37 protein-coding genes, 1 tRNA gene and 1 pseudogene are annotated in these 44982 nt (G+C 45.1%); 16 read left to right on the top strand and 23 right to left on the bottom strand.

Annotation, left to right across the window (positions count from 1 at the left end; genetic code table 11):
- Positions 1 to 288 precede the first annotated feature (288 nt).
- The 6 genes and pseudogenes from B0H50_RS09335 to B0H50_RS09355 all read right to left on the bottom strand — a co-directional run bounded on the left by B0H50_RS09335 (position 289) and on the right by B0H50_RS09355 (position 5134).
- Positions 289 to 1104 (bottom strand): Eco47II family restriction endonuclease, encoded by an 816-nt coding sequence (locus B0H50_RS09335; protein ID WP_106199194.1) that lies wholly within the window; start codon positions 1102 to 1104, stop codon positions 289 to 291.
- Positions 1104 to 2180, bottom strand: coding sequence for a DNA cytosine methyltransferase (locus B0H50_RS09340; protein ID WP_106199278.1), 1077 nt, complete (start codon positions 2178 to 2180; stop codon positions 1104 to 1106). Before B0H50_RS09340 ends, B0H50_RS09335 begins: the two co-directional genes overlap by 1 nt.
- Positions 2181 to 2329: 149 nt before the next feature.
- A pseudogene (locus B0H50_RS09345) lies at positions 2330 to 2962 on the bottom strand (NgoFVII family restriction endonuclease); the annotation flags it as partial.
- Between the two features lie 118 nt (positions 2963 to 3080).
- Positions 3081 to 3257, bottom strand: coding sequence for a hypothetical protein (locus B0H50_RS13350; protein WP_158275900.1), 177 nt, complete (start codon positions 3255 to 3257; stop codon positions 3081 to 3083).
- Positions 3258 to 3442: 185 nt separating this feature from the next.
- On the bottom strand, positions 3443 to 3895 hold the full coding sequence (locus B0H50_RS09350) for an RloB family protein (protein WP_109587612.1): 453 nt from the start codon (positions 3893 to 3895) through the stop codon (positions 3443 to 3445).
- On the bottom strand, positions 3896 to 5134 hold the full coding sequence (locus B0H50_RS09355) for an AAA family ATPase (protein ID WP_106199201.1): 1239 nt from the start codon (positions 5132 to 5134) through the stop codon (positions 3896 to 3898). It lies immediately after the preceding gene.
- A 90-nt stretch (positions 5135 to 5224) separates the two neighbouring features.
- Between B0H50_RS09355 and mutT the strand changes: the two genes are divergently transcribed.
- Positions 5225 to 5611 (top strand): 8-oxo-dGTP diphosphatase MutT, encoded by a 387-nt coding sequence (gene mutT, locus B0H50_RS09360; protein ID WP_106199203.1) that lies wholly within the window; start codon positions 5225 to 5227, stop codon positions 5609 to 5611.
- Between the two features lie 36 nt (positions 5612 to 5647).
- Here the strand turns inward: mutT and B0H50_RS09365 are convergent, their stop codons facing one another.
- From B0H50_RS09365 to B0H50_RS09375, 3 genes are read right to left on the bottom strand one after another with little or no spacing between them, the layout of a single operon-like run.
- Positions 5648 to 7921, bottom strand: coding sequence for an HD family phosphohydrolase (locus tag B0H50_RS09365; RefSeq protein WP_106199205.1), 2274 nt, complete (start codon positions 7919 to 7921; stop codon positions 5648 to 5650).
- The gene (locus B0H50_RS09370; protein ID WP_109587613.1) at positions 7918 to 8880 is read right to left on the bottom strand and encodes a PhoH family protein; all 963 of its coding nucleotides are present in this window, start codon (positions 8878 to 8880) and stop codon (positions 7918 to 7920) included. The genes B0H50_RS09365 and B0H50_RS09370 overlap by 4 nt, the downstream gene beginning before the upstream one ends.
- A gap of 3 nt (positions 8881 to 8883) precedes the next feature.
- Complete coding sequence (locus tag B0H50_RS09375) at positions 8884 to 9192, bottom strand: hypothetical protein (protein ID WP_106199209.1); 309 nt, start codon at positions 9190 to 9192, stop codon at positions 8884 to 8886.
- 89 nt (positions 9193 to 9281) lie between these two features.
- Between B0H50_RS09375 and B0H50_RS09380 the strand changes: the two genes are divergently transcribed.
- The 6 genes from B0H50_RS09380 to putP all read left to right on the top strand — a co-directional run bounded on the left by B0H50_RS09380 (position 9282) and on the right by putP (position 20912).
- Positions 9282 to 10667, top strand: a complete 1386-nt coding sequence (locus tag B0H50_RS09380) for an aminopeptidase P family protein (protein ID WP_106199210.1) — start codon at positions 9282 to 9284, stop codon at positions 10665 to 10667.
- Positions 10668 to 10720: 53 nt separating this feature from the next.
- Positions 10721 to 11548, top strand: a complete 828-nt coding sequence (locus B0H50_RS09385) for a hypothetical protein (RefSeq protein WP_106199212.1) — start codon at positions 10721 to 10723, stop codon at positions 11546 to 11548.
- 21 nt (positions 11549 to 11569) lie between these two features.
- Positions 11570 to 15013: an MFS transporter gene (locus tag B0H50_RS09390; RefSeq protein ID WP_106199214.1), complete on the top strand. Its 3444-nt coding sequence runs from the start codon at positions 11570 to 11572 to the stop codon at positions 15011 to 15013.
- Between the two features lie 59 nt (positions 15014 to 15072).
- Positions 15073 to 18432 (top strand): MFS transporter, encoded by a 3360-nt coding sequence (locus B0H50_RS09395; RefSeq protein ID WP_158275901.1) that lies wholly within the window; start codon positions 15073 to 15075, stop codon positions 18430 to 18432.
- Positions 18433 to 18467: 35 nt separating this feature from the next.
- Positions 18468 to 19247, top strand: coding sequence for a hypothetical protein (locus B0H50_RS09400; protein ID WP_158275902.1), 780 nt, complete (start codon positions 18468 to 18470; stop codon positions 19245 to 19247).
- A 108-nt stretch (positions 19248 to 19355) separates the two neighbouring features.
- Positions 19356 to 20912 (top strand): sodium/proline symporter PutP, encoded by a 1557-nt coding sequence (gene putP / locus B0H50_RS09405; RefSeq protein WP_106199220.1) that lies wholly within the window; start codon positions 19356 to 19358, stop codon positions 20910 to 20912.
- Positions 20913 to 21008: 96 nt separating this feature from the next.
- On the opposite strand, the gene B0H50_RS09410 is transcribed toward putP, so the two are convergent.
- Complete coding sequence (locus B0H50_RS09410) at positions 21009 to 21893, bottom strand: phosphoribosylaminoimidazolesuccinocarboxamide synthase (RefSeq protein WP_106199223.1); 885 nt, start codon at positions 21891 to 21893, stop codon at positions 21009 to 21011.
- A gap of 99 nt (positions 21894 to 21992) precedes the next feature.
- Here B0H50_RS09410 and coaE point away from each other — a divergent pair, with 99 nt between their 5' ends.
- The 5 genes from coaE (at position 21993) to B0H50_RS09435 (ending at position 26944) form a co-directional block, all read left to right on the top strand.
- Positions 21993 to 22577: a dephospho-CoA kinase gene (coaE, locus tag B0H50_RS09415; protein ID WP_106199225.1), complete on the top strand. Its 585-nt coding sequence runs from the start codon at positions 21993 to 21995 to the stop codon at positions 22575 to 22577.
- A 120-nt stretch (positions 22578 to 22697) separates the two neighbouring features.
- On the top strand, positions 22698 to 24377 hold the full coding sequence (locus B0H50_RS09420; RefSeq protein WP_109587615.1) for a Na/Pi cotransporter family protein: 1680 nt from the start codon (positions 22698 to 22700) through the stop codon (positions 24375 to 24377).
- 100 nt (positions 24378 to 24477) lie between these two features.
- On the top strand, positions 24478 to 24861 hold the full coding sequence (locus tag B0H50_RS09425; RefSeq protein WP_109587616.1) for a hypothetical protein: 384 nt from the start codon (positions 24478 to 24480) through the stop codon (positions 24859 to 24861).
- A gap of 188 nt (positions 24862 to 25049) precedes the next feature.
- Positions 25050 to 25673: a fibrobacter succinogenes major paralogous domain-containing protein gene (locus tag B0H50_RS09430; RefSeq protein WP_106199231.1), complete on the top strand. Its 624-nt coding sequence runs from the start codon at positions 25050 to 25052 to the stop codon at positions 25671 to 25673.
- Positions 25674 to 26002: 329 nt separating this feature from the next.
- Positions 26003 to 26944 (top strand): Rpn family recombination-promoting nuclease/putative transposase, encoded by a 942-nt coding sequence (locus B0H50_RS09435; RefSeq protein ID WP_106199233.1) that lies wholly within the window; start codon positions 26003 to 26005, stop codon positions 26942 to 26944.
- Between the two features lie 105 nt (positions 26945 to 27049).
- Here B0H50_RS09435 and B0H50_RS09440 read toward each other — a convergent pair whose 3' ends face one another.
- From B0H50_RS09440 to B0H50_RS09490, 10 genes are all read right to left on the bottom strand, one after another.
- Positions 27050 to 28306, bottom strand: coding sequence for a hypothetical protein (locus B0H50_RS09440; protein ID WP_109587617.1), 1257 nt, complete (start codon positions 28304 to 28306; stop codon positions 27050 to 27052).
- Positions 28303 to 28989, bottom strand: coding sequence for a hypothetical protein (locus B0H50_RS09445; protein WP_109587618.1), 687 nt, complete (start codon positions 28987 to 28989; stop codon positions 28303 to 28305). The genes B0H50_RS09440 and B0H50_RS09445 overlap by 4 nt, the downstream gene beginning before the upstream one ends.
- Positions 28989 to 29657: an orotate phosphoribosyltransferase gene (pyrE, locus tag B0H50_RS09450; protein WP_106199242.1), complete on the bottom strand. Its 669-nt coding sequence runs from the start codon at positions 29655 to 29657 to the stop codon at positions 28989 to 28991. Before pyrE ends, B0H50_RS09445 begins: the two co-directional genes overlap by 1 nt.
- Position 29658: 1 nt before the next feature.
- Positions 29659 to 30156 (bottom strand): MFS transporter, encoded by a 498-nt coding sequence (locus tag B0H50_RS09455; protein ID WP_106199245.1) that lies wholly within the window; start codon positions 30154 to 30156, stop codon positions 29659 to 29661.
- A gap of 8 nt (positions 30157 to 30164) precedes the next feature.
- Positions 30165 to 31010, bottom strand: coding sequence for a formyltetrahydrofolate deformylase (gene purU, locus B0H50_RS09460; protein WP_106199248.1), 846 nt, complete (start codon positions 31008 to 31010; stop codon positions 30165 to 30167).
- Between the two features lie 54 nt (positions 31011 to 31064).
- On the bottom strand, positions 31065 to 31973 hold the full coding sequence (locus tag B0H50_RS09465) for a GGDEF domain-containing protein (protein WP_233244703.1): 909 nt from the start codon (positions 31971 to 31973) through the stop codon (positions 31065 to 31067).
- A 93-nt stretch (positions 31974 to 32066) separates the two neighbouring features.
- Positions 32067 to 32882, bottom strand: coding sequence for a sigma-70 family RNA polymerase sigma factor (locus tag B0H50_RS09470; protein WP_106199283.1), 816 nt, complete (start codon positions 32880 to 32882; stop codon positions 32067 to 32069).
- Between the two features lie 436 nt (positions 32883 to 33318).
- On the bottom strand, positions 33319 to 33738 hold the full coding sequence (locus B0H50_RS09480) for a hypothetical protein (protein WP_109587619.1): 420 nt from the start codon (positions 33736 to 33738) through the stop codon (positions 33319 to 33321).
- A 16-nt stretch (positions 33739 to 33754) separates the two neighbouring features.
- The gene (locus B0H50_RS09485) at positions 33755 to 35077 is read right to left on the bottom strand and encodes a GGDEF domain-containing protein (protein ID WP_106199258.1); all 1323 of its coding nucleotides are present in this window, start codon (positions 35075 to 35077) and stop codon (positions 33755 to 33757) included.
- A gap of 18 nt (positions 35078 to 35095) precedes the next feature.
- The gene (locus B0H50_RS09490; protein ID WP_106199261.1) at positions 35096 to 36079 is read right to left on the bottom strand and encodes a GDSL-type esterase/lipase family protein; all 984 of its coding nucleotides are present in this window, start codon (positions 36077 to 36079) and stop codon (positions 35096 to 35098) included.
- 63 nt (positions 36080 to 36142) lie between these two features.
- On the opposite strand from B0H50_RS09490, the gene B0H50_RS09495 reads away from it, so the two are divergent.
- Positions 36143 to 36697, top strand: a complete 555-nt coding sequence (locus B0H50_RS09495) for a c-type cytochrome (protein WP_106199264.1) — start codon at positions 36143 to 36145, stop codon at positions 36695 to 36697.
- Between the two features lie 45 nt (positions 36698 to 36742).
- Here B0H50_RS09495 and B0H50_RS09500 read toward each other — a convergent pair whose 3' ends face one another.
- Complete coding sequence (locus B0H50_RS09500; RefSeq protein WP_106199267.1) at positions 36743 to 37312, bottom strand: hypothetical protein; 570 nt, start codon at positions 37310 to 37312, stop codon at positions 36743 to 36745.
- 154 nt (positions 37313 to 37466) lie between these two features.
- On the opposite strand from B0H50_RS09500, the gene aroC reads away from it, so the two are divergent.
- Positions 37467 to 38552, top strand: a complete 1086-nt coding sequence (gene aroC / locus B0H50_RS09505) for a chorismate synthase (RefSeq protein ID WP_106199269.1) — start codon at positions 37467 to 37469, stop codon at positions 38550 to 38552.
- A 51-nt stretch (positions 38553 to 38603) separates the two neighbouring features.
- Here aroC and B0H50_RS09510 read toward each other — a convergent pair whose 3' ends face one another.
- Complete coding sequence (locus B0H50_RS09510) at positions 38604 to 40520, bottom strand: DEAD/DEAH box helicase (RefSeq protein ID WP_106199272.1); 1917 nt, start codon at positions 40518 to 40520, stop codon at positions 38604 to 38606.
- Positions 40521 to 40602: 82 nt separating this feature from the next.
- Here B0H50_RS09510 and B0H50_RS09515 point away from each other — a divergent pair.
- Positions 40603 to 40691, top strand: a tRNA-Ser gene (locus B0H50_RS09515).
- A gap of 64 nt (positions 40692 to 40755) precedes the next feature.
- Here the strand turns inward: B0H50_RS09515 and B0H50_RS09520 are convergent.
- Positions 40756 to 41496, bottom strand: coding sequence for a DUF6261 family protein (locus B0H50_RS09520; protein WP_106199275.1), 741 nt, complete (start codon positions 41494 to 41496; stop codon positions 40756 to 40758).
- Positions 41497 to 42144: 648 nt separating this feature from the next.
- Here B0H50_RS09520 and B0H50_RS09530 point away from each other — a divergent pair.
- A complete protein-coding gene (locus tag B0H50_RS09530; RefSeq protein WP_109587621.1) occupies positions 42145 to 44850 on the top strand; it encodes a restriction endonuclease in 2706 nt (901 codons plus the stop codon).
- The last annotated feature ends 132 nt before the right edge of the window (positions 44851 to 44982 follow it).

Raw genomic sequence — 44982 nt, forward strand, 5'->3', positions numbered from 1 at the left:
CTTTGATTTTGCTTTTCGCTTCTTCAATTTTGAAATTTCAAAGCTCTTTTTTTAGCTAACAAAAACTAAATGACACAGTTTATTTGACAGAACCTTCAAGAGGGCCATGAGGCGTTTTTTTGTCCTGTTGGAATGGCTGTACTGTTGCTTCCTTTGCCGGGAAGGGGTGAATAAAAACGGCGAACCTCCTTATCCTGCGCTCGCGAAGTGACTTTTTAAGGGTCAACTAATTAGATGTGATTAAAGATAACGGTAGGGAAGGGAGTAGAATAGCAAAAAGATTAAATGTTATAAATTTTTAAAGCCCTCATAATCACTGAAACCAAGCATATAAATTGCCATTGCAATTGATAAATCTGGGTTACCAAAATTCTTTTTTTCTGATAAAACTCGGAGTTCTTCGATTACAGTGTCGTGTGGTACAAGAGAATTATCGAGCTCTTGAACTGCGGAATTTATAACCGAAGGTAATATCATGCACAATTGATAAAAAGCGTCTTTTTGCCCCGTAATCATAGCATAAAATTGGTCAAGACTTACTCTACGAATGAGCTTGTGTCCAACTTTCTTTTTATCAACAGATGTTTCCCACTTAATATTTTGTGAATGTTGGGCAATCGCTTCAACTAAAAAGCAGGCACAATCGTCATTATCTAAAATTTGAGATTGCATTTTAATAAATGTTTTTCCTGCCGATGCTGAATTCATTGTGTTATGTTTATTTTTCATTTCAACATAAATTGTGTGAACAACGCCAGCATTTGGAATTTCAATTCCATTTGGATTTTCATAAATAACATCCCAGCCGCCTTCTTCACCATTTTGTGGAACTCGGCAATTTTTTATATATTGGAAAATCCTTTGATGGAAATATCCAATATCATTGTTATTTGATTTATCTCGTTGTCTAAAAATTTCATTATTGATAATTTCAGCCCACGACATTTGATAAACTGATTTGTCAAAAATCAATTTGATAGGGTCAACAATATTTTTATTAAATCGCTTTAAATTAAATGATTCAAGTTTCTCACCATATTTTTTTATGGTTTCGACAACATGTTTTTTAAAGTCATTTTCTGAAATAAAATTAAGATTCCACATTATAATTCCTCCAATGTTTCTTTTATTTTTTTGGCGATGTCGTATGCTAAATTTACAGGTACAGCATTCCCAACTTGTTTGTATTGCTGTCCTACGCTTCCACAAAATTTCCAATTATCAGGAAAACTTTGGCATCTTGCATTTTCACGAATAGTAAATGGTCTTGCCTCTAATGGGTGGCAGCGATCTGTTTGCTTTTGACTTGGGGAAGTTAAAACCGTTAAAGAAGGCTCATCAAGGCTCAATCTTCTTAAAATTCCAGTTCTCCCGCCTTCCATATTCCAGCAACTTTTCATATATTCTTTCGCAATATCTTCTGGAATATCACGCCAATAACCACCAGGAGGAACCATTTCAAAAATTTTTTTCTTATAAGCAGAATAAGGTGTTCCTTCACTTTTCGGGCAATCTAAGAGAATATCTCTTAGAACAGGTTTATACTTATGTGGAGTTGGAAATTCAAAATGAGTCTTTTCAATCAAATCATTTCTAATTCCAATTGTAATAAGACGTTCTCTCTTTTGCGCAACACCATAATCCCAAGCATTTAAAACCTGTTTTTGAATTTTATATCCGCAAGTTTCAAAAATTTCTAGAATCGTTTTATACGTGCGCCCTTTATCATGGCTTAATAAGCCTTTTACATTTTCAAATAAAAACATTTTAGGCTGCAACTGTTCCAAAAATTTTGCATAATGATAAAAGAGAGTTCCACGAGCATCTTCTAAGCCTAAACGTTTTCCGGCGTAAGAAAAACTTTGGCAAGGTGCTCCACCGGAAAGTAAATCTAATTCACCTCTTTTTATTCCAAAATATTCCTGTAAATTAAGGCAAGAAATATTTTTTACATCATCATGAATAACTCTCCAATTTGGACGGTTCTTTTTTAGTGTGTCTGATGCATCTTTATCAAACTCAACAAGACCTAATGCATTAAATCCTGCTTTTTCAATTCCTAAAGCTAATCCTCCTGCGCCAGCAAAAAGCTCAATGCAGGAAAATTTTTTTTGCAATTTATGCGTATCTTTCGTAGTTTTAATTAGCGAAAGAGAATTTGCTGATAAATTTTTATTCATGGAACTTATAACAGAAACATTTGCTGTTTCTTGCAACTTTGAAATTTTTGTATGATGAGATGTTACTGTAGTCACATAACCTCCATATATGTATAAAATAGAAAAGTTTAATTCTAGTGTCTAAATAGTATTTTGGCAAAATTTCAAAATATTTTCGCATTCGTCAATGTTTGGAGTTCTTCAATCGCTTTGACATCGGTTGCGCCCATGTACGAAGTTGTGATAATGCGAAGTTCTCCGCCGTGGTCGCAGAATTCTTTGAGTTCATCGATGAAAAGGCGAAGGCCGCTCCATTTGATAAAAGAAACGAGTATGTCAATTTTATCGGCGGAAGCGATTTCTTTTTTTAGTTCGCTGAACATTTGCGGCTCGTGCAGAGCGCCTGTGAAAAGGGAACTTTGCGCGACAGAAGTTTCGGGGCGAATTAAATCTTTCGCTTTTTTCCCGGCGGCAAGTTTCGGGTCGTTTTCTTTTAAAACCGCTAAAAGTTGTTCTGCTTTGGATTCGATTTCAAGGGAACTGGATTTGTCGGCGGAATTTTTGAGTAGCGCAATAATTTGATTCGAAAGCTCGATTTGCGCTTTTAATTTTTCTTCGTCTTTATTCTTTTCGGCGACGACGTTTAACGCTTTTTCTACGGCTTCTGCCAAATATTGCGCCAAAATTTTTGAGGCTTCTGCTTTGTCGATGGGCTTTACGTATTTTCTTGCTTCCGAAATTTTCCCCAATTCTTCGCTCAATTTTTTATTGACGACTTGTTCGTAAAGGCCTGCTTGCAGCATAAAAATTCCTCATCTAAAAACATGATTCAAAAGATATAATAAATTCTTGGCAGAATTTGACAAAAACACTTTTCGCTTCAATTTGAAAATGGATTTCTCGTTTTTCGCTTGGGAAAATTTACTTGTTCCTATTTTCTTCAAGCTGTTCTAAAATTTTATAAACCGCTGACGATGGGTTTGCTCCTTCGGTTAAAATTTTTGCACGAGTTAAGGCTTCAAATTTTTTGTCCCACAAATATTTCTTTTGCGTTTCTGTAAGATTTGGCTTTTTATAATTTTGCCAAACATTTCCCATTTTTGTTAATTCATCGATGCACTTATTTGTCTGAATAAAACGGCTCTGTCAAGTCATTTTATACGGTTCCGTTGTTATAGCAAAAAATGTCGGTTTCGTAAGCCCCTCCGAAGCTGTTTATTCACTACAGAATTGCAGAATTTAGGCTATTTTGGCCATTTTTGGTTTCCGCAGCGTTTCCGTAATCATACAGTTTGGTGTGACAGAGCCGAGGTCAAAACCGCAGCAGAACCGCAGTTTTTCGGAAATAACCACGCAGCTATATAAAAAGGCTTGACAGAGCCAATAAAACTGCTTTGATTTTTACAATGCAGTAAAAACCATAACTCAATACAAGGATTACTACAAAGGAATGTCGCTTTACAATTTTTCAATTTTTGGTTGATTGCAACAACATCTAAATCATACAGCAAAAATGTTTTTACGCAATCTCGGGAGGAAATTTTTAATTCCTTTTTGCGTGAATCAATTAAATGTTGTGAAATGCGAGCGCCTTCTTTTTTGACAATAATTTTAATGGGAGACTTATATTCTCTTCGTAAAAAATCAAGATATTTTTCTTCTGTTTCTCCTTCGCAAAAAACAAGAAACATCGGCTTCATTTTTTTTGCAGGTCTCTCCTCTCTTCTTGTAGTCATTTATTCCCCCAAAAGATTTTTTAATGTTTGAACTGAAGAATCTACATAAGGAACGGCATCAAATCGCCCTTGCAAATATCCTTTTTGCGCATCCATATTTTCTCGAAAATCTTTATAATCATATAAAGAATAAACATCTGTAGCGCCTTCGTTATTTTTATTGACAAAAACAATTTGATCTTTGCGCAGTCGTTTTACATCGATCAAATTTGTATTGTGCGAAGTAAATAAAAATTGAGCTTTTGACGAAGCGTGAATTAAATCAAGAATAAAATCGGCTAAGCGCGTATGCAGGCTTGCATCAAATTCATCGAGCATTAAAGATTTTTGATTTTTTACCACATCGATGAGCCGAATCAATACGGCAAATAATTTTTTTGTTCCGTTCGATTCTTCGGTTTCAATATCAAATGAAATTTTTTCATTAAATTGATGAAATGTTTCAATTTTAATGGAATCGATTTCCGCTTCTTTGAATGCAATTTTCATTTGTTCTTCGATATTTGGGATAGGCATTTTAATTTTCTCATGAGTTAATTTCACATCAGAAATGTCGCTATCGCAAATGGCTAATGCTTTTAAAATAAGTTCTTTATATTTGCTAAATGAATCTTCGACGAGTTTATCGTTTAAAGGAATTAACCCGAGCATCAATGTGTTTAGAAAATAGCGATAAATTTTTTGTGCAAATTCTCTGTTCATGTTATTTGCGCGGCTTAAAAACAGATTGACATTGCTTGTGCTTTCGATAACATCTTTTACCGCAGGAATTGTGACGCTGCCAAAAGAATATTCATTTTTTTCATTTCGCACAAAAATTTTTGCGCGTCGATTATTTGGAAAATAAAACAAGGATTCTGTTAAAATTTGACTGCGATTTAAAGTAAAGGAATATTCGTATTCAATATTTTCACAGACAAAGTCAATGAAAAATGAACTTGGTTTTGAATCAAAATGATCAAATTTAAATGGCATAAAATTGAACATGCCACCTTCATTGTATTGATGAGATTCTAAAATGGTTCTGCAACAAAAATGAATCGCTTTAATAATATTGGATTTTCCCGAAGCATTGGGTCCGAAAAGTCCGATTGTTTTTAGGACTTTTTGATGATTCCATTCGATGACATTATCTTGAAGTTCACGAGATTGTGCAGAATTGATATTTCCTGCTCGAAAGTCTATGCAGATTTTATTTTTGATCGAAAAGAAGTTTTCTAATTCAATTTTTAGAAGCATAAAAGTCTCTTATTTGTAGAATTATTACAAATATACAACTTAAATTGTTGAAATCCAACTTTTGACTCTCATTTTTTTATATTTCCCCCTATGAAAACAATCGAAGTTGTGGCAGGCGTTATTCGTGATGGCGAAAAATTTTTTGCGACTCAGCGCGGTTATGGCGAATTTAAAGATGGCTGGGAATTTCCGGGTGGAAAATTGGAGCCGGGCGAAACGCCAGAAGAAGCTTTAGTGCGTGAATTAAAAGAAGAACTCGCTATCGATATTTTGGTAAAGGATTTTATTTGCACCGTCGAATACGATTATCCGAAATTTCACTTGACGATGCATTGTTTTTATTGCGAAATTCAACGCGGCACGCCGCAATTACTCGAACACGAAAATGCGAAATGGTTAAGTCTTGCCGAACTCAATTCGGTGAATTTTCTCCCGGCAGATGTCGAAGTGGTGAAGAAAATAAAAAGAGAATTTTAGTTTCCTAAAATTCTCTGCGGAAAAATTGGCTTGCGGTTATTTGCGGTAAGCTGCTGCGAATGCTTCTTTCGGATATTTGACGCGCACGTGATAGGTGCCGTCGAGACTTTTCAAAAAGATTTTGGTGAGCTGCGTAACGTCGCGCAAATTGAGACCGCTTTCCGAAAGTTGTCCTTCGTTTAAGCGGGCGGTAATCGTCGTGTTGACGAGTGCGTTGAGCTTTTCACTGTTCGGCTCGGACATGGCGCGGCTCGATGCTTCGATGACATCGGCGAGCATTAAAATCGCCGTTTCTTTGGATTGCGGTTTTGGTCCCGGATAAGTAAAATCTTCTACGCGCGTGGCAGCGTCTTGCTTTAACGCTTCTTGGTAGAAGTATTGAATGATGCTTGTGCCGTGATGTTCCAAAATGCCGTTGATAATCGCAGTCGGAAGTTTGTTTTCTTTCGCGAGTTCTGCACCTTGGGTAACGTGTTTCAAAATAATATCTGCGGATTCGCGCGGCTGAAGATTTTTGTGCGGGTTAATTCCTTGCTTTTGGTTTTCGGTAAAAAATTCGGGGCGCATCGTTTTGCCGATGTCGTGGTAAAGCGCCATCGTGCGAACGAGAAGAGAATTGGCGCCAATTCCGTCGGCGACTTTTTCGGCTAAGTTTGCCACTTGAATCGAATGGTGGAATGTTCCCGGAGCAAGATTGGAAAGTCTCTTGAGAATGGGACGATTAAAGTCCGAAAGTTCCATGAGAGTTAAGTCGGTGGTAATGCCAAAAATGCGTTCGGCAAGGTGAATTAGAAGCACCGAAGAAACCGCGCTCCAAATGACAATGTTGATAACGCCAGCAAGGAAAGTCGGATAAATAATTTCCCAATGGAAACGGTTACGCAAAAGCAGTTGCACCGTAAGCGCAAGCGCAAAGGCGACGATTGCCGCGAGAATGCTCCAAATAAATTGCGAACGATAACGGATGCTGTTTAAATTGTGAATGCCCGCCCAGCTAATTCCAAAAGAAAGAATCGCGGTCGAAAGATCGTAGCCCGAAAGAATGCCGAGGAAAGACGCCGAAAATACGGCGAATAATGTTCCGATTTGGCGGTTGTGCAAAACGGTTGCAATCACCGGCGAAAGGATAAAGGGGAAAAACCAAATCAGGTCAATGTCTTTCGGAAGAGTCGGCGTATTCGCTTGAATGTAAGCGCCGAAGTGATGAATCGCAGCAAATGCACCGAGTTGAAGTGCCGCGAGAGCGGTTATCGACCAAAGCTCTTTGCGGTTGCGGAAATTTTGTGCGTGGAAAAAGTAAAAGTATAAGAAGAATAAAACGACGATAATGGCGATGAAAATAATTTGCCCGTAAACAGCGGTAAAGTGTCTAGAACCTTCTTCTTTTTGCATCGCATTTTGCATCGCTTCCAAACGTTCGAGTACATCTTTGGTAACGATTGCTCCTTGCGAAATCAATTCCATGCCGCGGGGAATCATGCCTTTTGACGAATTGACTTGCTTCTCGGCGAGTTCTTGGCGGTGCTCCGTTTCTTTTTTCAAATAGAAAACATTCGGGAGAGTGAAAACGTAAAGCGCTTCGTAGAAGGCGCTCTGCATCGCTTGACTTTTAAAATATTGCTGCAAGTCGGTGAAGGTTTCATCGATGGCGCGTTCGCGCGGCTGAATGCGGCTAGCGTCAATTTTCTTTTCTTCATTATCGCGGACAAAGGAAACTTCGGATTTGGAATACGGCAAAAAGTTGACGTCTTGAATGTTGTAAGTGTCGCGGAAAAGTTGAACGCTTGTATTGTTCGTCGCGAGTAGCGTATTTGAAACGCCTTGATCTAGCATGCGATTAAAAGCGCTTTCGAGAGAATCGCGGGCGCGTTTGCTCGACGAAAGTTGTTGCACCGCTGTATTGGAAAGTCGATTAGTTAATTTGTGAAAAATCTGAGAAGCTTGCTGCACTTTCAGTTGCGTTGACGAATCATCGGCGGCGGCAGAAATTTCGGATTGCAAAGCTCCGTAACGCGAAAGGCTTGCAAGGTAAGACTTCAAATCATTTTGAATGCGGACAGTTTCGTCGTGATTGAATTCGAAAACCGCATATACTTTGGCAGCGGCACGCGCTTTTTCGCCCGCGATTTCCTGTTCGGATTTCGGCACTTCAAAAGAAATGGGCGCAACGATTGTCCGCGGACTGATTTGACCCAAGTGCGGCACCTCGGACTTTTGGGCGAGGTCTTTATCGGGGAATAAAATAATTCCCAAAGCGATGATGACGAGGCATCCGAAAAGAGTGTGCAACTTGAGAGTTTTATTTTTCATTTTTTGCCTCCGGATTCGTAGGCTTTTACAATTTCACGGACAAGAGGATGACGTAACACATCGGTCGGCGGAAACGAAATATGCGCAATGCCGCGGACTTTTGAAAGTAATCGAATCGCGTGCGCGAGTCCCGAAACTTGCTTTGGTCCGAGATCGATTTGCGAAGAATCGCCGGTGATAATCGCTTTCGAATGTTCCCCTAAACGCGTTAAGAACATTTGCATTTGCGGAATCGTCGTATTCTGCGCTTCGTCCAAAATGATAAAGGCGTGCTTCAAAGTGCGGCCGCGCATATAAGCGAGAGGAGCGACTTCGATTTGTCCTTCTTCTTGATATTTTTTCAGTTTTTCACTTGGAAGAAGTTCCGCTAAACTATCTTGAATCGGGCGCAGATACGGGGCGATTTTTTCTTTCAAATCGCCGGGAAGATACCCGAGGGATTCTCCCGCTTCGACCGCAGGGCGCACAAGACAAATGCGTTCGACTTCGTGATTCTCTAAACTCGCAACCGCAATCGCAACCGCTAAAAATGTTTTTCCTGTTCCCGCAGGACCATCGGCAAAAATAATGTCATTCTTTTCGCACACTTTGACGAGTTCTGCTTGAGAAATGGTTTTAGGAACGACGGGAATTCCGAGTTTATTGCGGAAAATCGGCTCGGCAGGGATAAATGCTTTCGCGGATTTTTTCGTCGGCGATTTTTCTTCGCCGAGAAGACGCGCTAAATATTTTGGGGAAATGAACGTTCCGTTTTTTGCTGCGATTTTTAATTGATCGAGCAATGCGAGTGCACCCGAAATATCGGCAGACTTTCCTTTTGCTTCGATGCGAAGTCCCGAAAGTCTTGCGTGGATGATAACGGAAAAACGGTCTTCCACCATGCGGAAAACCGTTTCATTTTCGCCGGCGATTATGCGTTTAAAATCGTCGGAAAGAGGGTAACGAACTTCTTGAACCATCAATTATTGTGCGCTTTCCGCAGGAGCTTCTTCGGCGGCAGGTTGAGTCGAGATGCCGAGTTTCGTCTTGGCTTCGAAAATCTGACGACGGAGTTCGTGGTTTTCTTCGGTCGCTTTGACTGCGGCTTCTTGAGTTTTCTTCAATTCATCTTCGTCAACTTGCTTTGCCTTTGCAGCAGAGCCGCCTTCGGATTCTTCGGTGTAGCCATCTTCGTTCATTTCATCACCGCCTTGACGCGAGCCTGCGCAAGCTGCCAAAGAAAGGGCACAAAGAGAAGCGAGGGCGAGTTTCCAGAGTTTAGATAAAGACATTGTAAAAGCTCCATGCAAAAAAATGGGTTCAGTTGAAATATATATAGATTTTTTGAACTAAGAATGTTAAAAAATTTAGATTAAAGGCCATGAATCGCTATTCTCAGGTTTTCCTCACGCCGGCAGGGGATGATTCTGCCGCCAAAGTGTATCATTCTCGTCGCCAAAAAATGCTCAAAAAATTGCAGACGGTGGGAATTTTTGCGGGAATGGACCGCAATCCGGGTTCCGAAGAAGTTTTTACAGAAATCGGAAACAAAATGGTGCAAGATCCGGCGATGCTTTTTTTAACGGGATTAAACGAGCCCGGTTGCCGCTTAATTTTGAATCCGTTGGCCGAAAATGCGGCGGAAAGGGAAGTGCTTTTCTTAGAAGAAAAAGATGCCTTTCGCGAATTTTGGACGGGAATTAAAGTCGCTTATTCCGAAGAAGGATTAGACGAAATTAAAAAACTCACGGGATTTAAAACGATTCTTCCGAAACGTAAATTTTGGAATTATTTAAAGAAAATCGTCGAAGAAAAATCCATTTCAAAATTGGAAGCGTTTTATTTAGACTTTTTCTTTAGGAATAAAAAGTTTCAAACGAAAGACGATCACAACTGGAAATTTGCGCAGGAATTGAAGAGAAAATTTAAGGGCAAATGCCAAATTGAAAGTCTTGCGTTCAAGCATTTTATGCTACGTGCTGTGCTCGATCCGATGCGGATTGCGGATTCGCGGCGGGCGCAAGAGTGGACGAAAAATGCGTATGAAGAATTTTTGCGCAATTTTCATTCCTTCAAAACAGAACGCGATGCAGCGCTTTTCTTGAATTATAAAATGCAAGTGCAAAGCGACGGCGATTTAGCATTCCCAACGATTATGGCGTGCGGTGAAAATGCTTGCTGTTTACATTATGTGAAAAACGATGAGCCTTTGCAAGATGGAAAATTGGTGCTCATGGATTTTGGCATCCGCGCGGGGACGCAGCACAGCGATATTTCTCGGACAATTCCTGTCAATGGAAAATTTAACGCACTGCAAAAAATTCTTTATGAAATCGTTCTCGATGCGCAAAAATTTCATCAGCAACAAGTCAAACCGGGCGAGTGTTTGTGTAAATTAGATGCCAATGTTTGGCTTTTTATTTTGAAAGCTTTGCAAGAACGCTTTGTGAGCCTTGGCGGTAAATACAAATTGCTTTACGATAAGCGCCCGCACGGCGTCAGCCATTTAATCGGCGAACAAATTCACGAAGGCGATCCGGTTAGAATTTACCGCTATGAACCATTAGAACCCGGCATGTTAATTTCGAATGAGCCCGGACTTTACGGCTATTTTGAAATCGATTTGAACGGCGTCCATTACGCAGAAAATATCGGCATTCGCATCGAAAATGATTTGCTCATTACCCAAAATGGCTGCGAAGATATTTCGAAAAATTTACCGCGGGAAATCGCTGAAATCGAAGCATTGATGACTCCGAAAAAGTAAACTGACTCGGGATTTAATTATCTTTTGCAGAAATTCCTTTTTGGAGGTAACCGATGAAGAAAATCCTGCTCCTTGCTGTGTTCGCATTGACAACGCTTTCTTTTGCGTGGGAAAACGAATATGGCGTCATCCAGAAAATGTTTCAGGTAGAATTGAATGGAAACATCAATTTCTACAACAGCCAATATTATGATGGCGATAAATCGGATCTTGAAGACGAAGAAACGCAGACGAATGTGATTCCGACGATTCGTGTGCGCCCAGTCCGCGGCATTGAATTCAATTTCACTTATCCGTTCCGCGATGACGGTATGAAAGATGGTACAGGCTTCTGGGGACCGATTGTGGGCTTTAAATATGGCGGACCTTCATCGGCTGGTTTCTTGCAATTCGTTTTCCCGGCGGGTGCCAAAAAGCTTCTCGGAAATAACGGAGGAAATGGTGAAAAGCCTTCGCCCGCACTTATCTTCGGTGGAACGAATTTCTTCGGCAACTGGGAATCTTTCGGAATCCGTTTACATTCTTGGTATTTCATGGATTTCAACGATAATTCTGCGGATGAATTATTCATTCTTCTCCGTCCGGAAATCAATTTTGGGATGATTCGCATCGGCGTCGGTTTCCCGTTCGAATTCCTCTTTGCCAATTCGTCTGTTTGGATTAGCAATACGCCGGGGACGATTCGCGCAGCTGGCCTTAGTCTCGAAGATGATGATTTTGGCTACGTGATGGCTTTCTCCATTCAACCGAAGGTGACAATCAATCTCGGTAAAATCGATTTGGAACCGTTCTTCTCCATTCCGCTTTGGAAGTACACGAATTCTTCGGCGATGATGGCTTACGGCTTTACTCTTGGAATGGATGCCAAGATAAATTTCTGATTTTTTCAAGGATAACGACTCATGTGGAATGTTAAAGGTACGCTTCCCTTGTTCCTTTCCATTTTTGGAACCACCTTCGCGGTGATGGGGCACTTTGTCTTTACGCAAAAAGTTCTTTCAACGCATTACGAGGGCGGAGAGCTTCTCTTTTGGAGCGCTTGGTTTCAAGCATTTTATCTCTTGCCTTTCATCTACATGATCGTTCCGGCGAGTTTCTTCTCGAATCGCTTTCCGAAAAATCGCGTGCTCGCTTGGACGTCGGTCGTCATCACCGCTTCGTTTATTGCAACGGGCATTTTTTACACATTAAAATTTTACAACTTGGCGATTTTCTTTACGCTTTTAACGGCTTCGGCTTTTGCGGTGCATAGTCCTGCGAAATACGGCATTTTGAAAGAAATGTACGGGACAAAGCAGCTCGGCTTTGCAAACGCAGTTTTGCAAATTATTTCGGTGATTGCGCTTGCGCTCGCGGCTCTTCTTGTGCCCGGATTGGATTCGGTGGAGTCGGCTTTTGAAGGTTCGTTAACGGTCAAAGAATTCCTCGGAAAAACGGTTGCGTGGCCGTGGATTTTTATGGGAATTAGCGCACTTTCAACGGTTGCCGCTTTCTTTGTGCCGAGCGTTCGCCGCGGTTATGCGTCGGCAAGACGTTCTTCGGTCTTCCGGAATTTGGCGCATACTTGGAAAATTCCGACCGTCCGCGCTTGTATGGTGGGCATTTCCATTTTCTGGATTGGCGTGCAGATTTTTGTGATGGTTTTCCAGCAGCAAGCGTCGGCGTCAAACGAAACGATTGCGCTTTTTAAGAACGGCATTTTCTTCGCGGTCATCGGACTTCTTTTGGGCTCGTTGATTGTGGCGCGCGCCTCGCGGGAATTTATCGAAACCGGACTTGTGCCGATGGGCGCTCTCGGTTCTTCGATTTGCTTAGTCATCGTGCCGTTCCTTTCTTCGCAGGTGGCGATTGATATTGCATTCTTCCTTGTCGGTACATTCAGCGGAATGTTCCTTGTCACATTAAACGCTCTTTTGCAATTTAATACGGCGCCGACGAATTCGGGGCGCATTCTCGCCGTTTCGAATTTGATTCAGATTGTGCTTCTCGGCGCTTTCCTCGGACTCGAAACTATTGTGCTGCATAATGTGCAGAAATTTTTCCCCGAATATCAAAGTTGGATTTTCCCGGGCTTCTTCATCGCCTTTGCAATTCTTTCGTTTATCGGTTTTGCGTATTCGTTAAAGCATTTGCCGCAGGCGCTTTTGCGTTCACTTCTCCGCACATTCTTTAGTCCGTATAAACTCAAGGTTATGGGCCTGCAGAATATTCCCGACGAAGGGCCGGTGCTTCTTCTCGGCAACCATTTTAGCTTTATTGACTGGGCGGTTCTTCAGATGGCGACGCCGCGTCCGCTGCGCATCGCAAGTAACAAAGACCACTTTGAAAAATGGTATTTGCGCTGCATTTTAAAGCGCATGGGAATTATCCGCATTCACAAGAAAAATACAGCGGAAGCGATGGAAAAAATCCACGAAGCGCTGAAAAATGGGGAAGCGGTCGTGCTCTTCCCCGAAGGTGAAATTGCGAAAACTCCGTTTATCGGACCTTTCCGCGTGGACTATTCTCAAGCGATTCAAGATACGGAAACCGTTATCGTTCCGTTCTACATTCAAGGACTTTGGGGAAGCCGTTACGCTTATTCGAACGATACGCATCTCTTTGGCCCGACTTTAACTCGGATTATTACTGTAGCATTTGGCGAACCGCTTCCGAAAGAAACGGAGCCGAATAAAATCCGCAACATTGTCCGCGAAATTTCAATTGATGCGTGGAGCAATTCGCTGAAATATTATAAGCCGATTGCTTCGTCTTGGCTTTATGCGTGCAAACGCGTTGTGCGTTCGGGACCTTCGATTTACAGTCCCGAAGGTGCGCATTTCTCGGGCTATAAATTGCTTTGTGCCACATTAGCGTTTAGCCGCGTTTTCAAAAAGCGTTTAGCAGGGCAAAAGCATGTGGGGATTATGCTGCCTCCTTCTGCGGGCGGAATCATTGCGAATCTCGCCGGTTGGGTCCGCGGAAAAATCAATGTGAATTTGAATTATACATCGGCGCCGGATATTGTCGAAAAGTGCATTGAACGCGCAGAAATTAAAACGATTATCACGAGTCGCGTTTTCTTGGAACGCTTGAAGCAAAAGGGAACGGATTACTCGGTACTTTCACAAGTGTGCGAACTCATCTACGCCGAAGATGTGCTCAAGAGTATTCCGAAATCTGCGATGATTTTCCACATGTTTATGGGAATTCTTCTCCCGGTAAAACTCATCGAATTTTTCTATTTCAAAAAGGTGAAACTTTCGGATACCGCAGCGATTCTCTTTAGTTCGGGAACCGAAGGCACGCCGAAGGGAGTTGAACTTACCCATTATAATATGGTGGGAAATTGCCAGCAACTTTCTTGCGTTTATAATGCGAACAAATCCGACGTGATGCTCGCAGAACTTCCGCTTTTCCATTCGTTTGGTTTGACGGTGAACGTGTTGCTTTGCCTCTTGGAAGGAATTCCAATCGTCGTCGTCGCGGACCCGACCGATGTGAAAACGATGGCTCGCGTTTGCGCCGAATTCCATGTGACTGCATTTGTGGGAACGCCGACATTCTTGCGCGCCTTTACGGTGAACCGTTGGGTGCATCCGATGTGCTTTAAGTATCTGCGTTTGATTATCGCGGGCGCCGAAAAACTTCGCCCCGAAATTTCTACCGCATTCCGTTTGAAATTCGGCAAGGAAATTTTCGAAGGCTACGGTTGCACTGAAACAGCGCCGGTGGCATCGGTCAATTTGGATAACATTCTTCTCGACGATTATTTAACGATGCAGGTGAACAACAAACCGGGAACGGTGGGAATGCCTCTCTGCGGGACTCTTTATAAAATCGTGGATCCGGATACGAATCAAGAATTGCCCATCGGCGAAGACGGAATGATTCTTATCGGCGGCTGCCAAGTGATGAAGGGTTACCTCAAAGATTCGGAACATACGAAGAATGCGATTATCGAAATGGATGGTAGACGTTGGTACCGTACCGGCGACAAAGGCCATTTAGACGAAGATGGTTTCTTAACAATCGTCGATCGTTACAGCCGATTCGCAAAACTCGGTGGCGAAATGATTTCACTCGGTGCAGTTGAAATCCGCATCAATGAAACAAAAATTTTGGAAGGCTTCGATTATATGGTGACGACAATTCCTGACAGTGCAAAGGGTGAATGCGTCGTGCTCTTGTATTCGGGCGCCGAGATGGAACCTGCCGATGTTTTACGCGCATTGCGTAAGTCGGGAATTCCGCCTCTTATGGTGCCGGGCCTTGCTTTCAAAGTTCCGCAGATTCCCAAACTCGGAACGGGCAAAGCAGACTTCAAGGCTTCGAAGAAGCTCGCGCTTGAATTAGCAAACGCTTAACATTTCTAAGTTCTGGGCAACCAAGGATTTTCATGCAAAAAAAAGGCTTGATCCCGTTTTTGATTACTGTTTTAGCTTCATCTTTTATGCAGATGGGGCTTTTCCTTTTTTTTGAACAACGGCTCAAATATTCGGTAGCAACTCCGGAATCTTTTCCGGTTTACAGCGCTATGTTGCAGGCGATGTTCTACGGACCGTATCTTTTGCTTTTCCCGATTGCGGGCTTTTTAGCGGATCGATTTGGCAAAGGAAAAGTCATCGCTTGGTCGTCTCTCGGTTATGTCGCGGGGGCAATCGTCATCGGTGTTTTGTGGACGGTTGGACTTCCCGATATTGCGATTTGGTTTGTGCTTCTCGTTTCGTCGTCGGTTGCGCTCGGAAGCCCTGCGCGTTACGGCGTCGTCAAAGAAATGTTCGGAACGGAGCATCTTGCGACGGGAATTGCGCACATGTTTACGGTCATGCTCGCGGGCGCTTTAATCGCATCCGTCGGCGTGATAAGCCTTTACAATGAATCGGCAACTCTTCTCGGCGTCGATTATTTGCTTTGGATTTTCGTCGGGGTGGCTGTTCTTTCGGCGGTTTCGGCTTTCTTCATTCCGAAAACAGGACGCGAACGCGAATCGTTACAAATCCGTTCTCCGGGACGCATTTTCCATGCGACGTGGTATATTAGCCTTTCTCGCGTCATCATTATCGGGCTCGCCGTTTTCTGGGGACTCGCCCAAGTATTTGTACTGCTTTCGCAAAGTCTTTCGAGCGAAGGATTCTTGTATGTGGTGCGCAATGGACTTGTCTTCTCCGCCGTGGGAATGATGTTCGGCGGTTATCTTGCCGCACGTTCTTCGCATCAATTTATCGAAGTCGGGCTGATTCCGGTTTCGGTCTTTGGTTGCGGTGTCTGCGCATTCTTCATTCCGATGGTTGAAAATCCGATTCTCATTCGGATGCTTTACGCTTTCCTCGGACTTTTCTTTGGCGCACTCGGAACGGTTTTAAATTCGCTCTTGCTTCAATATTCGCGCCCCGCGTCGACGGGTCGCATAGTCGCCGTATCCAATATGGTGACGATGCTTTTCCTCATTTTCGTCGTTGCATTCGAAGCGGCTCTTCTCGAATTTACGCACATCGACCGCGAAACCTTCCTCTTTGTCTTCTCGCTCTTTTTGCTCGCTGCTTTCGTGTGGGCGTTTATCCGATTCCCGCAATCGCTTTTGCGCACCATGTTCCGCGCTTATTACGTTTTCCGCTACAATTTAAAAGTTATCGGCAACGAAAATATTCCGATCGAAGGCCCCGTTTTGCTTCTCGGCAATCACACGAGTGCTATCGATTGGATTCTTTTGCAAATGGCGAGTCCGCGGCCGTTGCGGATGGCGATGAACGAAGATAAATCCGAACACGGAATTTCTCGTTGGGTGTTAAAACTCCTCGGCGCAATTCGCATTAATCGGCGAAATCCCGAGCCCGCGATGGCAGAAATTCGTAAAGCGCTTTTGCACGGTGAAGCGGTGGTCATTTTCCCCGAAGGCGAACTTGCAAAGTCTTGCAACATCGGGCGTTTTTCCATCGATTATTCTTCGGCGGTGAAAGATACGAGCGCACGCTTAATTCCTTTTTACATTCAAGGAGTTTGGGGCAGCAAGTATAGCTATGCCGATGAAAGCGTGAACTTTGGCGAAAAATTAACGCGCATCGTTTCCATCGCATTTGGCAAAGAATTTCCGCTTGATACCGATCCTGCAAAACTGCGAAATATTTTGCGCGAACTTTCGATGACCGCATGGGCAAAATCCCTTTCGTATTATCCGACCATTGTGCCGTTCTGGTTAAAAGCGATGAAGCATCGGGTGCGTCACCACGTCGCCATTTACAGTCCGCTCGGCAATCATTTGACCGGCTACGGTTTAATGCAGCAAGTGTTAATTTATGCGCACGCTCTCGGCAAAGTCGCGAAAAAAGAAGAACGCGTCGGCTTTATGCTTCCGCCTTCGCCCGAAGGAATTTCGCTTTTGCTCGGCATTTGGACCGCAGGCAAAACGAGTGTCAATTTGAATTATACATCGGGCTTAGATACCATTCTCAAATGCATTGAACGCTCCGAAATTAAAACGGTGTTAACGAGTTGGGAATTCCTCAACAAATTGCAGCGCCGCGGACAAGATTATTTGAAAATCGGAACGGTTTGCAAACTCATTTGCATCGAAGATTTAGAAAAATTAGTCAATCCGATTTATCGGGTTTTTGCGTTCGCTTCGGCGGCTCTTCTCCCCGCGCGGACAATCAATTTCCTCTTTGCAAAATCCGTCAAACCCGACGATACCGCAGTCGTTCTTTTCAGTTCGGGCTCCGAAGGCATGCCGAAAGGTGTCATGCTTTCGCATCGCAATTTAGTTTCGAATACGCAGCAATCCAATTCGATTTTTAACATTCGCCGAAACGATGTAATCCTCGAAGAACTTCCGATTTTCCATTCGTTTGGTTTAACGGTCACGACGTTAATGCCTCTCTTCGAAGGCGTTCCGCTTGTCACTTGTTCGGAACCGACGGATGTGAAAACGATGGCTCGTGTTTGCGCCGAATTCCGCGTCACCATTCTCGTGGGAACGCCGACATTCTTGCGCGCTGTGGGCATTAACCGCTGGGTGCATCCGATGTGCTTCAAGCATTTGCGCCTTGTCCTCTCGGGAGCCGAAAAACTCCGCTCCGAAATTCGCGATTTGTTTGCGCGTAAATTCAAAAAAGAAATTTACGAAGGTTACGGTTGCACCGAAACGGCACCGCTTGCGACTTTCAACACCGAAGACGTTTTGCTCGACGACTTCCTCACCACCGATCCGCGCTTTAATCCGAAATCGGTCGGCATGGCGATTCCAGGAATCGGTGTCAAAATTATCGATCCCGAAACGAACGAAGAATTGCCGCAGGGCGAAGAAGGCATGATTCTCATCGGCGGCTGCCAAGTGATGAAGGGTTACCTCAAAGATCCAGAACGCACGAAGAGTGTCATCCTCGAAATCAATGGACATCGTTGGTATAAAACCGGCGACAAAGGCTACTTGGATAAAGATGGCTTCGTCATCATCGTCGATCGTTACAGCCGATTTGCAAAACTCGGCGGTGAAATGATTTCACTCGGCGCAGTCGAAGCGAAATTGAACGATACCGAACTTCTTTTGGGAATGGATTACGTCATCATCGCAATTCCCGACGAAGTCAAGGGCGAACGCATTGTGCTTTTGTATGCGGGCGATAAAGAAGCGGATGAACTTTTGCGTGAACTGCGCAAATCGGGAATGCCGCAGATGATGATTCCGGGCGCCGCATTTAAACTCGATGCCATTCCGAAACTCGGCTCGGGCAAAGCGGACTTTACGACCGCAAAGAAAATCGCCACAGAACTTTGCGCGAAGGCATAATGAAAATGGATTCCCAAAATGTCGGCTTCTCCAAAATGCGGACCGTCCGTGTTTTTGGAATCGGGCTTGTCTTCTTGGGAATCATTTTTGTTTCCCTCGGATTCGTCCTCAATTACGCAGATGATTTTGCGTCGCAAGTGGTCAATTTGGCGATGGCGCGGTACAGCAATTTTACCGGAAAATTCGCACTCAATAATTTCGCCGAAGATCAGCAGTTGATGAAAATTTTGCTCTCGGTCAAAGATGATTTGTTGCCGTTTATTCAAGGCACAAAACCGTTCGTCTTTTTCGCGGGCATTTTATTTTCGCTCGCGGGCATTTTTGCGCTGATTTTTCCGCAGCCATCTTCGCTTGGACTTTTGAAACTGCGCATTTTGCATTTAGAAAACGAAGACGCAAAACCGTTTCATTTTTCGCGGAAAACGCTCTGCATTCTCGCGGGCATTTTTGCGCTTTTGTTTATCGTCTTTGGCATTGTAAAATGCTCGGATCCGAGCCGCAAAACGCCCGAAAAAATTGCGGAATTAGAGCGCGAAGCGTCGCAGATTGAAAAATTACAGCGGGAATATTTCGGAAGGAAAAAATCTCTCGGCACATGGGAACAAATCGGCTACGCTCCCGCAGAATCCGAATATTTCCTTTTTGAAAAACGCGGCAAATTTGCGTGGCAAGCGCGAAACCGCGAAAAGTGGGAAAGCTGCCCCGATTCGAGCATTTGGAAAGTTTCCTTCGAAATCACGGGCTTCTTTTCTAAAGAACTTAAAGTGTATAAATCTTCGCCGAAAAACTGCGTAAAAATTAGAAATGAGAAATGAGTGCGCACCGCTTCGCGGTGCTTCGCTTTCGACGAGTTAGGAATTAAAGCGGTTAACTAACTCCTAATTTATTTTTATTTTTGTTTCGAATTTTTCTGAGGAAACACCATGACAACTACTATTGTCGTCTTCATTCTTTACCTGCTGATGATGCTTGGCATCGGCTTCTATTTTTCCAAAAAAGCGAATAGCTTGAAAGCTTACTACTTGGGCGATCGCGGCATGAACAAGTGGGTCGTAGCGATGAGTGCGCAGGCTTCGGATATGAGCGGTTGGCTTTTGATGGGGCTTCCGGGAGCCATTTACTTCAGCGGATTTTCCGAAGTGTGGATTGGCGTCGGGCTTGTCATCGGCACTTACGTCAACTGGAAAATCGTCGGGCGCAGACTTCGCAAATACTCGCATTTCTGCGGCGATTCCATTACTCTTCCCGATTTCTTCTCAAATCGTTTCCGCGATAAGCGCGGCATTTTACGCGTGATTTCGGCTGTTTTCATCTTGGCGTTCTTCCTCTTTTACACGACTTCGGGCTTTGTTGCTTGCGCAAAACTCTTTTCAACCGTGTTCGGGATGAGTTATTCTTCTGCGCTGATTTTGGGCGTAGCAGTGGTCGTGAGTTACACATTCCTCGGCGGATTTTTGGCGGTGAGTTGGACGGACTTTGTGCAGGGCATGATGATGCTTATCGCTGTTTGCTTAGTGCCGACGATGATTTTTAGCGAAGGCGGTGGATTTGCGCAAACCATTCAATCGGTGAATTCTCTCAATCCAGCTCTCTTCAATATGTTTACGAATGCGCAGACCGGAAAGGCGGTCACCCTTTTAGCGCTCATTTCTAGTCTCGCTTGGGGACTTGGCTACTTTGGAATGCCACACATTCTCGTGCGCTTTATGTCGATTAAAGATCCCGAAGACATTAAACATTCTCGCCGTATTGCGACGACTTGGGTGATTATTTGCCTTATCGCTGTAGCCTTCATCGGACTTATCGGACGTTATTACACCGATGCGCACGGAATCGTTATCGATGACCCCGAAAAGATTTTCATGGTTTTGGTGCAAAGTCTTTTCCATCCGGTGATTGCTTCGATTTTGATGGCGGCAATTCTCGCAGCGATTATGAGCACCGCGGACTCGCAACTTTTGGTCTCGGCTTCGGCGTTCTCCAATGACCTTTACAAACATCTCTTCCGCAAAAATGCATCGAACAAAGAAATGATGTGGGTGAGCCGCGGCATCGTCGTAGGCATCGCTGTTCTCGCGGGAACTCTCGCTTATCAAGGTCGCCCCGATGCTGCTGTGCAACATGGAAAAAGCTTCCTCGATGTGGTGATGAGCCTCGTGAGCTTTGCGTGGGCGGGATTCGGTTCGACATTTGGACCGTTAATGCTTCTCGCCCTTTTCTGGAAGCGGACGACTTTTGCAGGCGCCATCTCGGGCATGCTCGTGGGCGGAATTACCGCATTCGTTTGGAAATTTTACCTTTCGGGCTTTGCGGATTCCTGCGAAATTTTCGGGCTCTACGAACTCGTGCCCGGATTCTTCCTTTCTCTCGCTACGATTTTTGTCGTAAGCCTTTGCACGAAGAAGCCGTCGCAAGAAATCGTTGACGAATTCGATATGGTTGAAAAGACTCACTTAAATGAAATTGAAGTGAGAAAGTAATGCAGTAAAGTGCGAAAAAAAACGCAGTGAAAGCTGCGTTTTTTTTGTGGAAAGTTTTTGCAAAAAAAATCCTCGCCGGCGGCGAGGATTTTTCGTTTAGAGTTCTGGTTCGTGTCCCGTTAAGCGGACAAAAATTTCGACGTATTTCGCCAAAGTATTTTTGACGACTTCAGGCGGAATTTCTGGACCCGGGTAAGTCTTACCCCAATCCAAAGTTTCGAGCCAATCGCGGACATATTGCTTGTCAAAGCTTTCTTGGTTCTTGCCGACTTGATATTTGTCAGCGGGCCAGTAACGGCTAGAATCCGGAGTGAGAACTTCGTCGATTAAAACGGTCTTGCCGTCGATTTCGCCAAATTCAAACTTCGTATCGGCGAGGATAATGCCTTTTGTTGCCGCATAATCGCGCGCCTTCGTGTAAATATCCAACGAAAGATTGCGCAAATCGGTGGCGACTTTTTCGCCGACAATGTCAAAGGTTTGTTCGAACGAAATGTTTTCGTCGTGGCCGACATCGGGCTTTGTACTCGGCGTGTAAAGCGGCTTTTCAAGTTTTTGGCAGAGCTTCAATCCGTCGGGCAAAACGTGTCCGCAGATTTTACCGGTCTTCTGATAATCCTTCCAGCCCGAGCCCACAATGTAACCGCGGACAATGCATTCCACGCTGTGACGCTTTGCTTTCTTCACAATCATCGAACGACCGCGTAAATAATCCTTGTACTTTTGCAGCACAGCCGGATATTCATCGACGTTCGCCGTGATCAAATGGTTCGGCATTCCGAGATGCTGAAACCAGAAGAGCGAAAGCTGGTTGAGGATTTTTCCTTTGCCTGTAATCGGCGTGGGAAGCACCACGTCAAAAGCAGAAAGGCGGTCGCTAGCGACCATTAAGAAGCTGTCGCCCAAGTCGTACATATCGCGGACTTTTCCTTGGTGGAACAGCGGAACATCGGTAATCGGAGTTTCAAATTTTAAGCTCATAGTGCTCTAAATTTAGTTAAAGGCGCTCGGATTTGGCAATGTTTGAAAAGGCTTAATAATTCGGAATTTTCGAGGAATCAATTTATTTAAATTTTTCCCATGAAAATTATCGGAATTTGCGGAAAAATCGGATCTGGCAAAAGCGCTGCCGGCGTATTTCTCGAAGAATTAGGCGGATTCGTTTTGGATTTAGATGTCGAAATGCACACGCTTTATGCGGAATCGTGCGAATTGCAGCAGAAAATTGCGGAAAATTTCGGCGCGGAATGTGTGAAAAATGGCTTCGTCGATCGCGTGAAACTCGCATCCCGAGTCTTTCAACGCTTAGAAACGCTCCAAAAATTAGAATCCATCGTGTATCCGCTCTTACAAAAAAGCGTGGAGCAAAAATTGGAAGCTGCAAAAAAGGCGGGAAAAGTCAAAATTGCCGCCGTCGAAGGAGCGCTTCTTTTCAAATGGCCAGAATTTTCGCGGAATTTGGACGCAATTTGGGTCGTCGAAGCCACGGATTCTGTCCGCTTAGAAAGATTATTAAAACGCGGTTTGACAAAAGAAGACGCGGAGCGCCGCATACAAATTCAAGCGCAAGATCCGCTCCCGCCGAATGCGAAATACTTTTATTTGGATAATTCAGGGGCAATTTCTGCGTTACAGAAACGCGTCTGCGAACTCGCCGAAATTTAAAATCGCAGAAAATTTCCCGAGCGACCTTGGAGATAAGCGCGGAAATTCTAAATTGTAAAAAGTATGTTAAGAACATGTAAAAACGAAGACATTTGATGTCCTTAGAAGGATGAACTAACCATGTTACTTTCGCAAATCATCCAGTGTATCGTCTTCCTCGTTGGTGGCGCTGGAATTTTTCTACTCGGCTTAAGATTTCTCTCGATGGGTCTGCAAACAATTGCGGGTCCAACACTTCAAAAACTCATCAGTAAGGTCACGAACCACCGCATTCTAGGAGTCCTAGTCGGTATGGGCGTGACCTGTCTCGTTCAATCGAGCGCGGTCACGATGGCGATGGTCATCGGATTTGTGAACGCGGGAATTATGCAGCTTGCGCAAACTCTCGGCGTGATCATGGGCGCAAACATTGGAACAACGATCACCGGCTGGGTTTTGGTTTTGAACGTTGACCAATACGGAATGCCAATCGCAGGCGCTTGCGCTCTCGTCTATTGTTTTGCCAAAAAAGAACGTGTGAAGTATTCGGCCCTCGCCCTCCTCGGCGTGGGTCTTGTTTTTGTAGGCCTCGCCGCGATGAAGGTTTCGCTTGCTCCGGTTTCGAGCAATCAAGACTTTTTAAATGCGCTTGCCGTTTTCAATGCCGAAAGCCTTCCGAGTATTTGCGCGTGCATTTTCGTCGGCTTCTTGATGGCGACGATTATGCAATCGAGTTCTGCGTCTCTCGGTGTGACGATTGTGCTCGCTTCGCAAGGTTTAATCGGATTTAATACGGCGGCAGCTCTCGTCCTCGGACAAAATATCGGCTGCACCATTTCGGCGTTAATGATTGCGGTGAATACTTCGCGGCATGCGCGTCGGGCAGCGTTCTTCCATTTATTCTTCAATATCTTTGGCGCAATTTGGGTAACGATTCTCTTCGATCCGACGATTCATTTTATGCGTTGGTTCTTGGAATCCGCAGTGGGAATTGCAAATCCGGATGATGCGAAAAATGTGACTCTCGCGATTGCTCTCTATCATACGACATTTAATGTGGCAAATACTTTGGTGCTCTTACCGTTTACCGGAAAAATTCCTGCGCTTTTGGATAAGCTCTTCCCGAATAAGGTGCAATCGAAACATGCTGTGGTGACGAAACTCGATCCGGCGTTAATCAAGTCGCCGTTTGCTGCGATTACGCAATCTGCCCGCGAAATGGGAATGATGAATCAAACCGTTTGCAATATGCTCTCGGATTTGCGCAAGGTCATCGACGGCAAAGCGGACAAAGAAGTGGTGGAACGCATTTTTGAAAATGAAGCGAAACTCGATACCGCTCAGACCGAAGTCATTGAATTCTTGACGGGACTTCTTTCGACAAGCGTATCGAAAAGCATCGCAAACGATGCGGAACGTCAGCTTCGGATGAGCGATGACTTGGAAACCGCTTCGGATTATGTAACGCAGGTTTTAAAACTGTGGTTGCGGATGCGCGATCACAATGTCGCCTTTGACAAAGCGCATCAAGATGATATTTTATCTCTCCACGAAGGAGTCGCTAAGTTAGCGGCAGATGTCGCGACCGTTCTCGATAATCAACACAATGTCCGTAAATTGGCAGAAATTCGCCGCGAAGGGCATGTGCTTACAGAACAAGTCCGCGAATGCCGCGCAAAGCATTGGCGTCATGTGGCCGAAACCAACGAAGATCCGCTGCTTACGACAACCTTCACCGATCTCTTGGGCGCTTACCGCAAAATCAAGGAACACTTGGTGACAGCGACACAAGCCCTTTGCGCAGAAATCGTAGAAAACTAAAAAAGGCGCCGAAGGCGCACGAGTTTTAAATCGCGGCGAAGCCGCCTTAACATTTCTCATTTAAAAAGTCTTCCCGCAACGCTGCAAGAACGAATTTGACATGTTAAATGGCTTGTCGCAGCGTTGCATGGACGAATTTGACATGTTAAATGGCTTGTCGCAGCGTTGCATGGACGAATTTGACATGTTAAATGGCTTGCCGCAGCGTTGCATGGACGAATTTGACATGTTAAATGGCTTGCCGCAGCGTTGCATGGACGAATTTGACATGTTAAAAGCCTTGCCGCAGCGTTGCATGGACGAATTTGACATGTTAAATGGCTTGCCGCAGCGTTGCATGGACGAATTTGACGTGTTAAAAGCCTTCCCGCAACGCTGCATGGACGAATTTGACGTGTTAAAAGCCTTCCCGCAACGCTGCATGAGAAAAGTTTCCCTTTTGCGTTGCAAAAGGGAAAGCCTGCTTGGATTCAATTCACAATAGATAATTAGCAATGCATAATTAGAGAGTTAAGCGCTTCGCGCGAATATTCCCCAAATTATTGAGGCAAACTTTCGCGTTTTCCCACGGCGGCGCCGCCGCAACATTTCTCTGCCCTAGTTTTATTAAAACACTAGCCAAAGCGTTTTTTTTCTTACATTGCTTTACAAAAAATAACCTAGGAGTGTAATATGGAACTTCACTTGGGAATAAAATTTGTAAAGTTCGCGCTTGGCGCTGCTTTATTACTCGGGCTTTCTGCTTGTGAAAATTCAAAGATGAATTCAAAAATGACAGACAAACGCGATGGCAAAGTTTATAAGACCGTAAAAATCGGAGTGCAAACTTGGATGGCAGAAAATTTGAATTACGCTGGGAATGGCGTTTGTTATGAAAATGAGCATAACAACTGCGGAAAATGGGGACGGCTTTATACTTGGCATGAAGCACTAAATGCTTGCCCCGAGGGATGGCACTTGCCGTCTGAAGCCGAATGGAAAATCTTAATTGATGCTGTGGGTGGAGAAGATAAAGCAGGCCTTGCTCTCAAGGCGAAAAATGGTTGGAAAGAAGGCGAAGGAAAAAGTGGTAACGGAACGGAAGCCTTTGGTTTTTCAGCGCTCCCCGCGGGAGGCAGTTACGACCGTGGCCGCTACTACTACGCAGGCGAGTACGCTTACTTCTGGTCTAGTACCGAGCACAATAGCCGCATTGCCTACTTCATGTACTTGTACTACGACTACGTCTACGCGGGCCTGGCCAGCCGCAATAAGGGCTATGCGTTTTCTATCCGTTGCCTAGAGAACTCCAACTAGGGGCGCGGAGCGGGTCGCGAAAATTTTTCAAAAAACATGTTGTGTCATCCTGAACGGAGAACCGTAGGTTCGTAGTGAAGGATCTAGCACTTGTTTTTGCAATAGAAAATGCTAGATCCTTCGCGTTGCTCAGGATGACACGCGGGCTCCGCACAGGATGACACTTAATCAGCGTCTACTGACTACTGACCACTAATCACTTCTAATTTCTAACTCCTAATTTCTAATTTTTCACTTTGTCACTTTTTGTCATCCGCTTTTTATTATATTCATTCTGCACCATTTTAAGCTTCGCTGTTTTTTGCATGTCAGCGAGGAAGGAGTGAAAAATGAATCGAAGCCAATATCACGCGCTTTTAAAGGCTATCAAAGAAGATCCGGCGAATCTCGCCAAATTCCGCGCACGTTTCAAGAATGTTTATCCGTTCAGCGATGCAATTTTCAAAATTTTGATGGTAAACGAGAATGACCCCACGCGACTAGTAAAATTTCTCAACGCGATGATGGGATTCGAAGGCAAAAACCGCATCAAGGAATTTCATTTTGCACGAGAGGAATTGCCCGGCATTTTGAACAACAAAACCACAATTTTTGACATCATCGGCACAAACCAAAATGATGAGCCGATTCTCATTGAGGTTCAGCAAACCGACAGCGATTTTTTCATGGATCGCTTACTGTATTACACCTCGCGCGTGATTACAAATCAAGTCAAAAAGTCCGAAAGCTACGAATTGCCGCATATTTATGTGCTTTCGATTCTCACTTGCAATCAATTTGAACTCGAGCCCGAAACTTACTTTCATCATGTAAATTTGACGAAAAATGGCGAACCGTATTATCCAAAACTTGACTTTTACTTTATCGAAGTTGAGAAATTTTTGGCAAATGACGCGCACATTCCCGAAACGGAAAAGGAGCGCTCGCAGCGCGCTGAAATGCTTCGCTTTTTCGGGGATATCATTTACGAGCGTGCGTCGCACAAACAATTTTTTGACGAGGACTTTTGCAAAAAACTTTCAAAAGATGTATCTTTAAAGCATTACGAAGATGAACTTTTCCTAAGGCAGGTTGACGGTATGACGGATTTATTATACGAAAAAGAAACAGCCTTCCGCAAGGGAGAAAAAGCTGGAATTGCGAGAGGAACTGTTGCGGGGGCTTTGAGCAAAGCTCGCGAAATGGCAAAGGAAATGCGTGACGAAGGTATTTCTATGGATTTTATCATCCGCAGTTCTGGACTTTCTGAAGCAGAAATTCGCAAGCTGTAGTATTCATTTGGACAACGTTGCGAAAAGACTTTTTTAATTAGAAGTGAGTACGCACGGCGGCGCCGTGCCATTCCATTCCTAACTCGCTTCTAACGAAGGATGCGATTAAATTGAAAAATGATATTCTAAGCCGAGTTGGATGAAGCAGTCGATGGTGGAGCCTCCGATTTCGGTGGGCTCGGAAACGGCATCGGGAGAAGGTTCTTTGTCGAGAAGGCGGCCGCGGCCTGCGATTCCTGCGCGGAGGTCGATGCCGTAATGGTCGTAGAGAATGGTGCGTGCGCCGAGAGAAACGACAGCTCCTTTGTAGAAATTGCTGAATTCAAAGCGGGATTTATACGCGCCCGAAGGCTTGCGCCCGCTTTTTGTCGCAATCGATTCTGAGAAGAAACTGTATAAGAATCCCACTTCGGCGTGTGGCACCAAGACGACATTTTTATGCAGCGGAAAACGGTGCGAAAGGACTAAACTCAATCCGATTTCGAAACGGTAAAATTTCCAGTAATCCAATTCGTTATAAATCGTATCGCGGTCATCGGTTTTCGCATCGTGTTCCGAAAAACGGAAGAAAATTTCCGTCCCGATGAAATCAAACCATAAACCGCCGACATAAACATTTAACACAGGCGAAGCGTCGTCGATAAAATTCCACGCCGAAAGAGAATCTTGCGTATTGCGATAATTCTTGATTTCGCTTTTGAGTTTGCGACGATACCACGAATGCGGCGTAAACGGAACGCGGGCTTGCGTATAACCGCCAGCGATTCCTGCCCACGCACGGAATTTCGGCATCTCGGAATAATATTCGTTGGGTTCTACTGCTTTCTTTTGCCGTTCTTCTTTGGTTAAACGCCGATTGGTGCTGCCTTCGAAGAACATTTCGGCAATCGCATCGCCGAGGGCAATTTTGTCCGCGGTGTAGGGGAGGGAGCCTGCGACTTTCGGCTGGTAACTGCTTTCGTCAAATAAAGCCAAGGTAATGGTATTGCCGTTTTTGCAAATAAAAAGAAGATATTTATCTTCGAGCGCTGCGATTTTTTTCTGCGCTTCGGGATTTCGAATTTTCAAAAGTTCTGCGGGGACGCCTGGCTCTAAATTATTCCGAAGCCAAGACGCATAAAGCGCCATACTCGAATCGCGTTCTAATTCGCCGGCGACGCGGACGGATGGACTTCCGATACCGCTATTGGTGCGCTTTAACGAAAGCGCAAATTCTTTCGGGTCTAACGCCGAAACGGAATCGGGCGACCAGAGAAGAATTTCGGGATCTTGCCACAGCACAAAAGAACTGCGAAAAAAAATTTCTTCGGCAAAGAGTTGAGCCGCTGCAATCAAAAGAAGAAAAAGGCCGAGGAGTTTCATCGAATACCTCCGTCAATTCCTGCGATAAGAGAATCGGCGGCGAAGGCAGAAACTTTTGCAATGTCGCTCGCTTGAATTCCCGCGGAAATGTCGAGTGGAATTTCTGCAACGGCGCTGTAAAGAGCGCGCTGCTTTTCGTTATCCCACAATGTATACGCGAGAATTATCGTCAGATTTTCGGCGTTTTTCTTTTCGGCGGCTTCGTTTCCCGTGAGCGCGTAATCGTAGAATTCATCTTTCTTTAAATCCAATCCGAATGTGCATTCGTGAATTAAGAGAAGACGCTTCGGCGTATTACCTGCGGGGTAAGAAAGCGGCTTTCCTTGAGCGGGGAAGTGCCCTTTGATGTAAATGCGTTCGTCGAGTTTCTGCGTTTCTTCGGGTAAATTGCTGTAAATGGAATCGGGCCAAAGAACGAGTTTGGGGTAGCGCAGGCTTTGAATTTCGCCCGCAAAAGATTCTTCAATTTGCTTTCCGAGAATGGGGTAAACCGAATCGCGTGGAATCCCGAGACGCTTGGCGAACCATTTATCGCGGGATACGACGACGGTATTATGCAAACCGAGCATTGCGATTTCATCGTTTGCGCTCGGCGTTTCTCGGTAATAGGGATGACTTGCGCTCCATTGCTTTCCCGAACATGCGATGAGTGCAAGCGTTAAAAGCAGAAGCGCAAATTTCATTACACACCCCATTCCTTGCGGTAGGCGCGGACTCGGTCCAAAATGTCTTCGGGCGCACCGATTTTTTTGCGATTTTCATCGCTTTCGAGGAAGGCGATAATATCGTCGATGTTAATAATCGAATGCGCTTCAATTCCGTAGTTTTCTTGGACGGTTTCTAATGCGGACTTTCCGTTTTCCAAACGTTCGCGGCGATCGACTGAAATCAGAAGGCCTTTGATGTGAGCGTTCGGGAAATTCTTCATCGTTTGCATCGTTTCGTTGACGGAAGTGCCCGCGGTAATCACGTCTTCGATGATGACGACATCGCGACTTTCTTTATAAGTATCACCGACTAAATTACCGCCTTCGCCGTGATCTTTTGCTTCTTTGCGGTTGTAGGTAAAGCTCAAATCGATGCCGTGCTTTTCGGCAAGGGCAATCGCTGTCGCTGCGCAAAGAGGAATTCCTTTGTAAGCGGGTCCAAATAAATTGGTCGCTTTGCCTTGGAAATGTTCCACGTAAGCTTGGGCGTAAAATTCCGAAAGGCGTGCGAGTGCTTTTCCGGTGCGGAATTCTCCGGTGTTAATGAAATACGGAGTATGGCGTCCGCTCTTGGTAACGAATGCGCCAAATTTCAAAGCTCCCGTTTGAACGAGAAAATGCACAAATTCATCTTTCTGAATCATCTTAGTTTGAACCTCCGCAAAGGAGCGCAAAAATCGTTCCCCAGATTTTAACACTTGTGGCAACGGTAATCACCGTCAAAATAAAGGTGAGAATGACGCAAAGTCCAATGTACCAGAAGAAAGATTTTTTGAAACCTTTAATCTTGAGTTTGAACAAAAGCCAAATAATCACCGAGAGAAGTGCGCCAAACATCCAAGCGACAGGCGCCGAAATCGCAGCGACTAAACTCACCAAATAGACGAGGGTAATTCCCGGAATGAAAAAGAAAACAATCGAAAGAACGGTGAGCAAAATAAAGCCCACGAAGAATGAAATGCCGCGGTCTTTTTTGACGACGACTTGCGGCTGCGTTTCTTTTGGCGGCTCTTTTTGGTCTGCGGGCTTTTCTTCTTTTTTCGGTTCTTCGCCCGAAGCATTGATCACTTCGACTTCGGGAACTGCGGGCGCAGGAGTTGTCGAAATGATTTCTGCATCTTGAATTTTATTTTCTTCTGCCATAGGAATCCTTACAAGATAAAGGTGCGTCCTTCGTAAACGAATACGCGATGTTCTAGCCAGAGTTTTACTGCGGTCGAAAGAGTGCGCTTTTCGATGTCTTTTCCGAGTTCCACCAATTCATCGATGGATGCGGTTTCGGGAACGCGCTGCACATCTTGGCAAATAATTGGACCTTGATCCAAATCTTCGGTCGCAAAGTGTGCGGTTGCCCCGATGATTTTCACGCCTTTATGCCAAGCTTGATGGTAGGGTTTTGCGCCTTTAAACGCCGGCAAGAATCCGTGGTGAATGTTCACGACTTTATACTTAAATTCTTCGGTAAACGCTGCCGAAAGAATTTGCATATAGCGGGCGAGAATAATGCCGTCCGTTTTCGTTTCTTGAATGATTTCGCGGAAACGATTTTCGGAAACGGATTTTTCTTGCGTGCTCGGCACATAGTAAAATGGAACGCCGAAAGTTCCACCAACTGGCCCGAGTTCGGTGTGATTGCTCACAATGCAGCTAAATTCGCAAGGAAGATCGCCGTCGCGGTGTTTTAACAATAAATCGTAAAGACAGTGATCGGTCTTCGAAACGAAAATAGCGAGACGTTTCACTTTCGTCGTATCGTGAAGCTTCCAAGTGAGCGAAAGATGCGGACCGATGGATTCTAAATGCCTTGAAACTTCTTCGGCAGCTTCCGGTTCACATTCAAAAACCGCTCGCAGAAAGAATGTGCCAATATCTTTGGCGGTGTGTTGAGTCAAGTCGATGATATTTGCGCCCGCTTTGGCGAGGACTTGAGTGGTTCCAGCGATAAGCCCTTTTTGGTCAGGGCAGTGAATTTGCAAAATATAACGGGTAATAGCCATAAACTAAATATAGAAAAGCGAGATAAATTAGAAAGTAGGAATTAGGAGTAACTTCTAATTTTCCGCAGCGCAGACTTTGTTTCTTCCGCTTTCTTTGGCGGCGTAAAGCGCTTTATCGGCGGCTGCGATCATCGATTCGATCGTCGGAATATCTTTGCCTTTGAAACTAGAAACGCCGAGGGAAATGGTAACCGGAATTTCTTTGTCTTCAAATGAAAAATGATAATTTTCCACCGCTTTGCGCAAACGTTCTGCGCTTTTCATCGCATCGGCTTTCGTCATTTCGGGAAGTAAAAACACAAATTCTTCACCGCCGTAACGAGCGAAGAGATCGCTTTCGCGTTTGTTCCGCTTAAAAATTTGCGCGATGCCTTTTAAAATCATATCGCCCGCTTGATGCCCAAACGTATCGTTGACTTTTTTGAAATGATCCACGTCGCACATAATGGCATGCATCATAAAATTTTTGCGGCGGGCTGCTGCTAATTCGCCGACAGAACGATCCATAAAAGTGCGGCGGTTGGGCGCTCGGGGCAGCGGGTCTGTCGTCGCCGCTTCAAAAAGTTCGCGGCCAAAAGCTTCTTCGCTCGGGTCTTTAAAATCGATTTTTAAAACCATCTTCCCGATTTGCAAGCGATTTTCAGAATTGATTGTCTTCGGGTGATTTGTAATCGCTGCGCCATCGACGAAAGTTCCATTCAAAGAATCTAAATCGCGAATGGTCATGCGGTTTCCGTCCCAAGCGAGCTCACAATGTTTCCGCGAAATCATTTCATCGTCAAGGCGAATATCGGCTTCGGTACCGCGCCCGAGAACGGTTTTTCCGCGGGTCAAGGGAATTTGCTGAAACGCTGTCTGCGGATACAGAACAATCAAGTGCGGATGCGATTCTGCTGCAGGCATCGGACGCGTAAGTCCATTTGCCGCAATCGTTTTGTCCAAATTAAAATCGATAGAAGACATTTTGTTCAAAAATAAAATTTTTTGGCCGAAAAAACGAAACGCATCGCCAAAGCGATGCGTTATGGGGAATTCAAAAAGTTCTGCTCAGCGGGATTAGGTTTTGTTAATCGCCGCCAAGAAAGCGTCTTTCTTTTCTTGCAAAAATTCGCGGCTGTTGTATTTGCGAATGCGGCGAAGAGCTTGGTCGCGCAACTGGCGAACGCGTTCGTGGGAAATATTCATCGATTCGCCCACTTCGCGGAGAGTTTGCGGCGCTTCCAAATTGATACCGAAAATGCCTTCGATAACTTTTGCTTCGCGTTCGGGAAGCTGTTCCATCAATTCTTTGGAAAGATTTTCCACGCTTTGAATTTCGGAATCCGATTCGGGGTTAATCGCATGTCCGTCAGCGAGTACTTCGCCGTAAGTCGCCTTAGAATCGGTTTTGAGCGGGCTATCAAAAGAAACGCCGCGTTGACCGATTTGAATGAGTTCACGGATATCTTCGCTGATTTCTTTACCGCGGGATTGTTCGTGTAACGCTTTGCGCACGCGTAAATGCTGGTTCGCCGGTAAACGAATGAGGTTACCTTGTTCGTTAATGGCGCGGGTAATGTAAGCTTTAATCCACCACACACCGTAACTGATGAATTTTAGGCCGCGGGTATGTTCAAAGCTTTCGATGGCGCGGACAAGTCCCATAGCGCCTTCGCTCACCAAATCCGGCAGAGGAATCGGGCAGCCGCGATATTGAATCGCCACTTTCAACACAAAACGCATATTCGCCGAAATCAATCTTTGCCGAGCAATTTTATCGCCTTCTTTTGCTTTCTGAAAGAGAATTTGTTCCTCATCGCGAGAAAGCGGGGCAGTCTTACGAATGTCGTCTAAGTAGCGTTTCAGCGTCACATCAGTTGAATCAATATGCATTTCGAATCCTTTTCCTATGAACTTAAATATCGCTTTTTTTAGAGCAAGGAGTGTGCCAAAAGTGTAAAATTTTTTCAAATTATCCTACGATTGCGCTTTTTTATCAAATTTTTGGCTTTTTAAAATAATTGGCTCCTTTCACATGCGAAATTCCTCGCATTTCTGTCGCTCGAAAAACGAAAATGTTTTGTTTTATAGTCTAAATTTTATTACGGATTAAATTTGTTGTCATAAAATGATTACAAATAATGAATGAATTTCAATTCCTCATCATTAAACTTTGCTCGTGGATTTTTCCTCACGATGAATTTCGGAAAGCCGCAGACGATAAACATCGCCAAAAAATGGCGGCTTCGCCGCAAATAAAAGCGCAAAAAAAAGCGCGGCAAAAAAATAGCGCGCTAAGAAAGCGCGCCGAAATCTTTATCAAATTTTGTTAGTCTATTAACGTCGCTGTTTTGCCGTCGCAGCGAGCTTTGAACGTGCAATTCTTCGATTTGTTTAAAGGGAGCGGTTCTTTTTCCATATCCAAAATTTCGTGGATCGAAGCGCTTTGCCCGCGGAATTCGAGAACGGATTTGCCGTCGACTAAAATGCCGAAATATTGCACATTATATTTTTGCGCACTTTCTTCGCATTCGCGGAGATTTTTGGATTCCATTAAGGCGCGCGTCATCGAAATCAGGCAAGTTTCTTCGAACGAAGAATCGACTGTTGCAGGCTTGTAAGAACTGTCAATTGCCGCTAAATCGCCTTGATATTCAAACCAATTTAAAGAAAGCGGAACAAATTCCGGATTGTTTTTCGCGCATCCGAAAAAGAGTGCTAACGCAAAAAGAAAAATCCACTTTTTCATCTTGGTTCTCGCAGAATTAAACTTTCTTAATCGCAGCGGTGACGCTGTTGCGCCCATTGCGCTTTGAACTATAAAGCGCTTTATCCAAACGTTCAAAGACCGATTTCGGATCTTCACCCGGAGCCATTTCGGCAACGCCAAAGGAACAAGTCACTTGTTGTTGCGAAATTAACTGCGTGTTTTCCACATTTGTGCGGAGCTTTTCAGCGAGATGTTGCGCATTTTGAAGCGGCGTGTCGCTGCAAAGGATGACGAATTCTTCACCGCCCCAACGGACGAGTGCATCGGTTGTACGAATGCGACTGCGGATAAGCTTGGTGAGATTCACGAGAACTTCGTCGCCGACGCTATGTCCCCAAGTATCGTTGACTTTCTTAAAGAAGTCAATGTCGAGCATGATGAACGAGAGTGCGCCGCCGCCATTGTTCAAATGTTCTTGTTCTTGAGTGAGAACGCTTGTAAAGCCTGCGCGGTTTAAGCAACCGGTTAATGCATCTTCTTTGCTCGCTTTTTCGTAGTCGGATTTTTCCACTTCCAAGACGACCAAGTTGTGCTCTAATTCTTCGCGGCGTTTCCGTTCCACATTGCGTTGAATGCTGTAATCGCGGAGACGAAGCATTAAGTAGAAGAAGAAGGTGATAAACCAAAGGGCGATGAGCGCAAACATCAACTTTTCGGCGGAAATGAGTTTTCCTTTGAAAGAAATTCCCATAATTTCCAAAGTGCCGTAGCCGAGAGGCGCATTTGTCCCCGTTTGAATTTCGATGAGAGGAATGTTGGAAAAATCAACGCGGGCACGGTGTGCGTTCACATTATTTTGCGAAACCCACCAACCGGCAACGCGGAATTCTTGCGGGACAAAAACCGCAGGGCTCGTTTCTTCGAGCGGGAAAAATTCAATTTCGTTAAATTTGAGAGTGCTTTGTTCGCCGAGTTTTGAAATCGAATCGTCCCAAGCGCGCAAGTAAAGGCGAACAGAACCTTCGCCGCGGGGCTTTACCCAAACATAAATGCTGTCGTAGTGAGAAAGATCTTTGCCGCGGCTTTTTCCGTCACCCAAGTAAATTTGCAAATTGACGTAGGGATACGGATAACCTTCGCGGAGCTCGTAATCCATAATCAAGGATGAATCGGTCCGAGAAATTTCCAAAATGGAATTTCCGCCGTCCACGGAATCCGTTTGCGCGACAATATAGGGATACGTTGCTGGCGAAATCGTGTAGATATCGTCCATCCCATACCGATACCATAAAAACCCGAGAATCGTGACGGAGAGCAAGAATGCAATCATCAAATTCAAGCGGAATATGGACATCAATTTAATCCAAACATTTTTCATACTTTCCTGTAAAATACATTAAATACATTTTTTTTGCTCAAAGTGTGTGTTAATTTTTTGAAATAATTTATTGGCCATCGCTTCGTGGCGGCTTAAATTCGGGTGAAAATCCAATCCAGAATTTTGCGGAGTCGGCAAATAAATGTGTGAAATATCGCGGTTTCCGCGGGAAAGTTCGCGCGAAAAGACGGACTCAATGCGTTCGGGCAAGAAATTTTGCGGGAAAATATCGGTGGAAAGCAAAAAGATGTGGGAAAGTTGATGCTTTGAACGGATAAAATCCAAAAAATCCGAATAAGCTGCGTCAAAAATTGCGGGATTTGGATGCGAACCTTCGCCTTGCCAGTCGTTTATTCCGATGAAAAGGCAGAGAATATCGGGGTGAAATGCAGAAAAATCCCAAGAGGGAGAATTGCCGAGGGGAGATTCGCCACCGAGAGTGTATAAATAGAGCTGCGGAATGGTCCAGCGGGGCGCAATTTGCATATAATTTTGCACAAGTCCGCGTCCACTGTAAGCGTTGACTTGAAAATCTGCATGAAATTTTTCGGCGACAAGCGCTGCGTAACTGCGGGTAGCGTCCGTCGTGGAAAATGCGGTTCCCGTAATCGGATTCGGCGCAGAATTGCCGAAGCCGACGGTGTAAGAATCGCCGATGAATTCCATTTTGAGCGGAAAAGTTTTCGTTTTTTGCGGAATGGGTTCGGGGTAAATTTTCCAAAGCGAGATGCTTCCGAATTCGGTCTCGGTCATTTTTCGAACGCGGGCTTCGTGAATGCCGTTTTCGAGGTCTGCAGCGACGGGATAAATTTTACGCTCGCGAGTTTCTAAAATGGAAAAATCTTTGCCGTCGATTTCAATGCGAAAACGCGCTTCGCCTTCGAGTTCTAAAGCCAAAGAGGCGCCTTCAAAGGCAAAAGAAAATTCCGCGGCGGGCGCACAAACGCGGGGAATTCCTTGCAAATCCCAACGTCCACAAAAGGTAACAGATGAAAATGTCATAAAAGGAAAATAGAAAGAAAAACGCGGCGAAGCCGCCTCACACCTAATTTCTAATTTATTCTCGTGGATTTTCGCAGAATAAAAAAGTGCGCTTGGATTTTGCCGGTTGCTTATGCGGTGGCTTTTTTTTCGGATGTTTGCTTGGGCGAAGCGGAGGCGCCGGCGCCGGGTTCTGCGGGGGATACGCTGACCGTCGAAGATAAACGGATGGCTTATCTCGTTTACAATTTATTGGATTCAAATGGGATGATTCTCGGGGCGGATACGGCTCGCGGACGAAAATTGTTTTTTCGCAACTGCGCGCCTTGCCACGGACGCGATGGACGTCGCATGAATCTTTCGCATGATTTGAGAAATCCGCAATACATCGGGACGACCGCGCACGATGAAGCGCCGACATTTTGGTATATGATGAACTTCGGCGATTCTATCCGCGGAATGCTCCCGTATTTTGATGAAATTCCGCTTTCCGAGATGATCGATATTGCAGGATTTGCGCAGACTTTGCCACGGCATCCGTGGACCCGCGAAGAAATGGAAATCGTCGATCGTGAAAATGAAAAGCGCAAAGCGGAACGAGAACGTTTAGAAAAAATTTCTTCGGAAAATTCCCCATAAAAAAGCGAACCAATTCGGTTCGCTTTTTCCATTTTTTTTCAAAATTTAGTTCGGCATCATATCCGAGAAATCGTGCTTTTTCGCTTTCTTGGCAGCGGGTTCTTTCGCAAATTTCCGATTGGTGACGGAACCGACTGTGTAATAGCGTCCGTCTTTATAAATAATTGCCGTATAAATATTTAGCGTCTTGTGATTCGTCCACTGCTTGTAAAGATTGTGAACGCTCGGTTTGATATCGGCTTCTTGTAATTCGGTGGTGCGCACCTTTTTGCCGTAGCGATCCGAGAATTTGTCGGACATATAATCCAACGCTTCAAAGACTTTCGGTAAACGATCGACTTCCATGCGTCCGGTGCGGACTTCGAAAGCGTAAAAATGATCGTTCTTGTTAAAGAGGAAATCGACCTGCACAGGCAGTTCATCCATCATATAAACAGGAATCACAACGCGATCTGCGCCATCGGATGAACCGAGCGGGTCGTATCCCAACTTCATAATTTCTTCAATCACATGCTCCCGATCAATGCCAAAATTGATTCCGGCGAAACCAGTCGGTGATTGAGCCCAAATTTGAGCTGTGAAGAGGGCGAAGATAATGAAAACAATTTTTTTCATAAAGTCTCTTGTGAAGCCACACACTGTAAAACATAGTAAACAAAAATAAAAACTGCCGCCGGGAAACTTCAAAAAAGGGATGAAAAACACAAAAATGAGATGAAATGCAGAAAAAATGCGAGAAATGCGCCTATATTGTTATATTTCGCACTGTATGTCTAGCATTTACGGAAAGTTATTTTCGGTCTCCACCTGGGGAGAATCTCACGGTGAAGCGGTGGGCGTCGTCATCGATGGCTGCCCCGCAGGATTGCCCTTAACCCAAGAAGAAATTCAGCGAGCGCTGGATCGTCGTCGTCCGGGACAAAATTCTCTCGTGACACCGCGAAAAGAAGCGGATACCATTCATATTCTTTCGGGAACTTTCGAAGGAAAAACGACGGGAACGCCGATTTGTTTAGCCGCTTGGAATGAAAATCAGCATTCGGGCGATTATGCGGAAATGGTGAATTGGTATCGTCCGGGCCACGCCGATTTGACTTACGATTTGAAGTATGGCTTTCGCGATTACCGCGGCGGTGGACGCGCTTCGGCGCGAGAAACTTTGGCACGCGTTGCAGCGGGAGCGGTCGCTTCGAAAATTTTAAAACTTTCTTGTGGCACCGAAATCTTGAGCTGGATTGAATCGGTCGGAAATGTCAAAGCGAATATCGATCCGTCGCAGGTCACCGCCGAAGCGATTGAAGCGTCGCCGGTTCGCTGTCCCGATTCCGAAGCATCGCAGAAAATGGCCGCGCTCATTCAAGAAGTGCGCATGGCGAAAGATTCGGTGGGCGCAGTTCTCGCCCTCGAAATTCGGAAGCCGCCGGTCGCTATCGGGGAACCGGTTTTTGAAAAAGCGCAAGCGGTTCTCGGCGGGGCGATGCTTACGATTCCTGCGGTCAAAGGATTTGAAATCGGCGAAGGATTTGCGGCGTCAACGATGCGCGGATCGGAACACAATGATGTGATTCGCTTTGAAAATGGCGGTTATCACACGCTGACGAATCATGCGGGCGGAATTCTCGGCGGCATTACCAATGGCGAAACCATTCATTGTCGGATTGCGTTTAAGCCGACGGCGACGATTGCGCAAGAACAAGAAACCGCTGGATGCGATCATCAAAATGGGAAGTTAATCGCCCGTGGACGTCATGATCCTTGCGTCGCAGTGCGTGCGCCTGTTATCGTCGAAAGTATGGCGGCACTCGCATTGGTGAATTTGTTCTTAGAACAAAAAGCGCGAACATTCCAATTTTAATTTTCAAAATGATTTCAAAAAAAACACCGCAACTGCGGTGCTTTTTTGCATTTACTTTCTTCCGAATCGACGCGTTTTGCGGAACGGTTTATCGTCGCGTTCGCGGAACGGGCGCTCGTGAAAATCTTTCTTTCCGTGGCGGCGTTCTTTGCGGTTTACCGAATCGCGGTTGCGCTTGAAACTTTCGCGTTCTTTGGGGAACGGCTTGTCGTCGGTCATAAGACGGAAGCGCGAAGGATTTCCGCGGATGGTCATCTCTTCTAAGATGAGTTTGATTTCGGGAGCGAGACCTTCGGGAAGTTCGACGGTGCTGAAACGGTCGAATAATTTAATGCGGCCGATTTCTGCGGAATCCATTCCCGATTCGCCTGCGATAGCGCCGACGATGTCGCGCGGTGAAATATGATCGCGACGTCCAACTCCTAAATAGTAACGTTCAAAGCCTTCTTCGATGCCGTTTTCGTTTTCGATGCGCGGGGAATGTTCGCGTTCTTCGCGCGGACCGTTGCCGAATTTATCTTCGCGGGCCTTTCTGCGCTCTTCGCGGAGAGTAACCGCTTTGAGCTCGGGCAAGTCGGCGGGGAAGAGCGGTTGCCCTGCTTGGGCGAGTTTCGTTACCGCAGCCGCGACATCGAGAGCGGGAATGCCTTTTTCTTCGACGAGGCTTTCGACCAAATTGCGAAATTCTTCTAAGCCGCCCGCTTCGATTGCGTCTAACACTTTTTGTTTAAATGCGGAGACGCGGCGTTCGCTGATTTGTTCGCCGGTCGGAATTTCCATCGGGTCAATGGATTTGCGGGTCGCGCGCTCAATCATTTTGAGCAGACGACGTTCGCGCGGTGTGATGAAGAGAATCGCGTTTCCTTCGCGGCCAGCGCGGGCGGTTCTCCCGATGCGGTGCACGTAGGATTCGGTATCGTAAGGAATGTCGTAATTGATGACGTGAGAAATTCTATCCACGTCCAGTCCGCGGGCAGCGACATCGGTTGCGACGATGATATCGATTTTTCCTTCTTTCAATCGATTGATCGTGCGTTCGCGGAGCGCTTGCGCTAAGTCGCCGCTGAGAGGTGCTGCGTTAAATCCGCGGGCTTCTAACCGTTCGGCAACTTCGGCGGTGAGCTGCTTCGTGCGGACGAAGATAATTACGCCGTCGTAAATTTCGCCTTCGAGAACGCGGGTGAGCGCTTCCATTTTTTGTTCGGCGCGGACGGTCAAATAACGCTGACGGACTTTGTCTACGGTCGCGGTTTTCGCTTCGATGCAAGCTTCTTCGTAATCGCCGAGATAGCGGTCGATGATTTTTTTCACATTCGCGGGCATCGTCGCACTAAAGAGTCCGCGCTGCGCATTCTCGGGAACTTTGGAAAGAATCTCTTCGACTTCTTCCATAAATCCCATGTCGAGCATTTCATCGGCTTCGTCGAGGACGACAGTTTGCACTTTTTCTAAGCTAATCGTGCCGCGTTTTAAATGGTCTATTAAACGCCCAGGAGTCGCGACGACGATTTGCGGAGTCCGCTTTAACGCGCGGAATTGAATGCCGATATCTTGTCCGCCGTAAACGGGAACGATATGTAAATGCGGCATCGCAATAGCGAAATGCTGAATCGCTTCGGCGACTTGAATCGCTAGTTCGCGGGTCGGCGAAAGCACGAGCATCGATGTTTCATTCTTCTTAAACGCAATCCGCGAAAGCAGAGGCAATGTAAAGGCTGCGGTTTTGCCGGTGCCGGTTTGAGCGGTGCCGAGAAGATTTTTCCCCGAAAGGAAAATGGGAATCGCTTTCGCTTGAATCGGCGACGGAGTTTCAAAACCGGCTTTTTGAACGCCTTCGAGAACCTCGGGTGAGAGTCCTAAATCGTCAAATTTAAGGGTGTCGGCCAAAGAATCGGTATTTTCTGGCGGAATTTCGGTAGAATTCGGGTTGTTCCCGAGGGAATTTTCGGAGTCGTTTGTATAATTCATCGGCGCGCAATATAGAAATTGAAATCTTTTTTTGAAACCCCCTCGTATTTTTCAAAAAATTTTATACATTTGGTGCACCAACGGAGAGATGTCGGAGTTGGTCGATCGAGACGGTCTCGAAAACCGTAGACTCCTTATAGGGGTCCGAGGGTTCGAATCCCTCTCTCTCCTCGCAAAAAAGCGAACTCGTTTGAGTTCGCTTTTTTTTGTTTTGAGTTTTTGTGATGATTCCGATTTATTCAAGGGGAGAATTTTCGGCGGGGGATTCCTCTGTTTTCGTTTTTCTTTTCGAAACGACACTTTGCTTATATTCCGCAATTTGCGTGTTCACGAAAGTGGCAAAAGCTTCGTAAGCCGCTTCCCCTTCGAGCATCATCCGCGCGTTAATGTGATTGATTAAATCGCGGTAAGCGTTATCCGAGGCGATTCTCGCTTGCTTCGTCGCGCCGGCAACTTTGACAGAGCGTTCGTTGGTGCGAACGTCTGTGTGTTCACGCACCGTTTCGTTCGCCGCCTTCAAATGGTCTACAAAACGAGTCAAATTCAAAGTTTCAACGAGGTTTTTGTGAATGGTTTCAAGATCTTTAATAAAGCCTACAAGGGCACCCGTTTCTTTATGAAGTTGATCTAACACATTGATGTTATAATCGATAATGTGCTGATTCAAAATCTTTGCAGCGTTGGCGCAGTCTGCATCTGGAAAATCCAAATACGCACTCACGCTACGCTTGTAACCCAAATAAAGTTTGTCGCGCAAACGGTCCGCTTCAGCAATCTTGTCTGTCGCAAGACTTTTGTTCGAAATATTCGAACAAGCATCTTCTTCTTGAACCGCTTTTTGTAACGCTTCAACTTGCGCAGCGCAATTTTTGGTGATATTAGAATCGTTACTAGCACGATCCACGATATCTTTCAAAAAAAGAAAATGAGCGGAATTGTTGATGTTGGTTAATGCAATGGTTGATACTTGAGCCATTCAAGCCTCCAAATAGAGTGTTAGTGTTTATGCCTTCGCCCCAATTTGCGAAAGCGGATTTAATATAAACTTCATTTTTGTAAAATCTTACAATTTTATTGTAAAAAATTATTTGTGAAAATAAAGTTAACTGCTTATTTCGATTCTATTTTGTAAAGAAATTAAGACGAATTCAGCCAATTAGGATTGTGAGCGCTTTGTTTCATCCTTCTGATTCTCCCTAAAAAGTGCAGGGAAGTTAGAAAAGCCTTCGGACAGTCTCATTTGATTTGCAGGGAAGCTCGCCGAGGTCTCGGACAGTCCCATTCGGTTTGCTGGCATACTCGCCGAGGTCTCGGACAGTCTCATTCGGTTTGCTGGCATACTCGCCGAGGTCTCGGACAGTCCCATTCGGTTTGCTGGCATACTCGCCGAGGTCTCGGACAGTCCCATTCGGTTTGCTGGCATACTCGCCGAGCCCTCGAACAGCACATTCGGTTTGCAGGGATGCTAGCCGAGGCCTCGGACAGGGCAATTTTAGTTAGGAATTAGGCAATAGCCTTAACACGAATCGCTTTAGCGATTTTTGGTTCAACTTCTAACTCCTTACACCTCATTTCTCATTTAACTATATTTGTTGCCACGCCCAAAATTTAAGGAGCATAATCGATGACGTTTCAAGATGTTCTTTTCGAAATCCGTAAAAAAAGTGCAACAGAACGTGAAAAGGGTTTTTTATTTGAAAAGCTGATGCAGCGTTTTTTAAGAGAAGATAACCGTTATCAAGAAGAATTTGAAGAAGTTTGGCTTTGGAATGAATTCCCCTACAAAAATGAATTTAGCGACAAAGGGCAAGATTTAGGCATTGACCTGGTCGCAAAACTGGAAATGGGGGGATTTTGCGCGATTCAATGCAAATGTTATAACGAAAATACCGTGATAGAAAAGCCGATGGTCGATTCGTTTATCGCGACTTCGGGAAGGTCGTTTGGAAAACAAGAATCGACGGGGCAAGAATTTATTTTTACCGAGCGCCTCTGGATTTCGACGACGAATAAATGGGGAAAAAACGCCGAAGATACTTTGAAAAATCAATATCCGCCGGTCGAGCGCCTGAGCGCCCAAGACTTAGAAGAAAGCAATGTGGATTGGGAGCGTTTAATTAAAAACGAAAAGAATATCCAAAAAACGCCCAAGCATATTTTGGACCATCAAAAAGAAGCCGTTGAAAAAGCTCTTTTGCATTACCAAGAAAATGAACGCGGAAAACTCATCATGGCATGCGGTACGGGGAAAACTTTTACCGCACTCCAGATTACCGAAAATATGCTGAAGGATGGCGGGCTTGTCTTATTTATGGTGCCGTCGATTGCGTTACTCGGCCAAGCGTTGAATGCGTGGATGCAAGATAAAAAGCTCCCGATGACACCCATTGGCGTGTGCTCGGATTCTTCGGCATCGAGCGTTAACGACGACATTGCCGAAAGCCTAATCGATTTACCGCTCCCTGCGACAACGAATGCCGAAACGATTGTCTCTGCCATTTTAAAAGCGAAGAAAAAGGCGAAAGAGAAAAATGAAAACCGCTTAATCGTCGTATTTTCGACGTATCAATCGATAGATCAAGTGGAGCGTGCACAAAAAACATTACGAGAAAAAATCGATGATGCTGAGTTTGATTTGGTCATTTGCGACGAAGCGCACCGCACAACAGGAGTTAGCTTTGATATTCAAGGCAAAGAAAAGAAGGACGCCGACTTTGTTAAAATTCACGACGGGAACTTTATCCAGGCAAAGCATCGCCTTTATATGACGGCAACGCCGCGCGTTTACAGCAGCGAATCGAAAAAAGAAGCGAAAAAGCAAAAAGAAAATGGAAGCGTCAACGATTGCGTTTTATTTTCGATGGATGATGAATCGGTTTACGGCAAGGAATTTTACCGCGTAGGCTTTGGTTATGCGGTTGAACACGGGCTTTTGACCGATTACCGCGTGATGGTTTTGACCGTGAGCGATTCGAATTTACCGCAAAAGGTAAAAGATGATATTTCGAATAACGAAGGGAATTTGGATTTTGACGAAGCGTGTAAACTCGTGGGCTCTATCAATGCCCTTGCCAAATGCGTCGAAGGCGATAATGAGCTCATCAAATCGCTAGACCCGAGCCCCATGAAGCGCGCCGTCGCATTCTGTTCCAAAATTGGAAAAGTGGGGGTGAATGATAGTTCCAAAAATACTGCCGAAGCATTCCCTATTTTGGCTCTTGAGCGCAACGAAGAAATTGCAAAAGAAAATGACGATAACCGCATTCCGTTAAATATCGAAGCGCGCCATGTCGATGGCTCGATGAAAGCGACCGAAAGAAATGAAATTTTGGATTGGTTAAAAGAAGATACCGAAGAAAACACTTGCCGTATCGTGACCAATGTGCGCTGCCTTTCGGAAGGGGTCGATGTCCCCGCCCTCGATGCGGTGCTATTCCTTTCGCCGAGAAATTCGCAAGTCGATGTGGTGCAAAGTGTCGGTCGCGTCATGCGAAATTTTAAGAAGGGTCTTGCGGGCGAAAAACGCTACGGATACATTATTATCCCGGTTGCGGTGCCCACTTCGCAAGAAGCCTACAAAGCCTTGGACGATAATAAACGCTACAAAGTCGTGTGGCAAGTGTTAAACGCTTTGCGTTCTCACGATGACCGTTTTAATGCCGAAATTCAACGCGCTTCTTTGGATTCGCAGCTGCAGCGCATTATTGTCGCAACACCAAAGCCCAAAAAGCCAAGTGAGGTCGCAGGCGGTGCCGTTAATCCGAGCGACCCCAGCCAAACAGCAAAAGTTGTCGACGCGATTCAAACTTCCCTCGAATTTGAAGAATATCAAGCCAAATTCAAAGCGCGCCTCGTCGAAAAATGCGGCGAACGCGAATACTGGGAAACTTGGGCGGGTAAAGTCGGCGAATATGCGAAGACGTATATCGAAAGAATTAAAAGCTTGGTCCGTGTCCAGGGTGAAATCCAAGATGAATTCCAAGAATTTGTAAACCAGCTGCGAAAGAATTTAAACCCGAGCATTCAAGACGACGACTGTATCGAAATGCTCGCCCAGCACATGATTACGCGCCCGGTATTCGAAGCGCTCTTTAGCGATTACCGCTTTGTGGGCAATAATTCGATTTCGCGTTCGATGCAAAAGATGATTGACCTTTTGCAAAAGCAAAATGTCGATATGGAAAATAGCACTCTCGAAAAGTTCTATGAATCCGTAAAAATGAATGTGAGCGGCATTGATAAATTAGATGGGAAACAAAAAATCATTAAAACCCTTTACGAAAAATTATTGCTGTCCGGTAAAAGTTCCAACATAAGCACAATATGCTGAATACGCGCCGATTTCGACAGAAAGCGGTGCCTTTGCGTTTGCGGGTCCCCTAGACAAGATTTAGCTGGAGCTGGCCGGGTGGTGAACGGCCCCCGACAAAAGAGCTTGCAGCAACCCGTTCTGGATTTTCGA

The organism is Hallerella porci (assembly GCF_003148885.1).
GTDB classification, from domain to species: Bacteria; Fibrobacterota; Fibrobacteria; order Fibrobacterales; family Fibrobacteraceae; genus Hallerella; species Hallerella porci.

Coding starts and splice junctions, on each gene's coding strand:
- aroC (WP_106199269.1), top strand. CDS start 37,467: ATGTCTAGCATTTACGGAAAGTTATTTTCGGTCTCCACCTGGGGAGAA.
- B0H50_RS09425 (WP_109587616.1), top strand. CDS start 24,478: ATGTTAAATGGCTTGTCGCAGCGTTGCATGGACGAATTTGACATGTTA.
- B0H50_RS09430 (WP_106199231.1), top strand. CDS start 25,050: ATGGAACTTCACTTGGGAATAAAATTTGTAAAGTTCGCGCTTGGCGCT.
- B0H50_RS09375 (WP_106199209.1), bottom strand. CDS start 9,192: ATGTCTTTATCTAAACTCTGGAAACTCGCCCTCGCTTCTCTTTGTGCC.
- B0H50_RS09435 (WP_106199233.1), top strand. CDS start 26,003: ATGAATCGAAGCCAATATCACGCGCTTTTAAAGGCTATCAAAGAAGAT.
- B0H50_RS09370 (WP_109587613.1), bottom strand. CDS start 8,880: ATGGTTCAAGAAGTTCGTTACCCTCTTTCCGACGATTTTAAACGCATA.
- B0H50_RS09490 (WP_106199261.1), bottom strand. CDS start 36,079: ATGACATTTTCATCTGTTACCTTTTGTGGACGTTGGGATTTGCAAGGA.
- B0H50_RS09420 (WP_109587615.1), top strand. CDS start 22,698: ATGTTACTTTCGCAAATCATCCAGTGTATCGTCTTCCTCGTTGGTGGC.
- B0H50_RS09470 (WP_106199283.1), bottom strand. CDS start 32,882: ATGCATATTGATTCAACTGATGTGACGCTGAAACGCTACTTAGACGAC.
- B0H50_RS09455 (WP_106199245.1), bottom strand. CDS start 30,156: ATGGCAGAAGAAAATAAAATTCAAGATGCAGAAATCATTTCGACAACT.
- B0H50_RS09355 (WP_106199201.1), bottom strand. CDS start 5,134: ATGCTTCTAAAAATTGAATTAGAAAACTTCTTTTCGATCAAAAATAAA.
- B0H50_RS09380 (WP_106199210.1), top strand. CDS start 9,282: ATGAATCGCTATTCTCAGGTTTTCCTCACGCCGGCAGGGGATGATTCT.
- B0H50_RS09390 (WP_106199214.1), top strand. CDS start 11,570: ATGTGGAATGTTAAAGGTACGCTTCCCTTGTTCCTTTCCATTTTTGGA.
- B0H50_RS13350 (WP_158275900.1), bottom strand. CDS start 3,257: ATGGGAAATGTTTGGCAAAATTATAAAAAGCCAAATCTTACAGAAACG.
- B0H50_RS09510 (WP_106199272.1), bottom strand. CDS start 40,520: ATGAATTATACAAACGACTCCGAAAATTCCCTCGGGAACAACCCGAAT.
- B0H50_RS09340 (WP_106199278.1), bottom strand. CDS start 2,180: ATGAATAAAAATTTATCAGCAAATTCTCTTTCGCTAATTAAAACTACG.
- B0H50_RS09410 (WP_106199223.1), bottom strand. CDS start 21,893: ATGAGCTTAAAATTTGAAACTCCGATTACCGATGTTCCGCTGTTCCAC.
- putP (WP_106199220.1), top strand. CDS start 19,356: ATGACAACTACTATTGTCGTCTTCATTCTTTACCTGCTGATGATGCTT.
- pyrE (WP_106199242.1), bottom strand. CDS start 29,657: ATGATTCAGAAAGATGAATTTGTGCATTTTCTCGTTCAAACGGGAGCT.
- B0H50_RS09440 (WP_109587617.1), bottom strand. CDS start 28,306: ATGAAACTCCTCGGCCTTTTTCTTCTTTTGATTGCAGCGGCTCAACTC.
- coaE (WP_106199225.1), top strand. CDS start 21,993: ATGAAAATTATCGGAATTTGCGGAAAAATCGGATCTGGCAAAAGCGCT.
- B0H50_RS09400 (WP_158275902.1), top strand. CDS start 18,468: ATGCGGACCGTCCGTGTTTTTGGAATCGGGCTTGTCTTCTTGGGAATC.
- B0H50_RS09335 (WP_106199194.1), bottom strand. CDS start 1,104: ATGTGGAATCTTAATTTTATTTCAGAAAATGACTTTAAAAAACATGTT.
- B0H50_RS09530 (WP_109587621.1), top strand. CDS start 42,145: ATGACGTTTCAAGATGTTCTTTTCGAAATCCGTAAAAAAAGTGCAACA.
- B0H50_RS09385 (WP_106199212.1), top strand. CDS start 10,721: ATGAAGAAAATCCTGCTCCTTGCTGTGTTCGCATTGACAACGCTTTCT.
- B0H50_RS09485 (WP_106199258.1), bottom strand. CDS start 35,077: ATGAAAAATGTTTGGATTAAATTGATGTCCATATTCCGCTTGAATTTG.
- purU (WP_106199248.1), bottom strand. CDS start 31,010: ATGGCTATTACCCGTTATATTTTGCAAATTCACTGCCCTGACCAAAAA.
- mutT (WP_106199203.1), top strand. CDS start 5,225: ATGAAAACAATCGAAGTTGTGGCAGGCGTTATTCGTGATGGCGAAAAA.
- B0H50_RS09350 (WP_109587612.1), bottom strand. CDS start 3,895: ATGACTACAAGAAGAGAGGAGAGACCTGCAAAAAAAATGAAGCCGATG.
- B0H50_RS09365 (WP_106199205.1), bottom strand. CDS start 7,921: ATGAAAAATAAAACTCTCAAGTTGCACACTCTTTTCGGATGCCTCGTC.
- B0H50_RS09465 (WP_233244703.1), bottom strand. CDS start 31,973: ATGTCTTCTATCGATTTTAATTTGGACAAAACGATTGCGGCAAATGGA.
- B0H50_RS09500 (WP_106199267.1), bottom strand. CDS start 37,312: ATGAAAAAAATTGTTTTCATTATCTTCGCCCTCTTCACAGCTCAAATT.
- B0H50_RS09520 (WP_106199275.1), bottom strand. CDS start 41,496: ATGGCTCAAGTATCAACCATTGCATTAACCAACATCAACAATTCCGCT.
- B0H50_RS09445 (WP_109587618.1), bottom strand. CDS start 28,989: ATGAAATTTGCGCTTCTGCTTTTAACGCTTGCACTCATCGCATGTTCG.
- B0H50_RS09480 (WP_109587619.1), bottom strand. CDS start 33,738: ATGAAAAAGTGGATTTTTCTTTTTGCGTTAGCACTCTTTTTCGGATGC.